63 protein-coding genes (2 of these 63 cut by a window edge) are annotated in these 55439 nt (G+C 68.5%); 39 read left to right on the top strand and 24 right to left on the bottom strand.

What is annotated here, in order from left to right:
• From D7I44_RS07715 to D7I44_RS07705, 3 genes are all read right to left on the bottom strand, one after another.
• Positions 1 to 241 carry the 5' portion of a hypothetical protein gene (locus D7I44_RS07715; protein ID WP_120788966.1) on the bottom strand. 311 nt of this gene lie to the left of the window's left edge, so the window shows 241 of its 552 coding nt (coding positions 1-241); its start codon is at positions 239 to 241; its stop codon lies beyond the left edge, outside the window.
• 100 nt (positions 242 to 341) lie between these two features.
• Positions 342 to 1106: a hypothetical protein gene (locus tag D7I44_RS07710; RefSeq protein ID WP_162940130.1), complete on the bottom strand. Its 765-nt coding sequence runs from the start codon at positions 1104 to 1106 to the stop codon at positions 342 to 344.
• A gap of 193 nt (positions 1107 to 1299) precedes the next feature.
• Positions 1300 to 1548, bottom strand: a complete 249-nt coding sequence (locus tag D7I44_RS07705) for a hypothetical protein (RefSeq protein ID WP_120788964.1) — start codon at positions 1546 to 1548, stop codon at positions 1300 to 1302.
• Positions 1549 to 2212: 664 nt separating this feature from the next.
• On the opposite strand from D7I44_RS07705, the gene D7I44_RS07700 reads away from it, so the two are divergent.
• The 5 genes from D7I44_RS07700 (at position 2213) to D7I44_RS07685 (ending at position 5146) form a co-directional block, all read left to right on the top strand.
• Entirely contained in the window at positions 2213 to 2650 is a 438-nt protein-coding gene (locus D7I44_RS07700; RefSeq protein ID WP_120788963.1) for a hypothetical protein, read from the top strand.
• 183 nt (positions 2651 to 2833) lie between these two features.
• Positions 2834 to 3532, top strand: coding sequence for an HNH endonuclease (locus D7I44_RS18680; RefSeq protein WP_120788962.1), 699 nt, complete (start codon positions 2834 to 2836; stop codon positions 3530 to 3532).
• A 137-nt stretch (positions 3533 to 3669) separates the two neighbouring features.
• Positions 3670 to 4107: a hypothetical protein gene (locus tag D7I44_RS07690; protein WP_120788961.1), complete on the top strand. Its 438-nt coding sequence runs from the start codon at positions 3670 to 3672 to the stop codon at positions 4105 to 4107.
• Positions 4104 to 4247, top strand: coding sequence for a hypothetical protein (locus D7I44_RS18120; protein ID WP_162940128.1), 144 nt, complete (start codon positions 4104 to 4106; stop codon positions 4245 to 4247). Before D7I44_RS07690 ends, D7I44_RS18120 begins: the two co-directional genes overlap by 4 nt.
• A 197-nt stretch (positions 4248 to 4444) precedes the next feature.
• The gene (locus D7I44_RS07685; RefSeq protein ID WP_120788960.1) at positions 4445 to 5146 is read left to right on the top strand and encodes a hypothetical protein; all 702 of its coding nucleotides are present in this window, start codon (positions 4445 to 4447) and stop codon (positions 5144 to 5146) included.
• A 66-nt stretch (positions 5147 to 5212) separates the two neighbouring features.
• Here the strand turns inward: D7I44_RS07685 and D7I44_RS18115 are convergent, their stop codons facing one another.
• Positions 5213 to 5356, bottom strand: coding sequence for a hypothetical protein (locus D7I44_RS18115; RefSeq protein WP_162940127.1), 144 nt, complete (start codon positions 5354 to 5356; stop codon positions 5213 to 5215).
• A 96-nt stretch (positions 5357 to 5452) separates the two neighbouring features.
• Between D7I44_RS18115 and D7I44_RS07680 the strand changes: the two genes are divergently transcribed.
• Positions 5453 to 6715 (top strand): hypothetical protein, encoded by a 1263-nt coding sequence (locus tag D7I44_RS07680; protein ID WP_120788959.1) that lies wholly within the window; start codon positions 5453 to 5455, stop codon positions 6713 to 6715.
• Between the two features lie 383 nt (positions 6716 to 7098).
• Here the strand turns inward: D7I44_RS07680 and D7I44_RS07675 are convergent, their stop codons facing one another.
• Complete coding sequence (locus D7I44_RS07675) at positions 7099 to 7845, bottom strand: TIGR02391 family protein (protein ID WP_120788958.1); 747 nt, start codon at positions 7843 to 7845, stop codon at positions 7099 to 7101.
• 584 nt (positions 7846 to 8429) lie between these two features.
• On the opposite strand from D7I44_RS07675, the gene D7I44_RS07670 reads away from it, so the two are divergent.
• The 11 genes from D7I44_RS07670 to D7I44_RS07620 all read left to right on the top strand — a co-directional run bounded on the left by D7I44_RS07670 (position 8430) and on the right by D7I44_RS07620 (position 17163).
• The gene (locus D7I44_RS07670; protein ID WP_162940126.1) at positions 8430 to 9131 is read left to right on the top strand and encodes a J domain-containing protein; all 702 of its coding nucleotides are present in this window, start codon (positions 8430 to 8432) and stop codon (positions 9129 to 9131) included.
• Positions 9124 to 9312, top strand: coding sequence for a hypothetical protein (locus tag D7I44_RS07665; protein WP_120788956.1), 189 nt, complete (start codon positions 9124 to 9126; stop codon positions 9310 to 9312). Before D7I44_RS07670 ends, D7I44_RS07665 begins: the two co-directional genes overlap by 8 nt.
• Positions 9309 to 9671 carry a hypothetical protein gene (locus D7I44_RS07660; protein ID WP_120788955.1) on the top strand — a complete coding sequence of 121 codons (363 nt, stop codon included), beginning with the start codon at positions 9309 to 9311 and terminating at the stop codon, positions 9669 to 9671. Before D7I44_RS07665 ends, D7I44_RS07660 begins: the two co-directional genes overlap by 4 nt.
• A gap of 34 nt (positions 9672 to 9705) precedes the next feature.
• Positions 9706 to 10086 (top strand): hypothetical protein, encoded by a 381-nt coding sequence (locus D7I44_RS07655; RefSeq protein ID WP_120788954.1) that lies wholly within the window; start codon positions 9706 to 9708, stop codon positions 10084 to 10086.
• 85 nt (positions 10087 to 10171) lie between these two features.
• Complete coding sequence (locus D7I44_RS07650) at positions 10172 to 11536, top strand: leucine-rich repeat domain-containing protein (protein ID WP_120788953.1); 1365 nt, start codon at positions 10172 to 10174, stop codon at positions 11534 to 11536.
• A gap of 64 nt (positions 11537 to 11600) precedes the next feature.
• Positions 11601 to 12017 (top strand): hypothetical protein, encoded by a 417-nt coding sequence (locus tag D7I44_RS07645; protein ID WP_162940125.1) that lies wholly within the window; start codon positions 11601 to 11603, stop codon positions 12015 to 12017.
• Positions 12014 to 12613, top strand: coding sequence for a hypothetical protein (locus tag D7I44_RS07640; RefSeq protein ID WP_120788951.1), 600 nt, complete (start codon positions 12014 to 12016; stop codon positions 12611 to 12613). The genes D7I44_RS07645 and D7I44_RS07640 overlap by 4 nt, the downstream gene beginning before the upstream one ends.
• Positions 12610 to 13323 carry a hypothetical protein gene (locus D7I44_RS07635; RefSeq protein WP_120788950.1) on the top strand — a complete coding sequence of 238 codons (714 nt, stop codon included), beginning with the start codon at positions 12610 to 12612 and terminating at the stop codon, positions 13321 to 13323. Before D7I44_RS07640 ends, D7I44_RS07635 begins: the two co-directional genes overlap by 4 nt.
• A gap of 275 nt (positions 13324 to 13598) precedes the next feature.
• Positions 13599 to 15389 (top strand): zinc-ribbon domain-containing protein, encoded by a 1791-nt coding sequence (locus D7I44_RS07630; protein WP_162940124.1) that lies wholly within the window; start codon positions 13599 to 13601, stop codon positions 15387 to 15389.
• Positions 15390 to 15502: 113 nt separating this feature from the next.
• Positions 15503 to 16633, top strand: a complete 1131-nt coding sequence (locus D7I44_RS07625; RefSeq protein ID WP_120788948.1) for a DNA-binding protein — start codon at positions 15503 to 15505, stop codon at positions 16631 to 16633.
• Positions 16634 to 16659: 26 nt separating this feature from the next.
• Positions 16660 to 17163 carry a hypothetical protein gene (locus tag D7I44_RS07620; RefSeq protein WP_120788947.1) on the top strand — a complete coding sequence of 168 codons (504 nt, stop codon included), beginning with the start codon at positions 16660 to 16662 and terminating at the stop codon, positions 17161 to 17163.
• 6 nt (positions 17164 to 17169) lie between these two features.
• Here D7I44_RS07620 and D7I44_RS07615 read toward each other — a convergent pair whose 3' ends face one another.
• Both D7I44_RS07615 and D7I44_RS07610 read right to left on the bottom strand, forming a co-directional pair.
• On the bottom strand, positions 17170 to 18069 hold the full coding sequence (locus tag D7I44_RS07615; protein ID WP_120788946.1) for a hypothetical protein: 900 nt from the start codon (positions 18067 to 18069) through the stop codon (positions 17170 to 17172).
• Positions 18070 to 18128: 59 nt separating this feature from the next.
• Positions 18129 to 18764, bottom strand: a complete 636-nt coding sequence (locus D7I44_RS07610; protein ID WP_162940123.1) for a hypothetical protein — start codon at positions 18762 to 18764, stop codon at positions 18129 to 18131.
• Positions 18765 to 18973: 209 nt separating this feature from the next.
• On the opposite strand from D7I44_RS07610, the gene D7I44_RS07605 reads away from it, so the two are divergent.
• A complete protein-coding gene (locus D7I44_RS07605) occupies positions 18974 to 19243 on the top strand; it encodes a hypothetical protein (protein ID WP_120788944.1) in 270 nt (89 codons plus the stop codon).
• Positions 19240 to 19830 (top strand): hypothetical protein, encoded by a 591-nt coding sequence (locus D7I44_RS07600; protein WP_120788943.1) that lies wholly within the window; start codon positions 19240 to 19242, stop codon positions 19828 to 19830. Before D7I44_RS07605 ends, D7I44_RS07600 begins: the two co-directional genes overlap by 4 nt.
• On the opposite strand, the gene D7I44_RS07595 is transcribed toward D7I44_RS07600, so the two are convergent.
• The 9 genes from D7I44_RS07595 to D7I44_RS07560 all read right to left on the bottom strand — a co-directional run bounded on the left by D7I44_RS07595 (position 19827) and on the right by D7I44_RS07560 (position 24973).
• Complete coding sequence (locus D7I44_RS07595) at positions 19827 to 20357, bottom strand: hypothetical protein (RefSeq protein ID WP_120788942.1); 531 nt, start codon at positions 20355 to 20357, stop codon at positions 19827 to 19829. The genes D7I44_RS07600 and D7I44_RS07595 overlap by 4 nt on opposite strands.
• Positions 20358 to 20433: 76 nt before the next feature.
• Positions 20434 to 20982: a recombinase family protein gene (locus tag D7I44_RS07590; protein WP_120788941.1), complete on the bottom strand. Its 549-nt coding sequence runs from the start codon at positions 20980 to 20982 to the stop codon at positions 20434 to 20436.
• A 255-nt stretch (positions 20983 to 21237) separates the two neighbouring features.
• Positions 21238 to 21615, bottom strand: coding sequence for a hypothetical protein (locus D7I44_RS07585; protein WP_120788940.1), 378 nt, complete (start codon positions 21613 to 21615; stop codon positions 21238 to 21240).
• Between the two features lie 186 nt (positions 21616 to 21801).
• Complete coding sequence (locus tag D7I44_RS07580) at positions 21802 to 22335, bottom strand: hypothetical protein (RefSeq protein ID WP_162940122.1); 534 nt, start codon at positions 22333 to 22335, stop codon at positions 21802 to 21804.
• 173 nt (positions 22336 to 22508) lie between these two features.
• Positions 22509 to 22865: a hypothetical protein gene (locus D7I44_RS07575; protein WP_162940121.1), complete on the bottom strand. Its 357-nt coding sequence runs from the start codon at positions 22863 to 22865 to the stop codon at positions 22509 to 22511.
• 295 nt (positions 22866 to 23160) lie between these two features.
• Positions 23161 to 23700, bottom strand: coding sequence for a hypothetical protein (locus D7I44_RS07570; protein ID WP_120788937.1), 540 nt, complete (start codon positions 23698 to 23700; stop codon positions 23161 to 23163).
• Positions 23693 to 24259, bottom strand: coding sequence for a 5' nucleotidase, NT5C type (locus D7I44_RS07565; RefSeq protein WP_120788936.1), 567 nt, complete (start codon positions 24257 to 24259; stop codon positions 23693 to 23695). The genes D7I44_RS07570 and D7I44_RS07565 overlap by 8 nt, the downstream gene beginning before the upstream one ends.
• Before the next feature lie 7 nt (positions 24260 to 24266).
• A complete protein-coding gene (locus D7I44_RS18110) occupies positions 24267 to 24422 on the bottom strand; it encodes a hypothetical protein (protein ID WP_162940120.1) in 156 nt (51 codons plus the stop codon).
• A complete protein-coding gene (locus D7I44_RS07560; RefSeq protein WP_162940119.1) occupies positions 24419 to 24973 on the bottom strand; it encodes a hypothetical protein in 555 nt (184 codons plus the stop codon). The genes D7I44_RS18110 and D7I44_RS07560 overlap by 4 nt, the downstream gene beginning before the upstream one ends.
• 47 nt (positions 24974 to 25020) lie before the next feature.
• On the opposite strand from D7I44_RS07560, the gene D7I44_RS07555 reads away from it, so the two are divergent.
• Positions 25021 to 25251: a hypothetical protein gene (locus tag D7I44_RS07555; RefSeq protein ID WP_120788934.1), complete on the top strand. Its 231-nt coding sequence runs from the start codon at positions 25021 to 25023 to the stop codon at positions 25249 to 25251.
• A 43-nt stretch (positions 25252 to 25294) separates the two neighbouring features.
• Here the strand turns inward: D7I44_RS07555 and D7I44_RS18105 are convergent, their stop codons facing one another.
• Positions 25295 to 25744 (bottom strand): hypothetical protein, encoded by a 450-nt coding sequence (locus D7I44_RS18105; RefSeq protein ID WP_162940118.1) that lies wholly within the window; start codon positions 25742 to 25744, stop codon positions 25295 to 25297.
• Positions 25745 to 25805: 61 nt separating this feature from the next.
• Here D7I44_RS18105 and D7I44_RS07545 point away from each other — a divergent pair, with 61 nt between their 5' ends.
• On the top strand, positions 25806 to 26267 hold the full coding sequence (locus D7I44_RS07545; RefSeq protein ID WP_120788932.1) for a helix-turn-helix domain-containing protein: 462 nt from the start codon (positions 25806 to 25808) through the stop codon (positions 26265 to 26267).
• On the opposite strand, the gene D7I44_RS07540 is transcribed toward D7I44_RS07545, so the two are convergent.
• Positions 26261 to 27577, bottom strand: a complete 1317-nt coding sequence (locus tag D7I44_RS07540; protein ID WP_162940117.1) for a tyrosine-type recombinase/integrase — start codon at positions 27575 to 27577, stop codon at positions 26261 to 26263. The genes D7I44_RS07545 and D7I44_RS07540 overlap by 7 nt on opposite strands.
• 374 nt (positions 27578 to 27951) lie before the next feature.
• Here D7I44_RS07540 and D7I44_RS07535 point away from each other — a divergent pair, with 374 nt between their 5' ends.
• From D7I44_RS07535 to D7I44_RS07520, 4 genes are all read left to right on the top strand, one after another.
• On the top strand, positions 27952 to 28572 hold the full coding sequence (locus D7I44_RS07535) for a DedA family protein (RefSeq protein ID WP_120788930.1): 621 nt from the start codon (positions 27952 to 27954) through the stop codon (positions 28570 to 28572).
• A 64-nt stretch (positions 28573 to 28636) separates the two neighbouring features.
• Positions 28637 to 29155 (top strand): DUF2127 domain-containing protein, encoded by a 519-nt coding sequence (locus tag D7I44_RS07530; RefSeq protein WP_120788929.1) that lies wholly within the window; start codon positions 28637 to 28639, stop codon positions 29153 to 29155.
• 9 nt (positions 29156 to 29164) lie between these two features.
• Positions 29165 to 29566, top strand: a complete 402-nt coding sequence (locus D7I44_RS07525) for a hypothetical protein (protein ID WP_120788928.1) — start codon at positions 29165 to 29167, stop codon at positions 29564 to 29566.
• 113 nt (positions 29567 to 29679) lie between these two features.
• A complete protein-coding gene (locus tag D7I44_RS07520) occupies positions 29680 to 30855 on the top strand; it encodes an MFS transporter (protein WP_245980102.1) in 1176 nt (391 codons plus the stop codon).
• Positions 30856 to 30908: 53 nt separating this feature from the next.
• On the opposite strand, the gene D7I44_RS07515 is transcribed toward D7I44_RS07520, so the two are convergent.
• A complete protein-coding gene (locus tag D7I44_RS07515) occupies positions 30909 to 31706 on the bottom strand; it encodes an AraC family transcriptional regulator (RefSeq protein WP_120788926.1) in 798 nt (265 codons plus the stop codon).
• A gap of 126 nt (positions 31707 to 31832) precedes the next feature.
• On the opposite strand from D7I44_RS07515, the gene D7I44_RS07510 reads away from it, so the two are divergent.
• The 4 genes from D7I44_RS07510 to D7I44_RS07495 all read left to right on the top strand — a co-directional run bounded on the left by D7I44_RS07510 (position 31833) and on the right by D7I44_RS07495 (position 35702).
• Entirely contained in the window at positions 31833 to 32714 is an 882-nt protein-coding gene (locus tag D7I44_RS07510) for an SMP-30/gluconolactonase/LRE family protein (protein ID WP_120788925.1), read from the top strand.
• Positions 32715 to 32777: 63 nt separating this feature from the next.
• Positions 32778 to 33977, top strand: coding sequence for an inorganic phosphate transporter (locus tag D7I44_RS07505; RefSeq protein ID WP_120788924.1), 1200 nt, complete (start codon positions 32778 to 32780; stop codon positions 33975 to 33977).
• On the top strand, positions 33974 to 34309 hold the full coding sequence (locus D7I44_RS07500; protein ID WP_120788923.1) for a peptidase: 336 nt from the start codon (positions 33974 to 33976) through the stop codon (positions 34307 to 34309). The genes D7I44_RS07505 and D7I44_RS07500 overlap by 4 nt, the downstream gene beginning before the upstream one ends.
• Before the next feature lie 151 nt (positions 34310 to 34460).
• Positions 34461 to 35702 (top strand): cation:proton antiporter domain-containing protein, encoded by a 1242-nt coding sequence (locus tag D7I44_RS07495; protein ID WP_162940116.1) that lies wholly within the window; start codon positions 34461 to 34463, stop codon positions 35700 to 35702.
• Between the two features lie 19 nt (positions 35703 to 35721).
• On the opposite strand, the gene D7I44_RS07490 is transcribed toward D7I44_RS07495, so the two are convergent.
• Entirely contained in the window at positions 35722 to 36129 is a 408-nt protein-coding gene (locus D7I44_RS07490; RefSeq protein WP_220093846.1) for a nitroreductase/quinone reductase family protein, read from the bottom strand.
• Positions 36130 to 36302: 173 nt separating this feature from the next.
• Entirely contained in the window at positions 36303 to 37514 is a 1212-nt protein-coding gene (gene lhgO, locus D7I44_RS07485; RefSeq protein WP_120788921.1) for an L-2-hydroxyglutarate oxidase, read from the bottom strand.
• A gap of 101 nt (positions 37515 to 37615) precedes the next feature.
• Here lhgO and D7I44_RS07480 point away from each other — a divergent pair, with 101 nt between their 5' ends.
• Together D7I44_RS07480 and D7I44_RS07475 are read left to right on the top strand one after the other, a co-directional pair.
• A complete protein-coding gene (locus D7I44_RS07480) occupies positions 37616 to 38053 on the top strand; it encodes a MarR family winged helix-turn-helix transcriptional regulator (protein ID WP_120788920.1) in 438 nt (145 codons plus the stop codon).
• Positions 38050 to 41967, top strand: a complete 3918-nt coding sequence (locus tag D7I44_RS07475; protein WP_120788919.1) for an ABC transporter ATP-binding protein — start codon at positions 38050 to 38052, stop codon at positions 41965 to 41967. Before D7I44_RS07480 ends, D7I44_RS07475 begins: the two co-directional genes overlap by 4 nt.
• A 38-nt stretch (positions 41968 to 42005) precedes the next feature.
• Here the strand turns inward: D7I44_RS07475 and D7I44_RS07470 are convergent, their stop codons facing one another.
• Entirely contained in the window at positions 42006 to 43295 is a 1290-nt protein-coding gene (locus tag D7I44_RS07470) for an SLC13 family permease (protein ID WP_220093845.1), read from the bottom strand.
• A 189-nt stretch (positions 43296 to 43484) separates the two neighbouring features.
• On the opposite strand from D7I44_RS07470, the gene kdpF reads away from it, so the two are divergent.
• From kdpF to ggt, 7 genes are all read left to right on the top strand, one after another.
• Complete coding sequence (gene kdpF, locus D7I44_RS07465) at positions 43485 to 43574, top strand: K(+)-transporting ATPase subunit F (protein ID WP_120788918.1); 90 nt, start codon at positions 43485 to 43487, stop codon at positions 43572 to 43574.
• The gene (gene kdpA / locus D7I44_RS07460) at positions 43575 to 45251 is read left to right on the top strand and encodes a potassium-transporting ATPase subunit KdpA (RefSeq protein ID WP_120788917.1); all 1677 of its coding nucleotides are present in this window, start codon (positions 43575 to 43577) and stop codon (positions 45249 to 45251) included.
• Positions 45251 to 47359, top strand: a complete 2109-nt coding sequence (gene kdpB / locus D7I44_RS07455) for a potassium-transporting ATPase subunit KdpB (RefSeq protein ID WP_120788916.1) — start codon at positions 45251 to 45253, stop codon at positions 47357 to 47359. Before kdpA ends, kdpB begins: the two co-directional genes overlap by 1 nt.
• Before the next feature lie 23 nt (positions 47360 to 47382).
• Complete coding sequence (kdpC, locus tag D7I44_RS07450; RefSeq protein WP_120788915.1) at positions 47383 to 48018, top strand: potassium-transporting ATPase subunit KdpC; 636 nt, start codon at positions 47383 to 47385, stop codon at positions 48016 to 48018.
• A gap of 75 nt (positions 48019 to 48093) precedes the next feature.
• Positions 48094 to 50676, top strand: coding sequence for an ATP-binding protein (locus D7I44_RS07445; RefSeq protein ID WP_120788914.1), 2583 nt, complete (start codon positions 48094 to 48096; stop codon positions 50674 to 50676).
• Positions 50673 to 51368, top strand: coding sequence for a response regulator (locus tag D7I44_RS07440; protein ID WP_120788913.1), 696 nt, complete (start codon positions 50673 to 50675; stop codon positions 51366 to 51368). Before D7I44_RS07445 ends, D7I44_RS07440 begins: the two co-directional genes overlap by 4 nt.
• A 52-nt stretch (positions 51369 to 51420) precedes the next feature.
• Positions 51421 to 53079, top strand: coding sequence for a gamma-glutamyltransferase (gene ggt, locus D7I44_RS07435; protein ID WP_120788912.1), 1659 nt, complete (start codon positions 51421 to 51423; stop codon positions 53077 to 53079).
• A gap of 70 nt (positions 53080 to 53149) precedes the next feature.
• Here ggt and D7I44_RS07430 read toward each other — a convergent pair whose 3' ends face one another.
• Together D7I44_RS07430 and D7I44_RS07425 are read right to left on the bottom strand one after the other, a co-directional pair.
• Positions 53150 to 54460: an HNH endonuclease signature motif containing protein gene (locus D7I44_RS07430; protein ID WP_120788911.1), complete on the bottom strand. Its 1311-nt coding sequence runs from the start codon at positions 54458 to 54460 to the stop codon at positions 53150 to 53152.
• Positions 54461 to 54534: 74 nt separating this feature from the next.
• The gene (locus tag D7I44_RS07425) at positions 54535 to 55245 is read right to left on the bottom strand and encodes a hypothetical protein (protein ID WP_120788910.1); all 711 of its coding nucleotides are present in this window, start codon (positions 55243 to 55245) and stop codon (positions 54535 to 54537) included.
• Between the two features lie 95 nt (positions 55246 to 55340).
• Between D7I44_RS07425 and D7I44_RS07420 the strand changes: the two genes are divergently transcribed.
• On the top strand, positions 55341 to 55439 hold the start of the coding sequence (locus tag D7I44_RS07420; RefSeq protein WP_120788909.1) for a GAF domain-containing sensor histidine kinase. It continues 1548 nt past the right edge of the window; 99 of the gene's 1647 nt are visible here — the first part of the coding sequence; its start codon is at positions 55341 to 55343; its stop codon lies off the right edge, out of view.

Here is a 55439-nt window from a genome sequence, read left to right as displayed (position 1 = left end):
GCAGCGACGCCGGCACGCGCATCGTAGCGATGACGGCGAGGCGGGCAGACTCTCGGTCGATACGCGACTGGAGGACGGTCGCGGACGACGATTTTGGCGTGGATGCATCTCGGGCGTCGCGAAGACGGCTGATCCGTCCGTGGATGCGGAGCGGCTCCGAATAGCGCGAAGCTGCTGCGAAGAGGCCGACGATTCCGCTCGCCACAGCGACTGCCGTCGCGAGGGTCGGGAGCCAGCTCATCAGCTGACGGTAGCGGATCGGTGGGAGCCGGGTGGGCCCCAGTTGAGGTGGACCGCCACGCCCTATGGGGCTCCAGAATGCCGGACAGCGTCCGCCGGGCTCACTGGGTCCCCCGCAGTCGCGTGAGCTCCTTCGCGAGACCGCCACGGAACCCACGGATGTCTTGGCTCCACGCCTCAAGTTGCGCGGGAATCGGCCGCCTGCCGTCGGCGTATCGAGCGACAGCCTCGTCGAGCCGCTTGACCATGCTCACTGCCTTCCCGTGCCACGCTTCGACGGCCGCGAGCTCGACCTGGATGAGCGCCGGGTCGCGATCTGCACGGACCTGGCGCCAGGCGGCGTCGTCGAGGCCCAGGGATGCCTGCCAGGCACCGTCGGCGACCGCGCGGGCCCGTCGAAGTGAGCCGAGGATCGAGGCGGCAATCACCGGCACTTCACTCAGATCGGCAGGCTTTCGCGTGCGGGCTTCCTCGACGGCGACCTGCGCGACCAGGCCAAGCGCGTCCCGCGCTTCCCGAATGAGTCTGACGCGCTCTGGCTCGACGCCCGCGAAGTCGGCCACGCCGATCGGCGGCTGGTCGGGTTGCTCGATACGGAACACAGCGCGCGCGTCCCCGTCGGGGATCACGAGGAGTCCATCCTCGAATCGGACGCGTCCGCCGACGTCGAGCCGGTGACCATCGTCGAGCACAACTGCGGTCAGGCGCCCGGCTTCGTCATGGACCAGGTCGGTGATGACAGAAGCCCGGTCGCGATCGGGGAGCCCGGGAATCTCACCCTCCCCTTCGACGTCGAGCAACCGGAGCACAGCGGTCCTCGACTCAAGAACTGCATCGAGCTGGGATCGGGACACGGTGGCCTCCACGGGGCTAGCGACGGATGGGATTAGAGACTCAGATGTGGTGAGCGAGGCGCCCGTGACGACGGACCGAGCTGTGGACCGGGCAACCTCTCTGCGGTCTTCTCGATGCGCTGCTCGGCGCTGCCGCCACGCACGCTGGACCTGAGCGCGATGCTCGCCGTGCTGCGAGATCTCGCACCGGTCACCGGGCAGCGCTTCACACACGGGTCAGTTCCTCGACGAGCGTGTGCTGACGGGCGGCGATCCGGTGGAGCGCAGCGAGATTGGCGGCGCCGTCGGCGTGGGTGCCGGCGCGCTTGCGGATGAGGGAGGGCCACGGCGAAGGGCCGCTGATCTGGCCGGTGCCGGCGAGGACGACCACGGCGCCGTGGCGCGCGTCAGCGGGGCGGTGGTCGGGGATGCCGACCGAGAGGGCGAGGAGGTCGAACGAGGTGTGGTCTGCCATACCTCTGATGAGCGCGGCGAGCTGCGCGAGGGGTATGCGGGGTCAGGGAACGCTCGGCTGATGCACCGGGATCGCTCATATATCTCTCAGCGGCGCTGTGCGCCCCCTAGGCGCGATTTCACCTCGCCCGTGGGTGGAGCGGGCGGCAAAGGGTTCTGTCGCGCCAGGTGGCCGCACGGCATAGCGCGTCCGAGAAAACCTGTCCTGGTTGTCCGACGAAATCCGACGGAAGATAATACAGCCGAAAACCACCGCTGACCAGGGGTAAAACAGTAATAGAAGAAGAAGAATTCTCCAGTATTAGGTTTAACAAACAACAACACATAGGGATTTTGGGCTTTGTATTTCCCCCGATTTCAGGATTAGGAAATATCCAAATCTCTATATAGGTCCTGTTCTGGCGCTCGAACCTCAGACGCGGACCCCGAAACGGCCTTCTCCCTTACTCCCGATTGGGAAGTAGCCGTCCGACGGACATCGGACGAGGTGGTCGATTCGGGCGCGACAGCACCCTCTTGGCCGTCAAAAAACGCGACAGGCGGCCCGTCGTGGCTTTCAAGGCGCCCCTCTCGGTTCTCGATGCGGCGCTGCTCAACCCAGCCGTCGGCCGGCTCACCGCATAGGTCTAGGTGAAGGAAACACCACCTGACCCGAGGAGCCACCCATGTCCGCGACGTTCGCCGAGATCGAGAGCGCGATCCTCGATCGGTCCCCTGCCTGCGTCCACCAGCGCGTCGTCGAGGCGATCGGCTTCGAGCTCCCCGAACGCGACATTCCCCGCTTCCCCGGCACCGGCGAGCTCGACCTCGACCTTGCGACTCATCTCCTCCTCCGTGACCGCCTGGCCGCGTTGACCGATGAGCGCCTCGGCGAATACTCCGGCGTCGGCTGGCGCGGTGTGCCCGCGCTCTCCTTCTGGGCCCACGTCGCCCACGACCTCGTGGTCCGCGGCATCGACCCGCTGACCGCCCTCGACGAGGTCGCAGCTGAGCGCGAGACGATCCGCGCGGATCAGCTGCGTGGGTTCAACCCGAGCGATGTCGCGACCAGCCTGCACACGGACGTTCCTGAGGACCGCGTGCAGGCGCTTCTCGCCGCGTAGGAGCGAGCCCGCGGCGTCGCCGCATACATCGAATACACGACGTCCAATCGTGAAAGACCCCGGCACTCCGCCGGGGTCTTTCTGCATCTTCGGGGCTCCTGATCCGGCCCCGTCCGCGCATCGCCGCATGTGCCAAGTCGCACAGCTCCCACTCCGAGGGGCTCGCTCGATTGGACGTCGGCGATGCGGACTTCGCACACCCATACCCCCACCCGTTTCTGCGCCTTGTGCCAGAAGGCCATCCCCACAGGTTCTCGCCGCCGACGCTGGTGCTCGGCCACCTGCGCCAGCATCGGTGCCCGCCTCCTGCACCGCGGCTTCCGCGTCGAACGCTGCCGGGCCCGGCGTTGCTCCCATTTCGTGGTCGCCCCGCCCTCGCAGAGGGACCGGTTCGCTTGTAGCCGCAGCCACCTGCAGCAACTCATCCGCGAGGCGGCACGTGCAGCCGAGAATCGGGCCCGCCGTAACGAGGCCGCCGGCGTCGCTGCCACCTGGACTACAGACGAGCGACTGGCCGTCGCCGCGATGACAGGTGCTACACCGAGTTGCGTTTACTGCGGACACCTACTTGTCGTTCGCGCAGATGGCTTCTCCGGGCGCGGGACACCGACCAAGGCACAGTTCGGGGTGGATCACATCATTTCTCTGGCCGCCGGCGGCACCCACGACGCCAGAAATTGGGTGCCCTCGTGTGGCAGATGTAACCGGTCGAAACGCGAGTTCTCGATCGCCGACTGGATCGCGCGCGACATCGCCGCTGGCCGCGAGCCCCACGCGCGGCTCGTGCTTGGCGATCTCGCAGCGGGGAGCGGTGCCTGGCGGCGCGACCCGCAGACCGGCGAGATCTACCTCGCGAACCGCTCAGCCCTCGTCCGCCCCTGACTGTCCGACAGGCGCGTATCAGCCGGATACTCGCGGGTTTCAGCCGTTGTCCGACTTTCGCCGCATGTTCACCTACGACACCGCCCAGGCGTCACAACGAGATAGCCGGATGCCACCGGCAGAAAGACAGGACCCCAGTGACCATCAGCCTCGAAGAAGCCCGCCAGCTGATCGGCGGCGACAAGCTCGTCGCCCTCCGCGAGATCGCGGAGATCCTCGAGATCGGCGTGCCCAGCGTCCGCCAGAAGGCCTACCGTGGCCAGCTGCCGATCCCGCTGCTCCCTCGCACCAGCTCGGGCGCCCCTTACGTCGCGCGCGCCGCAGACGTCCTCGCATACGTCGAGGGGCACGGGCGAGCAGACGACACCGAGCCGCCCGAGGACCCTTACGCCGAGCCGACCAAGTCTGATCTCGAGCTGCTCTCCGAGAGTCTCGGCCGTGACGCCGCGACCCTCCGCCGGCTGGCGAGCGACGCCCCCGAGCCGGACCGCGGAGCCCTCCGCCGGCAAGCCGACCGCATCGACCGGAAACGCCGGACCATCGCGGACCGTCGACCCTACGCTCGCCGCCGATGAGCGCCCTCATCTTCGCCGTCGCCTTCCTCGCGTTCTTCGCCTCGTTGTTCGTCGCGCAGCGGGTCGTCGACGCGGTGGCCGCGAGGAAGCGGGAGCGCTGGAGAACGGCCAGCCCAGCCGCCGCCGGCACGCGCGCATAGGTGAAGGTGTGGGGCGGTCGTTTTGACCCGCGACCGTCCCACACTCGAGCGCCGTTCGACAACGGCCGACGCCTCACCAGATCTAGTGGGCGTCGTCGTCAAGATGGCGCTTCTGCGGGCTCCCCGCGCACATCAAGTCCATTGGGACACAAGTCCCATCAGTGAGTAGTACTTACGAGAAAGTCAGCAATAGCAAAATGAGCAGGACAATCAACGTCAAGGCCAGCAAGAGCGCAGACGGCACGGCCCGCGCGAAAGCGCACACGCGAAAGATCGCGGAGGCCAAGCCAAAGCGCGGAGCAGAGATCGGGCTCGCCGCTGAGCTGTCGGAGGAGCAGAAGCACTACGACTGGCTTCTTGCACAGCGCATCCTCCACGCCAACGGGGCGCTGGAATCGTGGAAGGTCAAGCATCTCGACGAGTCCATCCCGGGATGGTTCACCGACGAGGCGACCGGCGCGCCCACTGTGGGTGAGTACATCCACGCGCTCACCACCGATGATCCGGACCTCCGCAACGCGGCTGAGCTTGCCGAACAGGCGGCGGACGCCGACAGCCCCCTCGCGGAAGCCCGCCAGATCATCACGGACGAGCGCGCCGTCCAGCGACTCATCCGCGAGCTCGACGAGCGACGGATCGAACTCGGAGAGGCACCTGCGCAGCTCCCCAACGGCCTGACAACCATCGAGATCAGCGGACACGAGTGGACTGTCGACAGCTATGCAGGCGTCGTCGCTCGCCTTCTCGAGATCCACGACGTCCCCAACGCGGTCCAGGCCGTCGCGCTCAACCGCAAGAACATTGCTGGGGCGCAGGCGGACGGCATCGACCCTGACGATGTCGCCCAGTTCATCGCCATCCACTGGCAGAACGAGGAGAACCGAGCACCGCGAGTGTAATGGGCTCAGAACCAAGAGCGCCCCGCGCCGGACCCCGAACCGGGCGCGGGGCGCTCTGCGTTGCTCCTACCCGCGTCCCAGCTTCGAGATCGCGGGGGCGCGGTCCGTCACCGTCGCCCAACGGGTCAGGATCACCGCCAGAGCCGCCGCCGTGCGGCCGCATGACGTGCAGATCGGGCGGCCACCGCCGAGTGCCGTAGAGCGGGCCATCACCCGAACGTGGGGTCCCCTTCGCACTTCCCGTGTCGGTGCCCGGGTCTATGGTCAACATCGCCGTTGACCACGAACTCGCCGAGGAGCTGCTTCATGAACGTCGATGACTACGCGGGCCACGGCGCGTGGACCGCCCTGGCCAGCGCGCGCGACGCCCTTGACGACATCAACAAGTCCGGCGACAAGCCCGCGATCGAGCGGCTCGACGAAATCCGAGAGCTGTTCGGGGCCGCGGACGGGTACCGCGACGGCGGCGATCCGATGCTCACCGGTAGGGCACAGCTGGATCAGATGAACAACGTCCTCAGTCAGATCGACGGCCAGCTTCGGGCGTACTCGTCGAACACGAATATGGGTCATGTGGAAAACGCGGCCAACCTGGCGGACGCGCTCCGCGCGGCGATCATCGCGCTCCCACGACCGATAGCAGGTGGGCGGGCGCAGGCCGACGTGACCCGAGCGTTCAACGCCTACAAGGAGGAACTCGACAAGAGCCGCGACGGGCTCGCCCAGCAGCTCAAGGAGGCCCAAGACGCCGCGGCCACACGCGAGAGCGAACTCACGACGCAGATCGACAGCCTGAAGGCGGAGGTGAGCTCAGCCCAGCAGGCGGTCGCCGCGCTGAAGTCGCAGATCGAAGGCGACGAGACACGCTTGACGACTGCTCTCAAGGAGAACGGCGACCTGTTCGTTCGCGCACAGACCGATCGGGAGACCGGGTTCCAAGATTGGCTGACGAAGCAGGAGAAGAGCTTCGCTGACCTCGCGAAGCCCCACTTGAGCGGGATCACCGCGTCGGAGGCGAGCGCCAAGGAGCAGCTCGACCGGATTTCGACGCTGCGCACGAGCAGTGAGGAACTCGCCCAAATCGTCGCCGGCGACATCATGGCCGAGAAGTTTGAGAAGAGCGCACAGAACGAGCGCGTGGTCGCCTACATCGCGTATGGCGTTGGCGCAGTCGCGGTTCTCATCGGGGCAATCGTCATCTTCTTCGCCTTCGGCTGGTTCGCAGACCACACCATCCGCTGGGAGAACATCGTCCTGAAGATCGGGCTGACGCTGGTCCTCGGCAGCCTCAGCGCAGTTGCGTTCCGGTTCGGCGGGCAGGCCATCCAACGCGCGACCGCGTACCGCCGCCAAGAACTGGACATCCGGGCACTCCAGCCATTCCTTGCCGACCTCGACGATAAAGCGATCGAAGACATCAAGACGACATTCATCGACCGCGCATTCGGCCACGCGTGGGAGCCCGCCGCGCAAGCAGCAAAGGATGCCAGCGACGGGTCTGCGCAAGACATGGCGCTGAATGTTCTGAAGCTCGTCCTGCAGGAACTTCCGAAGAACGTGAAGCCCTAGTCCTCCCCGACGCCTCCGGCGCGCCTCCGACCCGCAGCCGTACCGTCATGCGTCCCGGCATCCGTATCGTCGGCGACGATTTGCCGGCGCCGCGGATCGGCCCGCAGGGCGGATCGTCAGGCGCGCCGGTCGAAGCTGGGAAGTCGTGGACATCGAGCGCCAGGCGAACAGCTAACGGCGAGCAGGTGTCGCTCGAGCTGTCGGCCGATCGTAAAGAGCGATTCCGGGTCGTCACCGAATGCAGCGTCGCACCCCAGCAGAACCGCCAGCACCTCACTCAGCGTCAGGCTCACGCTGTCAGCGACGGAAGTGGAAATGAGACGATAAACAGAGCCGATAGACCAACGTTTGCGTTGCGTTCTGCGACCGTCGGTTGACCTTCGTTACGCGGGGGCCTCTTGCAGCTCGCAGCGGTCGATCCAGCGCGTCAGGATGCTGAGTGTTGCCAGCTGCTCAAGAGCTTCTTGCATGGGGAGTTCGTCGGTGGTGTGGGTGGCGGGGTTGCGGATCGCTGAGAACGCACCCTGGGCCAAGTTGAGGATGCCCTGCCGCATTGCGATCACCGTCAGGTCCTCATCGCTGCCAGGCCACCTCAGCCGAGGCTTGCCCGGCTGAGGTGCCGCAAGAGAGAACGCCTGGCTCATCAGGTCCTTGTCACCGAGTTCATATCGGCTCGTCCTGTCCTTGACGAGGCCGCTCAGCGCGGTGGCAGCCCGCTGCACCGCATCCGAGTAGTGCGCCGATTCCCAGCGCTTTGAGGCGGCATCCCAGATGAGGGGATGCAAGGCATCCGCTTTCATGGTGGGGGCGCTGGTACCGAGTCTCGCCTGCGTCTCCGCACGCGTCTGCATGACGGCGAGGGCATGCTCGGCGTACTCGATCCCGACATCGACCCAGTAGGCGTCGTCGGCACGCCGGATCAGGTCGGGAATGTTGTTGCGCCCGAGGACCCTGCAGATGATCGCGTGCGTCTGCGCGGAAGCGGCACGAAGCTCGTTGTAGTGCGGGCTTGAGTCGTACATGAAGCCGTAGACCTGATTGCCTCTATTGCTGCTCCACGAAGTCCGACGCGCCTTACGCGCTGTCTTGATCCACCACTGGAGTCGCTCGATCACCCAAGGTTCGTCCACGATCAGACCTTATCGGCGCCATGTTCAGCGTTCGCGCACGAGGTAGCTGATGTCGCTCGGTGCTTGCCGCAGCCAACGTGCGATTGATGCTCACACTTTGAAGTGTCCGGGGCACCCGTGACCCTGACACCGTTTCTGAACTGCTTCGCTCGAGCATTCCTGCAAGGGCTTCATTAGGAACCTGGCTGCCATGCTCGCTGCCGATCCCAGATGAACTGCTCCGGGGCGTCCGACGGTTCGGGCTCGAGCGCTGCCCATAGCAGTTCCTTTCGACCCGGCGGCGCGTTCGTCACTCCGGCCACGCCCTGCAGTTTGAGCGTTGCCCTGACTCGCGATTGGCCAGATGCGTTTGGCATTGGCCCAATGTGAGTCGACGCCCACAACTGATGCTGTCAATCAACTGACTCGAAGAGCAGGCAACCCAGCCGGTCGCCACCCCGCCGCATAGGACTGGTGACGGAGTTTTCCTGTTTCCTCCGTCGACCATCTCGTTGAGCTGTGACCGTGGCAGGGAGCAGCAGCAGAACGCCCGTCGATTCCGGCGGGCGTTCTGCGTTCCGCGCCTCGCCGCGCTCATATACCCCGTGAGCACGATGACCCTCGCCGAGGCCCGCACCCTCCTCGACCTTGACCCGGACGCCGACCAGCGCGCCATCTCGAAAGCCTTCCAACGTCGGATTCGCTTGCATCACCCTGATGTCGCTGGCCCAGAGAAAACCGATCTCGCCGCGCGCCTCAACACCGCGCATCGCCTCCTCTACGACGTCGCGGCGAATCGCGCCCACTTCCATCAGCCACTCCCCGACCCGTGGGCACCGCGCACGGTCGTCGATCGCCCGACCGCCACGATCCCGTCACCGGGCGTCGAGGAGGCGGCGGAGCGCACCGCGCAGCTCCACGCGTGGATCGCCGAGCAGCTGGCGACGAACTCGTCCCGGCACCGCCGGCCCACGCTCAGCCCGCGTGCGGTTTTCGCCCTGAGCTTCACCGCCGGTCTCGTCATGGTCATCGCCCTGCTCGCCGTGGCCCTGACCTCATCCACGCTCGCCACAGGCGCGACCTTCGCCCTGTCGGCTCTCGCGCTTCTCGGCAACGCCCGCGGTGATGCCTGCATCTGGGGCCTCGTCTTCGCCGGTCTCGGCGTCGCGGCCGCTGCCGTACTCGCAGTCCATGGGGCGCCGGCCCTCACCGTGGTCGCCGCGATCATCGCACCGATTTGCGCACCGGTGGCGCTGCGGTGGGCGTGGGTCAACACGGGCTCAGATGCGGAGGCGGCAGATGCGTGACTTCCTCGGATCGAAGCGCGGGCAGCTCGCTGTCTGCGGGGCTAGCGCCGCGGTCGACCTCGGATTCGGCGCGTACTTCCTGGCGGCCGGGGCGCCTGTCTTCGCCCTCGCCGCCATTCCGATGCTCGCGGCGGCGACCCTCGTCGCTGGCGTCGTCCTGATCACCCCGGACCGTCGATGACCGTCTGCCTCGGTGGCTCGGCCGCCTCAGCCGCGCGCCAGTCAGCTCACGAGCGGCGCACCGCCGTTCTCGAAGCTCTTCGGCACGGTCGCGCGTCGATCGGGCAGGTGCTCGACCTTGCGTGCAGCGAGCAGGGGGCGCCGGTCAGGCGTATCCGACTGGCACAGCTCCTGCGGGCGACGGGCCGGTCGAAGCGCGAGGTCGAGCAGGTGATCGAGCTGGTCTCCGCGACCCTCGAGACGGATGTCAGCGTGTGGACGATCGGCGACATCGTATCCGCGCGACGGGGCGCAAAGCCCGTCATCGCACTGGCTGATGCGCTCGCTCCGCGCGAGGCGTCCCGACACCCCTGGGGTTGATCCCCTCGAAACGGCTGCCGCGCTCATACCTCGTATGACGCACAGCGCACTGATCCTCGCGGACAACGGGAGCACGACCGGGAACATCGACCTCGTCACCCCGTGGAACACGCTGTGGAGCAGCGTCCAGGACACCGTCGGCCCGCAGATCCTCAACCTGATGACGATCGTCGGCGTGATCCTCGTCGTCTTCGCGATCGGCAAGTGGATCTTCGACAAGCGCCGCGGTGGCGGAGCTCACAAGGGACTCGACACGTTGCTGTGGGCCTTCCTCGCCGGTTGCGTCCTCGCGGCGCCCGGCCTCCTGATCCCCGCCGTCGTCAACTTCCTCGACTACGGCGCGAACGCGATCCTGCACCTGATCTCGCACGCCAACACGGGCAGCAACAGCTACACCGGGACCTCCGGCAGCTGACCACAGACTTGCCGGCCCGGAGGGCTTTTCCTCCTTCCTTTCGCCCCCGGGCCGGCAACCACACCTCAAATCGAAAGACCAGCGCATGACTTTCGCACCAGCACCCCGCCTCCGACACCCGCTCGGCGTCCTCCGATCCGCCGCCGGCATCGAGGTCTCCATCCCGCAGATCATCGTCGCCGTCTCGGTGTCCATCGCCGTGATCGGCGCCGTGGTCCTCGGCGTCGTGTGGATCGTGCCGTGGGCCGAGGACAACAGCGCGAAGAGCGAGGCATCCACGATCCAGAGTGCCGAGCAGCTCTTCCACGCCAACTCCAACGCTTTCGGCAGCCGTGACGCGCTCTCGAGCAACACCAGCACACCCGACGGCACCGCGTTCAAGGCCCTCTCCGACAACCCCGCCGAGCACTTCGCGATCGCGACGTCCGACGACGGCTACTGCCTGGGCATTGAATCGAGGACCGGCCGTTTCTTCTGGTCGAGCTCCGAGTCTCAGACCATCACGCAGTCGGCCATCGCACCGGCGGCCTCGGGGACCGCCCCTGCCTGCCCGTCGCCAGCTGTGATCGACCCCCACTCCGCCGCAGCCTCTGCCACCTGGTCCATCCCCGACCCCGCCCTCCACGCCTGGGTGGTCGAGGCTCTCGGCAAGGGCGATGGCACCGCAGCCGACGACGCGACCGTCGCGCTCACCGAGGCGGACGCCGCAGCGCTCGACGACGCGAAGGCGCAGGCATACGACACGAGCACACACTGGTTCGGGGCTGGTGTCGGGAGCTTCGCCGGCTTCCAGGACGCCGCCGTCACGCATCTCGGCGCGATCAACGACTCGAGCGCTTCGCTGGTCAACCTGAACGGCTTGCAGAACATCCGGTCGTCGGCATCCATCGTGGTGAGCGGCGCAGCGCTGACCAGCATCAGCCTGCCGGACTTGACGACGCTCCAAGCTGTCAACGGGTCGGCGGGAGGCCTGCAGGTGAGCGGTGCCGCACTAACCTCGATCTCGCTTCCGAAGCTCGCGACGATCCCGACATCGTTCACGATCAGCGGCGCATCGCTCACCTCGGTCGACCTTCGCTCGCTCGTGTCTATCGGTACTGACGCGCTGATCACCAGCACGAAGCTCACCTCCGTCGATCTGCCCGCACTCACAACGATCGGCGGACAGCTGACCGTCTCCAACAACGGTCAGCTGGCGGACCTCTCAGGGTTCAACGCGCTAACGCACGTGACCCGAGTCGCTGTGGCGAGCGACAGCCAGCTCACCGACATCTCTGGCTTCAACGCGCTGACGTCCCTGGGCGAAGGCACGACCGTCGCGCTCAGCGTCACCGGGAACACCGCGCTCATCCAGATCACCGGCTTCCACAGCCTGACATCCGTCAGCGGGACGCTCAGCATCCAGGCCTCGGTCACCCAGCCCACCCTCGGCTCCGTGCCGATCCACTAACCGACTCGCCTCGCACATCGACCCGGAGTGCGAGGTGTCCCACCCACAACCAGAAAGGCACATCATGACCACCACCGCCCCGACTATGGCCGACTTCGTTGCCGCGCTCGACGCACGAGACGCGATGCGCGACCCCGTGCTCGCGCAGGCGCAGCGCTTCGTCCAGAAGGTGCACGGGGCCGAGCTCGCGTGGCTGCACGTCGGCGAGCTCGCCGCCCGCCGCCATATCGACCCGCTGCATTTTCCCGCGTTCTGCGCCGAGCAGGGCCTGCCGAAGACGGACGAAGCACGGAAGTTCTTCCACCTCGGTTTCGCGACCCGTACCGCCGAGGACGCGTTCAATGAGCGCCTCATGTGGACCGGTTCCGACCGCGAGGGCGTGGCGGTCGAGCGCCTCGACGGAGCGCTCGCGTGGCTACATGCCATCGTCGCGGACCTGCGAAAGCACGGGTCCGACGTCCTCGCGGAGGCCGAGCAGTGAGCACGCCTCTGGCTGACGCCCGCATCGTCGCCGTGATCCAGGCCCTCGGCAGCCAGCATGACGAGGTGCTCGACACGTATGCCGCTTTCGGCACGCTGATCGACGCCGTCGATGCGGCAGTCGCCTTTCCGGACGAATCACCGGACACCGAGGCTGACCGCTGGGCCGACGCATTCCTCGAGAGGAATGCATCCCGTTTCGAGGAGTTCTCTGCCGCGCTTGACGCAGGCGATCAGGTCCGATGCGCCGCGCTTGCCACGGCGTTCGACCTCCCCGACTTCCCGGCCGAAATCGGGTTCCTCGCAGACGAGCACGCGACCTTCGACGCCGAGCTTCGCTCCCGCCTCACCGACCTCGGCTTCTCGGTCGAGTACTTCCAGCCCGCGCCGGTACTCGACGAGCTGACGATCGGCTTCCGCAGCGGTCAGCGCACGATCGACCTGGTGAAACGTCGCGGGCTCGTGGTCGGTGCGACGTTCGACGGCGAGCGCGAGATCCCGCTCGTGCAGGGCTCGTTCGCCGCGGCGGCGGCGCAGCGGATCGCGTCGGAGATCGCCGAGGTTCTGAGCGCAGCCGAGCGGGAGTTGACACGGTGAGCGGGTTCTATGCTGCGGGGCGGCTCAACCTCGGGCTGGCCCTTCCGGGGTCCTCTGGCCGCCTCCCCGCGGAGCAGCACCGGCTGATCTCAGACGCCGAGGTCAAGACGATCGCCAGCTGGCTCGGCCTCGACTGGGAGCGGCTCAGCACAGATGGCCTGAACCTTCCTGGGCAGATGGTCACCCTCCACCCGACGTTCTATCGGCTCTCCCTTGACGGTCGGGACGTGGTCATCGAGCATGACGCGCTCATGCACCCGGGCGAGCTGCTCCCCGCAGCGCTTCAACTGCACCTCGACGATGCGGATCTCGACGGTTCGCTGCGATCCCTGCTCGCCACGCAGCCGGTCGACGTGCATGACCTGGATGGTGAAGACGGGGAACGCGAGCTGTGGCTGGCATTGGACGGTCACAGTCGTCTCCGCTACGCGGTGCCGGTGACCGATGCGCGGGGTACCGCTGATGCGCTGGCCTCGGCGTTCACGTGGCTCGTTGAGCAACAGTTGATGGACGTGCGTCCGAGGCTCGGGAGGAAGGCGCGGGCGTTCACGATCAACGCAGGACTCGGCGTCATATACGTCGCGGCCAACAAGGGCGGGGAAGTTGTCTGCGAAGGGTGGCGTGGGGTTTCGCCAGGCGGGCTCGTGCGCGAGATCAGTCGCGTGCACGAGGAAGCGATGAGAAAACTCGCACCGGCCGGCGTGCTCTGAACGGGAGACTCGCCGTCGCCCGATCCGACGTCGCGTCGAGGAATGCCGGTGCCAACCTAGGAGGCCTCGCGCGGTCGTTCCCACGCGCAGCAGAGGTGTGCGATCGCTTAGCTTTCTCGCTTCACTGCAATCTGCAGGGCGCTCCGAATCGCTCCCAGTCGCCCGGGTCGTGTCCGATCCACACCTCGGCGCCGTCACCCCGAAGGCGGGACTCGGCGCGTCCTGGGCGCCTCCTAAGGTGAAAGCACAAGGAACAGGAGGGCTGAGAAATGCCGGTGACAGTCGAGCAGCCGTGCTCGATCGTGGACTGTCCGAACGCGGCGGCGTTCCGCACCCGCTCGAAGCCGGCATGGTGCCTCGAGCACCTGACCTCGCTCCTTGGTGACGCGGGCCTTGACCCAGCGGAGCCGTTCCCTGGCAGGCCGAGCGACTTCTGGCTCTCCACATGCCGGGCGTGTGACACGACAGCCCATTACCGGCTCGAGTACGCGATGGAGAAGACGAAGACCGGGCAGCCGACATGTGGCCTGTGCCGTTGGCGGGCGTGGAGCGCCTGGGGCGCGAGCCTCGGCGCAACGGTAGACCACGCGGACGTAGCGGTTGACTATTCAGCCTTCGCCGAGTCGCACGGCTATGAACTTCTCGACGTTCTCGACCCGGTCGCGGCTGGCGGCATCGTCCGCGTGCGCTGCAGGTCGTGTCAGCGCATCCAGGCGGAGCGCCTCTCCGACATCTCTTGGGGTTGCTCGTGTCAGACGAAGGCCGCGACACCGAACCAGGTCACGCGCTCGAAGGCGAACCGCATGACATTCGCTGCATCGAACTCTCCCGCTATCCCGTGGTGGGATCACGAGGCGAACGACGAGCTCCTCTGGAAGACGGCGAAGCGCGCCTCGACGAAGGTCGCTGCGTGGAAGTGCCCGGACTGTGGGCACCGCTTCGCGGAGAGGATCGCCGCCATGGCGGAACACCCTGTCTGCCCAGCGTGCCGTGACCGGGAGCGCACGGCGTCGCATGCGGAAGCGGAACGGCTGGCGACGCTGCCTGTGAGCGAGGTTCCAGAGCTGTTGGCCACGTGGGCAGATGAGACAGAGCCGTGGAAGGTGATGGTCGGCGACCACTTTCCCGCACGAGTCTTCCGATGCGCTGCTGGACATCGAGCGACGATGTCGCCTTCGGCGTATCTGACGAATGGGTGCCCGTCGTGCCGCGGGCAAGAGACCGCCGCCCGGCAGAAGCCTTCGGTGGCCGAGGCAACACCGGAGATCGCTGAGCAATGGCACCCGACGCTGAACGGCAAGTACACGCCTGAGAATGTCGCGGCAGACTCGAAGCGTCAGATTTTCTGGCACTCCGGGTGCTGCGACCACACGTGGCGCGACAGCCCGCTCGGTCGGTACAAATACCAGCGGCTTCGCTGCCCGGTGTGCCGCTCGATCCTCGGCTCGCTCGCCTGGCGTGACCCGGGACTTGCTGCCGAGTGGGCACCCGAGAACCCGACCGACCCATGGCACCTTGCGCCCATGTCGACGACCCAGTTCCTCCCCGGGTGGGTCTGTGCAACCAACCCGGAGCACCGCTGGCAGGCACCCCTCGCCTCCCGCTCGAACGGCGCCGGCTGCCCGGAGTGCAAGCCGGCCGGGAAGTCGAAGGTCGAGCTCGATCACCTGGCCGCAGCCAAGGGGCTATTCGGCGCAGCGAAGTCGGGACGGACGCTTCGCTACCCGGAGTTCACGAGCCGCGCAGTGTGGGCAGCCGACATCAGCGTCGAAGTGGAGGGAAGTCCGGTCGTCATCGAGTACGACGGCTCCTACTGGCATTCGGCGGACGCCAAGCGGCTCGTGGACGAGCGCAAGACCCTCGATCTGCTGGCCGCCGGGTTTCACGTCGTGCGACTGCGCGAGCACCCGCTGGAACTGCTTGACGTCGAGCACCCCAAGCTCTTGCAGCTTCGGGTGTACTCGCAAGCCCCGGACCCAGCCGGCGTCATGCGCGAGATCGAGTCCTGGGCCAGCGCGGGCTTCGAGCGGCCACAGCCGCCTCGTACCGGCGTGGTCGAAGTGTAGCTCCGAGGATCAAGGCAGCCAGGCGCCGAATCACGCACGCGCCCCGATCTGGGCCATGCGCGGGGTCCAACGTCCCTGGCAGTGTGTGTCAGAGCGAGAGTCGAGGAGTGGTTGTGGGTCTGTTCGATCGGTGGAAGAAGAACACGAAGCCCGACACGGTCCCACCGGCCAAAGCACCGACGCGCGCGCCAGTCGCGCAGCCCGTGCAAGTGGAGGTGAGCTTCGAGCGTGACGAGATCGTCCCCATCGAGAAGCGTGTCGCCAAGCTCAGCCCTGATCGCTTCGGGCTCTACCCGCACGAGATCCTGCTGCTCGACTACGCGCCGAAGTTCACGACCGCCGGCCAGAAGTTCCAGGGCTTCTGGGATTACAGCTACGGCGTGAGCAACGTCTCGTCGATATTGAAGTCGCTCATCTCGCGCGGGTTCATCGCTAAGGGCAGCGTGGCTGACACCGTCAACCAGCAGACGGCCGCCGCTCTCAAACCGGTCCTCGTCGCGCACGGCCTTCCGGCGACGGGAACGAAGCCAACCTTGATCAACCGAGTCCTCACCGAAGTACCTGCTGCCGATCTCGAGAAGACGTTCCCGCAGCGCTTCTACGCGCTCACCGACACGGGCCGCGCCGCGCTCGATGCATCACCGTTCATTCCCTACATCCACAAGCATCCGACGACAGAGAACCTCGACATGTTCTTGCTGTCGCAGATGGTCACGTCGAACCCGGCGCTCCCCTGGCGCGACCATGTCTGGCGGTTTCTGAACGACCGGAGCGTTCAGCGCGCGCGAGAGGGTAACTGGGGGCTGTACCGCAACGTTCGGCACTCGATGGCCGACTTCGTCGCCGAAGAGGAACGGTGGCTCGATGCGATCGGGCTCAACGCGGAGGTCTGTTTCTGGGACACCAGCGGCGTGTCGAACGGCTTCCGCCCCGACTTCCTGTCGATCTACGCGCCCTATTACTTCCCGTTCAAGGACTCCGGCGAGAAGCCGGCACCGGCGATCGTGGACCGGATCTTCAAGTGGGCAGGGAAGGCCAAGCTCAACGACGCCGAACTTCGCGCCCTCATGGAGCGGAGCATCGAACAGTTCAGTTCTCCATTCCACCTGTTCACCAAGCCCGAAGTCATCGACATCGTGTTCTTCCTGCGTGACGAGAACACCGCGGCTCTCACCAAGGTCTACGCGGCAGCCGAGCAACGGTTCCGTGCCGCCTACCCGGACATCGACCTCACCCGAAGCTAAACCCGGAGCGCGGCCCGTTTCGGCCTGTGCGCCCCGACGCCGCGCACAAGCTGGGTATGACGAACACCACCCAGTCGACCGTCGCCCGCCGCCGCACCCGAACCGCCAACGGCGAGTTCGCGCCCGAAGCAGAGAAGCCAGGCACCCGCTCACCCGCAACCGTCTCCCTCGAGACGCCGCACGACCTCAGGGACCTCAGCGGCCTCAACGGCGCCGAAGCGCTGCGCGCCGCCCGCGCCTCGCGTCGAGCGCAGGTGGAGAGGCTGCTGAACGATGGGCTGCCGGCTGGCATGAAGGCGTGGGTCGCACCTGGCTACACACGTGCAGGCGCTCTGAAATGGAGCATTAAGGACGACGCGACGATGACGCTCCGCGAGGGCATCGTCGAGAAGACGGATAGCTCGAAAGCGGTCGAGGAGTTGCTGCCGATCGACGTGTTGATCGTGTCGCGGGAAGCCCTTGCCAGGCGTGAGCGGCTGGCTGCGCATCGCGCGGCGAAGTCGCAAACCGATCGAGCGCGCGTGCAGTAGCTACAGTCAGACTGAGGGGAACCTTGCGCCGCGGCCGAAGATCATCGACGTTTCGCGGGCGCGTCGTCCCGCTTCGTCCTGCTCGGCTCGAAGACGAATGCGCTCTGCCCAAGTGAAGTTGCCGACCGTTGCATCGGGTAGTCCTGGCAGCGACTCGACGCTCGGGACGTCATCTTCGACAGCGAGATTGAAGATCGGATTCCGAAGTCCCTCGGTGAAGAGGGCGAGCGCTCTATCCCCGCGCTGCGGGCCTTCTGGGCTCCATGGTGTCGCTCCCACGGTAATCGAGGTGATTGGCTCGGGCCACGGCTCCATATCAAGTCGGAAGCGGCCTACAAGCACTGCGTGGTGCCCAAACCCAGCGAGGCTTACGAGGAATGATCTGCGGTCACCTGGGATAAGGCCGAAGGCGCTGGCATCGAAGAGGTGGAGCCGTGCAGCCTGTTCATCGGTCACCGTGACGACGGATAACGTCAGTCCAACGACCTGGGGCCACAGTCGTTCCAAGCTCATCAAATCGCCGTTGCGCGCTCCTTTCGGATCTGTGGGAAGGTCCCATATCCGATTGGCGACGACAGAGATCACGGCCGATCGCCGGATCTCGGTGATCGGATTCAGGCGCAGATGGCGGCGTTCCAGCGACGTCCCCGTCAGCGTGACTGACGCAATGCCGCTCTGGTGGTAGTGCAGTTTCGGTCTCTCGTCGACGGTGACGAGGTCGGTCTCTCTGTCGAGCAGGTACCGCGGAGTGAGGCCGTAGGTCCACCGAGCGTTAGCGAGCTTGGCGGGCGACACAAAGATGCCGCCGTCGCGAATCATTCCGATCGTGCAGATCGGCTTGAACTCGCCCCGTGCACCGCGCGCGACACCGAAGCGAAACGGCTTCGCACGAGGGACCACAGTCATGGGGTGAACGTAGCGTGCGCCGCCGACATTGCGTGCCCCCTCGAACGACGAGCCCGACGTCAGGCCGCAGAGGCGCGACGGATGGTGGCCCACGGACTGATCGGCTGCATCGCCTGCACGTACTCGTAGGGATGCTCCTCGATCTGCTGGAGTTCGCCGGTTGCGTCCCGCGCCCAGAATCGGCCCGCAGCGTCGCGGAAAGCTATCGCAGCTTCCACGTGGATGTGCATTCCACCGCCGGGATACCCCGGGGCACCCGATACGGCCCAGCTACCCGGCGCGAGACGGTTGATGAAGAGGAGTGCGTCGTTGGAGTTCCAATCTCCCTTGAGGAATCCCGTTCCCGCCCCGTATGCGACGCCGTAGCCGATGGCGACGTCGTAGATGGCACCAGTCGAAGCGTTGGAAAGCATGACGTCGCCGCGGCCCGCCCTCTCGTCTTGGTCGAGCCAGACCGTGACCAGCTCCGCTTGGGCGCGGAGAACCGCTTCACGATTCCGGCGCAGCTCGTCTTCCGCTCGCGCTGTGACTTCACGCGAGCGCTTCCGATCGACGAGAGCCAACCAGAGCGACACGAGCAATGCGGCAATCGCCACGAGCGCCGTGATCACGGTGGCCAATGCACCACCGGCTTGCGCAGCAAACGTCAACCAGTCATAGCCGTCGTGTCCTAAAACAACCGATGTGACCATCACATGTCGAGCTTCGCAGCATGCGGTACCCAACGCTGACAACAACAAGACCCGATCCGCCACGGCCATCGCACAAAGCCGCTCTGCATCGCGGATCTCGCCGGCTGATGCGGGAACTCACGGATTCCGCCGGCCGCCGCGCATAGTCCTCACGACCGCGAAGCGCAGCCTCAACCCGGAGCGCTCCGCGGCCGGATCGAGAGGAGTGAGGCATGGTCGTCGAGTACAGGCTTGGAGAGAACCGGGTTACCGGCCGCCCGACGATCTCCGTCTTCACCCCACACCCGAGCAAGGCGTGGGCCGCGCTCACCTGGTCCCTCGGCGCCGGCCGGTTCGCCCTCGTCGATGGACGAGCCACGTGGAACTTCACCCTGCCGAGCAACGAGGCGTTCCGCGCACGCGCCGTTCAGCGCATCGCTGACGCCGTCCGCGCCTGCTTCGGCGCGGAGCTCGTCGAGCAGAGCCAGGCGGTTGCCGCGTGACGGCGCGCACCGACCTCGACGCGTTCGGTGACGAAGACGGGACGTTGGCGCCCGGAATCTCAGAGTTCTACGTCGAATGGCATGGCGGCTTCATCGTGGACGACTCCCCGGCCACGCTGGTGGAGCGCCTCACTGAGAAGCACGCGTTCCGCAGCCTCCGGTTCTCGGCGAGCTGGTCACCTGAGGCCCAGCGGATCGCTCTCCGGTCGTGGTTCACCGATTGGCGTGTTCTCGAGTGGCGCCGCCGTTCTCTCTTCCACTGGCTTCGGTCGGGCCACACGCGGGACGAACTCGACCGGCTTCCTGCTGATGTCCGCAAGATCGTCACCGGTCGGTACCCCCGCGCGTGGATTCGCCCGTCAGTTCCCTGGTCACGCGACTGGCCGCTGCTCGTCGCAACTCAGGAGAACCTGACGCGACTCGAGGGGGACTTCGGCAGCTTCGATGGTCGAACCGACGGCGCGAGCATCCCGGTCATCGAACTGCGCAGCTCGCAGCCGACGACGTGGCTGCGCTCTCTCCGGTATGTCACCGACGGCCTCGGCGAGGTCGGCATTCTGATCGACGACGAGCGCGTCCCGCTCTAACCGACCCGCACCCGTGCGCGCTTCTCCTCATCGAAGTGCGTCGCGCGACGAAGCGCGAGGCCGCCGAGCACGCGCTCCTCGAGCAGAAACAGGGTGATCGCGGCCGCCGCCACTGGCACAGTGAGGCATTCGGCGTCCGGCGCGTGGAAGATGAACCCGCCGCCGTTGCCGGGCCGAAGATAGCGGTCTGCTTCGGCGGCGCCAGGTCGGTAGAAACGGCGGTACTCGCCGTCGCCGACCTTGACCTCAGCGAGCACTCCGCGGTCGGCATCGCCGCCGACCTGTGCGTCGAGCTCGTATTCGCGATGGCGGACGAAGAGGAAGAGCTCGCGGCGAACGCGCACGCGGCGGATGAGCGAGGGAAGCGCTGCCGCCGCAACCGGCAGGTAGGGGCCGGACGGCTCATACGTCGCCTCGAACAGCAGAGGTTCGTCGGCCGGCGACTCGAGGATGTCGGTTCCCGGATCGACCGAGTCGAGGAGAGCCAGGTCCAGAGTCGAGCCGGGTGTGGTGAGCGATGAAGGCACACCACACCTATGTGCGGCTCTACCTCAGAACATCCCTGTCGGCGCAGACGTTCCAGCCCGGGGTAGAACAGTGTGTTCAGGCCAGGGCTCGGTAAACGGTCGCAACGCTCACCCCGAGCTCTGTGGCGAGCTGTCGGGCCGTGGCGCCGCCCTTCTTACGTGCGCGGCACACCTCGATGAGCGTGGCGTTGAGCGCTTTCGGCCGTCCGCCGACTCGGCCGCGTGCGCGCGCCGCTTCCAACCCGGCGACGGTGCGCTGACGGATCACGTCGCGCTCGAGCTGTGCGAAGGCCGCGATCAACGTGAGCATCACGCGGCCCATCGGACCCGAGGTGTCGATCTGCTCAGTGAGCGACCGGAACCCGACGCCGCGCGCCCCGAGATCGTCGATGGTCGTGAGCGCATGCACCGTGCTGCGCGAGAAACGGTCGAGGCGCCAGACGACGAGAGTGTCTCCGTCGCGTAGGTAGTCGAGCGCAGCGTCAAGACCGGGGCGCGCCGTCTTCGACCCGCTCACCCCGACGTCCTTGAACACCTTCTCGACGCCGGCCGCCGCCATCGCGTCCTGCTGCAAAGCCAGCGTCTGCTCGGCCGTCGAAACGCGCACGTATCCCACCAGTGCCATCCATGGCCTCCATCTCAGAAACGACCGATTCTGCGAGCCGAGGGCGGGGAGCGGACACGCCGTGCTGCGGCGTCTCAGAACCCGTCTCGGAACTCGTGTCGCAGAAGCTCGCGCTTCCGACGAGTTCTGCGACATGCAGACCTATGCGCGGCGCGCGGCGCCCCGCGCACCGGGTCGGATCGAACCGGTGACGCCGCTCTCACGCCGACGCTTCGCACACATGGCACAGGGCCGGCGAGGAGCGCAGCGACGCACTCAGTCGAGCGGCTTCACGCGCAGCAGGAGGTCGTACTCGAGCCGTCCCGCGGTCTCGTCAAAGTCTTGGCGGTAGGTCACGATGCGGTCGCCGACAGGCTCAGCCGCGAGTCCGAAGAACTTCTCGGCGAGCTCCTCCGGGGTGGCATTCACCTGCGCCTCGAAGTCGTCGTCGGGGTACACGTCAACGGTGCCAATCTCGAGGGACACGCCGCAGGCCAGCTGTCCCTCGGCGAGCTGGTGCCAGGCCTCTCGCACGTGGATGATGGCGGAGACGCTCCCGGTCGACTTCAGCTGGTACCGGATGCTGTGAATGAGGTCGCAGTCCTCCTCGGCCCAGCGGTCGAAGGGTGCGGTGTTCAGGGTCTTGCTGCTCATAGTGAGCTCCTTAGGGTGAGTGCTTCCCGGGGCCGGGTGGCCTCCGGAGCCCGACTGTCGGGCGCACTCATCCCATGCAGGTGCCGAACTGATGGCTGTGCTCAACGGCGACTCCGCGGAATCACTGCGCAGAACAGCCTTCGACCGCCGTCAGACGCCCCGGCATTTTCTTCCACCTACAGGCAGTTATCGCCGCTCCGACTTCGGCTCGATCCCGAAGAGCTGCGGGTCGATCTTCGTGTCGCCGAGTCGGAAGACGACACCGCTCCTTGATCGGTCGCGGGGACCTTTCCACCGAGCTCGGCGTGTCCGCGAGGCTGCGCGCTCGTGCTGCTCAGCGAGTTCCTCAGGCGTCTGGTCGGCGTAGACACCGGCCTCGGCCTGAATCAGGTGTTGCAGCACGTCGAGATGGTCTGGATGGACGGTGTCCAAGTTCCCGCCGTTGCCGACGCCGAGCGCCCTGGCGATCGCCTCACGCGGGATGCCGCGGTATCTCGCCCACGCGATCGTCGCGTCGATCTGCTCCTCGATCCGCTCACGCTGTTCACGGAGCGCGACCAGCGTGAGGAGCGCGGGGTCCGTCTGACGACGACCGCCGTCGCCGACCACTCGCTTCACCAGGCGCTCCCAGTCGAGCTGTGCCGAGCCTCGCGCCTGGGAGCCGACGATCTCCTCATCCTCATCGAATCCGTCCATCGGGTAGGCGGGGCGGGGAGTCACCCAGCGAGCATAGGACGCTGGCCGGCGCGCCCACCGTCCCGACCCGTTCCGCTCCCCGCCCCGGCCACGAATCGCCCGCGGCGCAGCGGCTGCGGCCCGCGGGCGACGAGTGAGCGGGACGTCAGGCGCGCCGCCTTCGTAGCGGCGTGCGCCCCGCGCTCGCGCCGTCGCTGTCAGCTCGCGGTGGGCGTGGGTACCGGCACACCATCCAGCGGGGCTCGGCCGTCCCACCCGCGATCTTGGAGCTGACCTTGCGCGTCGAGGATCACGATCCGACCCCAGCTTGAAACCGGCCCGCATGCGCCACCCGTGAAGGTGGACTTCTTCAACCCGATCTTCTCGGTGGCGACCAGGCTGTCAGGTCCGCCTTCCGCTTTCACGCTGAGGGAGAGCGGCTGACTCGGCGACCCGTCGCCGTGGATCAGCTGCGGCGGCCGCGGCGTCGACGCGTCGATCGTCGCGCAGTGATCCCCGTAACAGGCCCGGACTTCCGACGATGGGTGGGCGGTGAGCCACGGGGTCGCGTCCACCCACACAGCAGGCGACGGTATCCCTGGACCTGCGCATGCGCGCACCGGTGTGCAACCGGCGCCCGCGACGCTCACAGCGATCGCCAGGCCACACACGGCCAGTGCAGCTCCGAGCTTCCCCACGACCCCATCCTGGCGAGAGACCAGACGGCGGCGAGGCACGATTCGGCAACGTCTCGCGCACGGAGCGAGGCCGACGGGACGCGGACGCTGCGCCTGCGGCGTGACACGGGGCGCAAGGTAAGGCGACGCGTCAGCGGCGGCGAGAGGCGCGTGAGCGCGGTTCGCGCCGGCCTCAATCGCCGGTGCTTTGCATCCGGTTATGAGCGAGCCACGCCAACCCATGGACGCGATCAAGCAGTTCGGAGATCTCCCGCAGCTCGTCGCGATCCATCCCGGGCGTCTTGATCGTGTCGACGCCCATCGCCAGCCACGACCCTGCCGCCGCCAGCGATTTGAGCGCGTCGAGCGTCTGCTCGCGGTCGTATGTCTCAGCGAGCCTCGTCTCGGAGAGCCTGCGCGCCGCTTCCGACACGGCGAACCACCGGCCGGACATCCGGTCGTCGAAGATCTGGCCGATCCGAGAGAACTGGACTCCGAGATCGTGCTCGACGAGCCTCACGGGGCGGCCCAGGTGCTCTTCGACGTCCGCGGCGATCACTCCGAGGAGGTCGTTGCGTTCCTCGTTGCCCAAAATGGCGTCCGGCCAGAGCACGACAGCCAGCGACCACACTTCCTGCGGCGCGCTCTCAACGAAATCGGCGACGGACACGTCGTTGAGCCAGGCAGCCGCCACCAGGTGTCGGCGCAGGACCTCGGCAAGGGCTTCACGCATCGGAGGCGCCTTCGAGCAGCGGCACGATGATGCCTTCCCAGTCTTCCCAGCGGTCGAAGTGCGGACCGGGCACATTGGCGTTGTAAGGCTGGGTGAAGTACACCTGCTGCCACAGCGGTTCGCGGACGAATGCCGGGTAGACCCGGTCGTCCACGAGCAGATTCCCAACCACGAGCTCCTTGCGGGCAGTGATCGTCGTTCGCTCGACGAAGCGCCGACCGAGGAACCTTCGGACCCACGCGATCTTCGCGCTCGCGCTCAGAACGTTCGAGGTCATCGGCGACGTGCAGATCTGCACGTCGATCCCCGCGCGCAGCATCGCGATCAGGGCGTCCCGCGCGCCGCCGTAGACGGGCATCGTCGCGAAGAAATCAGCTTCCGTGACCACGTCGCGGATCGCCGCGTTCCGGTCCGCGTCGTCGCCCCAGATTGCGAACTGCTTGCCGTCGTGAGGGGCGATGTCGGGATAGAGCCGAGCGAGCCCCGCGTTCAAGTGACCGGTGAAGTCGGCCGTGGCGTTGTCGAGGTCGACGAGGACGATCGGCGGCTGATTGCGCATGTCATCCCTATGCGCGGAGAACCGAGAGGACCGCGTAGACCGCCGCCGCGCCGGCCGCGACGCCCAGCGATAAGGCCACGGGCAGACCCTGCGCGGCACCGACCGCGAGAGCGGCCGCCACGATCGCGGTGAGGCTCGCGGCGTGGAGGAGCCAACGGTTCACCACAGCTTGTCCTCGTCGGTGGCTCGGTCGACAAGTTGGAGCCCGTGAACGGACGCAATATTGGCCAGCAGCGAGAGCTCGTCGAGATCATGGACCAGCTCAACGTTGCCGCGCGGAATCGACGCCGCTCGCTGCGAGAAGAGGATGGTCGATTCGGGCACAACGAGCGCCGGAAGGTCGCGGCGCCAGCTGCGTATCCCGGACCAACGGCGCTTGTCGACACGGAGCGTCGCCGCGACGAAACGCGGCAGACGGTTGATCGCGCCGCTGCCGTGCTCTTCCTCAAAGCGGCTGTTGCGCGCCGACTGCATGACCGTGGCGAGATCGACCGCGTAGTCATGGCGTGCGGCGAGCTGGGCTGCGAGGTCGGGGACGGTTGGGTAGTCAGTGGCGGTGTAGCCGGCGATCTGCGTCGCCAAGAGGTAGGTCGCCGATGTTCCGTAGAAGACCCGCTCAGCCGCAAGGTCACGCAGCTCCCATCGGAATAGACGGCCGGAGGCGTCGTACTGCGGCTCAGCGCGCATTTCACCGTCCAGCACCATCTTCGTCACGCACCGACTATGCGCGGACGGCTCGCAGACCCTGAAAGACTCGGATCATGGGTAGGACCGGGACGCGTGCAGCGGCGCTCCTGCGGCTACTCACGGCTTCCGGGCTCGCGACGTTGCCGAAGCCATCGGCGCCCCGTCCAACATCGCTCGACGCTGAGGCACGTGATCGGGCCGCTGAGATTTACCGGGCGCTCGGCGAGATCCTCTACGCGCCGTTCGATCCGACGCTCGTCGACCCGGTGCGCAGGCTCGTGGAGGCGCGGGTGCGCCGGGCGTAACTCGCGGAGCCTGGTCTGCGAGGCGTGACTATTTCGTCGGGCCCTACCAGCGCGGAGTGCGCGGCTTCGCCGTTCCGGCGAGACCTGGCATCACCCAGCTCGCGGGCATGACTATGGCGCCGACGACCAGGTCGTCCTCAGCGCCGCTGGCGCGGGCTCGATGCCAGGCGGCGATGCGTGCGAGGTCCGGGTATCGACGTCCGAGGTTGCTCTGATGCGGCTCTCGGACTGCATCCGCCACAGCCTGCCGCGGCTCCCCATGAGCGCGCGCGGCGCCGGCCGCGATCTGCTCATGGTCTCCGAGCCGGTCTCGCGCGTCCACGAGCAGAGCGGCTGCCAGCACGTCGGACTGAACGCCAAGTCGATCTGCTTCGACGCGGGCCCATGCGCGAATCCGATGCACGAGCTCGTCCGTTGCAGCTGCTGCCAGAGCCGCCAGTTGCGGGTCTTCGCGCGCGGCCAGCAGAGAGCGCGGGTCATACTTCGGAGGCACTCAGTGAGTGTATCCGAGTGATACAACCCAGCCGCCTGCCTGTGAACTGCACAGGAAGGGTATGACGTCACCTGAGATCACATGCATCCCTTCACTCGACCGCCGCGACCTCCGAGTCGTCGTGCACCCAGTCGCCGTCGACACAGAGACCGCTGCGGTTCTGCTCGGAATCAGCTCATCGCAGCTTCGCGCTCATCTCTGGACTGGCGAGATCACGGCGTACTACTCCGGGACCAAGCCGTTATTCACCTTCGACTGCCTGCGCCGGTTCCTTGAAGGACTCGCGAGCGGCCCGAGTGAGAGCGCGGCGTCGAACCGCGAAGTCTGGTTCGCGATGGAGCCGCTGTCGGTCGACCAGAAGACGGCTGCCGCTCTCTGTGGCATGAGTTACTCACAGTTCTGCAAGCACGTTCGTGCCGGCCACCTTGGCAAGATTCCGTCAGGCAACAAGCCACTCTTCACCGTGGACGAACTTCGACGGTTCGTCGCGAGCCTCCCCCGCCAGCCGTACAAGCTCTACTGAGACGCCGCTTCACGGAGCGTGCGCGTGAGCATGTCGTTCAACTTCTGGACGCCCTCGCGGCTCGCTTCGATGTCTTCATGGGTGTACAGATCCGAGGTGCTCTCGTCAGCGTGGCCCGCCACAGGGCCGAACGCCGCCCACGGCACTCCCGCCTGTTTCATGAGCGTCACGAATGAGTGCCTGAGCCAGTGCAGCGTCACGGAGACGCCTGGACGCTCAATACCCAGCCGGCGCAGTGCCTCCCGGAGCGCCTCGTTCTCGTCGCGGTTCTCTTCTGGCCACCCATTATCGCGCGGCCACACGAGGCCGAAGGGGTTGTGGGCCGACTTTGTCGCCTCCTGAAGCTCGAGGAGCTCGCGCTTCAGCTCACTCGTCATGATGATGGGCCGTGCGCGCTGCCCCTTCGGGCGCATGAAGAACCAACGACCAGCGATTCGCTCGGACTCAAGGAGCGTGGACAACCTGAAAGTCGGGTTGTCCTTGTCTTGTGCGGTGCAGCCGAACCCCGTCTTCTTGCCGCACGGCCAGCTTCCATCCGCCCGCTGAGGGCCGCATGCGTGTGCGTACTCCACCTCGGCGGCGCGCCAGTCAAGATGGATGAGGTCGTGATCCCAGTCGACGTACTCCCATCGAAGACCTCTGATCTCTGACGAGCGTCCTCCTGAGACGACGTAAAGCCTCCATCTCGCGCCACCCTCATCTCGAAGGCGGGCGGCTTCGAGTGCCGTCAGGGACCCGCGGTTCTTCTGTCGCTGCGCCCGTCCCTCAGGCGGCTTGGGCCGCCCCTTCGCCTCGGCAACGTTGCGTGGCACGATGCCCTCGTCGACGGCGAAATTGAGCAGGGCAACGAGTGTCTTGTGGGCGTTCAGCGTGGTCGAGTAGCCGTCGATCGAGCGTTTCGATTCCATCGCCTTTAGTTGGGTGGCGGTGTGGAACCTTGAAACGCCTCCTTTCGTCAGCGACGTGGCGACCTTCGAGCCGAGCAGAGGAACGATGTACTTGTTCAGATTGTCGCGAATCTCTCGCATCCCCTTCGGGCTGATCGCCTCGGTTTCCTTCAGCTCGAGGTACATTCGGGCAACGTCTGCGATGCGAGTACGCCGATCTGTCGGCTTGCCTCCGTTGACCGCGATCTCGTTGAGAACCGCCTGAACCTTGGCGATCGCGATCTTGCGGGTCTTGCCCGTGCGGCGAATCTGGTTGCGCTCGCCCGATTCGTCCCGTTCGCCCTCGTAGATGGCAGCCCACAGCTTTCCGCCACGGATCTGGAATGCGTTGATCTCGTGGCTGTGAGGCTTCGACTTGGGCACCGCCACAGAATACCTTGGTGCACTCATAAGTGCACTCATGCATGGGGTGTTGCTTGGTGTTTTTGGGTCGGACGGGAAGCTCTGCAGGGAAGGCGTTAAGCCCTATAAACCCGTGTAAACACGCGGCTTTGCGCCAGTTTGACGGTCAGTCAAGTCTTGCTCGTCACCCGCCGGAATGTCCGCAGATCCTGCTTGGGAAGCAGAAGTTCTGCCATTGAACTACATCGGCGTTGCGCTGCCATCATACGGGAGCGAGGTGGGGAGACGTGCTTGCTCGACGCCGCAACGGGGCGGCGCGGCCTGAAAGCGGCTTCAGTCCGCAGGCGGTGCCGTTTCTTAGGGATTCCTCGTAGAGGTCGGCCGACGGTGGGTCCATGCTCGCCTCGATCCCTCTGCTCGACCCGTCCGGCATCCTGACATCTCTGGGCTCGTGGGCGCTCCTCGGCATCGGCGTGCTCGTGTTCATCGAATCGGGGGTGCTGTTCCCGTTCCTTCCGGGTGACTCGCTGCTCATCACGGCGGCGATCCTGGCTCCGCAGCTCGGCATCCAGATCTGGTCGATGGTCGTCGTCGCGGCGATCGCGGCCTTCCTCGGCGATCAGGTCGGCTACTGGCTGGGGAAGCGGTTGGGCCGCGGGCTCTTCAAACCCGATGCCCGCGTGCTGAAGTCCGCGCATCTGCACCGCGCTGAGGCCTTCTTCGCGCGCTACGGCGGCGCCTCGCTCGTGCTCGGGCGGTTCGTCCCGGTCGTGCGGACATACGTCCCGCTTGCCGCGGGCGTCGCCGGTCTGCGCTACCGGCGCTTCCTCGCGTGGAACGCGCTCGGCGGAGGCCTGTGGTCCGCGCTCATGGTCGCCCTCGGCGTGTTGCTCGGAGGTATCCCGTTCGTGACCACGAACATCGACGTCCTCATGGTGCTCGTCGTCGTGATCTCGGTCGCGCCGATCGCGCTCAGCGCGCTGCGCGCTCGCCGCAAGGTTGCAGCAGAACGCTAGGGCCGCACGAGGCGGCGGCTGCGGCCGAACCGAGCAAGGCCGACGGCGAGAAGGGAGTCAGCGGGTGCGTGAGAGAGTCCTCGACCTCGTCTTCCTGACCGGCGTCCTGTTCAAGGGCGTCGACGGGCTGGTCGAGCTGATCGGCGGCGTCGTGCTGCTGTTCGTGAGCCCTGCGCAGCTGCGCGGTGCCGCACACACGGTGACGGCCGGTGAGCTGGCCGAGGACCCGCACGACGTCCTCGCCAATCTCCTGCTTCACGGCGTCGCCCACCTCGACACCGGCGGCACTGCGTTCCTCGCCGTCTACCTGCTCGTGCACGGGGTGGTGAAACTCGCGATCGTCGTCGCGCTGCTCGTGGGCTCAAGGCGCATCTACCCGTGGGCGATCGCCGCGCTCGGCGCGTTCCTCGTCTTCCAGGTCTACGAGCTCGTCACGGCCCCCACGGTCGGCGTTGCCGTGCTCACGGCGTTCGACACCGCGATCATCTGGCTCACCTGGCGCGAATGGCGCAGAGGCCGCGAGTTGCGCGACACCTGGCGCGCCCTGCTCAGGGGTCTCGCGCGAGAGAAGACGATCGAATAGGTTCTCGCCATGAGCTATGGGCCGGCTGGGTTCGGATTCGCTTTCTTCGTGATTCTGCTATGGGTCGTCGGGACAGTCCTGCTGACCTGGCTTCTCGTCCTGGCCATCGTCGTCGGGCATCGCTGGCTGAGGCTGAACCCGGCGCCGTCCCGAGGCGGGTCGGTCAGTTATCAGAGAGCGGATGCCGCGCCCCGGCCCGCCGACGACATCCGCCACCACTTCGGGCCGGATCTGCGCGCGTGGGCGTCGGCGAACGAGTCGCCGGCCGCCCTGGCACAGCGGCTCAGCATCAGCGGCACTGCGGCGGCCCAGGTCATCGAGCTCGCACAGCGCGCGGCCGCCGGCACGGCGACCGACGCCGAATGGGAGCAGCTGCGGCCCTGGCTGCCGAAGCTGCTCGGGCGGGACTGACGCCGGCCAACGCGGGACGAACCGCGGCGACGCGAGCCCGAAGCGCGACCTCCGATCAAAGCCCGGCGACCGGGCATCAACCGGGTGCGCGCGAGCGCAGACATATTGGAAGCGTGGCCACCACTGATACGTCCCCGCTCCCGCCCATGACCGTCGCGCACCCGAAGCGCGGCATCACGCCCGTCGTCGCCCTCGCCTCGGGAACGGCGGTGCTCGTCACCAGCGAGTTCCTGCCGGCCGGCGTGCTGCCGACGATCGCGCGGCACCTCGACGTCAGCGTCGGCGTCGCCGGCTGGGCGGTGGCCGTGACGGCGATCGCGGGGGCGATCACCGCGCCGACCATCGCGGGCGTGCTGCCGCGCGCCGATCGGCAGCGCGTCCTCGTCGCGCTGCTGATCGCCGGGGTGCTCGCCGACGTCATCGTCGCGCTCGCGCCGAGCTTCGCGGTGCTGCTGGTGGGCAGACTTCTGCTCGGCATCGCGCTCTCGGGGTTCTGGGCGTTCGCGTTCGGTGTCGGCATCCAGGCCGCACCGGGCCGCGATCGGCTCGTGTCCACCGGCCTCTCGTTCGGCGTCAGCTTCGCGACGGTGCTCGGCGTTCCGGTGGGGGCGACGGTGGCGGACGCCATCGGCTGGCGCGCCGCCTTCTGGGGCGCAGCTGGCCTCACCGCGTTCGCCGCCGTCGCGGTCGCCGCGCTTCTGCCCAGCACGCCCGCCCAGCCCAGCGCGGGCTTCCGCATGATGGGCGAGGCCATCGTGCGCCCGCGGCTTATGTTCGGCATCCTGTTCATCGCCCTGGCCGCGTTCGGCAACTTCGTCGCCTACCCGTACATCCGCCTCGCGATCGACCGCGTCGACCCTTCGATCACCTCGCCGCTGCTCGTCGGCTGGGGCATCGGTGGACTGATCGGAACCCTGGTCGCCGGCGCGCTGGCCAGCCGGCTGCGCGCGCTCGCCGGGGTGACGCCGATTCTGCTCGCCGCCGCGCTGCTCGTCACCGGGTTCGCGACGACGACCCCGTGGCTCATCGTCGGCGCCATCGCCTGGGGCTTCGCGTTCAACATCGTCCCGGTGCTCGGAACGCTGTGGGTGACGCGCGCGGAACCGCACCACGCCGAGTCGGCCGTGTCGCTCAGCGTCACCGCGTTCCAGGTCGCGATCACCGCGGGGGCCGCGATCGGCGGCGCGCTCGTCGATGCGAGCGGGGTACAGCCGGCGTTCGTCGTGGGGGCCGTTGCGGCGGTTGCTGCCGGGGTCGGGTTCGCGGTGGTCAGGCCGCGGCGGGCTTAGCGGTGTGATCGTTTCGAGGCGCCGAGCGGCGAACGTTCAATGATTGGAAGACCCTAGGCGCGGCGCTCGCGCCACGCTTGCGGCGCCATGCCGTGGTGCGAGGCGAACGCGCGGCTGAAGGCGGCGGTCGAGCCGTAGCCGACGGCGAAGGCGACAGCGCCGATCGGATGCTTCGACTCGGCCAGCATCCCCCGGGCTTCGTTCATGCGCAGCTCGCGCAGGACGTCAGACGGCGCCTTTCCCAGCTCGGCCTGGAAGCGCGCCGTGAGCGCGGAGCGTGAGAGGTGGGCGATGCGGGCCATGCGCTCCAGCGTCCAGACCTCGCCGGGTGCCTCGGCGATGGCGGTGAGCACTGCCGCGACCGCGGGGTCCGCGGCGATGGCCGCGCCGTCGTCGTCGAGCCACGCCGTCACCATGGCCGCGCCGAACAGATTCGCGTATGCGCGGGTCCAGATCGGGTTGGAGCACGCGGCCCCGGGTGGGCACGTGTCGACGAGCTGGCGCAGCGCGGCGTGGCGCTGCGAGAACGCCCGCACGACGAGCGGATTCGGCACGCCGGCCGTGCCGAGCACCGAGCGCAGATCACCCGTGGCGAGCTCGGAGCCGGCTCGCGCCACCAGGCGGTGCACGGTTCCGACTTCGACGAGTGCCGCGTCCCCGGCCAACAACTCGGTGCGGCGGCCTGCGGCGGTCAGCTCGGCAGAGCCGGCGAGCACCAGGACCCAGAGCGGCGCCGTGCCAGTGTCGACTGTGGTGTCCGCCTCTGCGCGCTGCCGCTGCACGAGCGACATGGCCCACTCCCAGGCCATCAGCGGGGCGTCCGCGGGAGTGCCGGGCAGTGCGATCACCATGCGTGGCCAAACCTGTGGGCGCCGGGCGCTATTCCGGCGCGGCCGCCGCCGGGCGCGTTGCCGCCCCCGCACCCGTCGCCTATGACTGAATGAGGGGTGCGGCGACGTGGTCAAAAGGAGGCGTCAATGGCGACGGATGCGGTCATCGGACTTGAGGGGCTCGTGCCGGCGGGCGCGCGTGCGCAGTGGCTGACGGGCGGGGCGACCTGGGCCGAGGGGCCGCTGTGGCTGCCCGGCCCGGGCAAGGTGATCTGGAGCGACATCCCCGGAAATCGCATCCTCGAGTACACGCCCGCGACCGGGGAGGCCGGCGTCTACCGCGCCGACGTCGAGTTCACGAACGGACGGACGCTCGACCACGACGGCTCGATCGTGCAGTGCTCCCACGGCAGGCGGCGCGTCGAGCGCGACGTGGACGGCGAGATCATGCCGATCGTCGATCATCTCGGCGAGCATCGCCTCAACTCCCCCAACGACGTCGTCGTGACGGCCGACGGTGCGGTCTGGTTTACCGACCCGGACTACGGCATCACGCTTCCGGAGGAGGGTCACCCCGGCGAGCACGAGTACGGCGCCTGCTGGGTGTTCCGCTTCGACCCGCGCACCGACGCGCTCGCGCCGGTCGTGACCGACATGGTCGAGCCCAACGGCCTCGCCTTCTCGCCGGACGAGAGCCTGCTCTATGTCTCGGACACGTCCGACGCCCGGCACATCCGGGTCTACGAGGTCATCGACGGCACGCCGGAGAACGGCCGCGTGTTCGCCGAGATCGAGCGCGGCGCCCCCGACGGATTCCGGGTCGACGAGCACGGGAACATCTGGACCTCGAGCCTCGACGCCGTGCTCGTCCTCGCTCCTGACGGCGGCCTGCTCGGCTCCATCCCGATCCCCGAGAAGATCGCCAACGTGTGCTTCGGCGGCTCGGACGGCACCGAGCTGTTCATCGCCGCCACGACGAGCATCTACTCGATTCCGACGCTGACGAGGGATGCCGCGGCGAGGCTCTGACGCACTCCCGCGCTCCACTCGCCGCCTGCGATAACCTGCCACGGTGGGAATGAGGACCGCCGGGTGAGCCTGACCCTGATCGTCGTTCTGGTGGTCGCGCTGGCACTGTTCTTCGATTTCACGAACGGATTCCACGACACCGCCAACGCCATGGCGACGCCGATCGCGACGGGTGCGCTGAGGCCGCGGCCGGCGGTCGCGCTCGCGGCCGCGCTGAACCTCGTCGGCGCGTTCCTCTCGACCGAGGTGGCGCAGACGATCTCGGGCGGGCTGATCCGCGGCGAGGGCGGCCAGGTCTCGATCACCCCGGCGCTCGTGCTTGCGGGGCTGGTCGGTGCGATCACCTGGAACCTGATCACCTGGCTGTGGGGAATCCCCTCGTCATCCAGCCATGCGCTGTTCGGAGGCCTCATCGGCGCGACCATCGTCGGCACGTGGGACGTCGGGTCGATCGACTACTCGGTGCTGCTCGCGAAGATCGTGATCCCCGCACTGCTCTCGCCGGTGGTCGCAGGGCTGGTCGCCTACTCCGCGACGCGCCTCGCCTACGCCATCACGCACCGCGGCGATGGGCTCGCCGACGGGCGCAGCGGCTTCCGCTACGCACAGATCTTCTCGTCGTCGCTGGTCGCGCTGTCGCATGGCACCAACGACGCGCAGAAGACGATGGGCGTGATCACGCTGCTGCTCATCGCAGCCGGCATACAGCCCGCGTCGCACGCCGGCCCGCAGTGGTGGGTGATCGTCGCCTGCGGCCTCGCGATCGCGACCGGCACCTATACGGGCGGGTGGCGGATCATCCGCACCCTCGGCCGCGGCCTCACCGAGGTGAAGCCCGCTCAGGGCTTCGCGGCGGAGACGAGCACGGCGGCGACGATCCTCGCCTCTTCGCACTTCGGCTTCGCGCTCTCGACCACGCAGGTCGCGTCGGGCTCGGTGATCGGCTCGGGACTCGGCCGCAGCGACGGCCACGTGCGCTGGGGCACGGCGGGCCGCATCGCGCTCGGCTGGCTGCTGACGCTGCCCGTGGCCGCCGTGGTCGGCGGCGCGACCGCCATGATCGCCCGCCTCGGCACGATCGGCCTCATCATCGACCTCGCCATCGCGGTCGTCGTGATCGTCGTGGTCTTCCGCATCAACGCGCGCCGCCGTGTCACCGCCGAGCACATGGCGGCGGGCACCGAGGCCGAGGTCGCGTCCGCCACCTCCGCCATCCACATCACGAGGCCGGTCCCGGTCGCGCCCGGCGAGGAGAAGCGGTGACGATCAACTGGATCGACTTCGTCGCGGTCTTCGCTGCGGCGCTGATCGGCGCGGCCGTCGTCGTCAGCCTCTACGCCTTGGGGCTGCGCCTGCTCGCGGTGTCGGGCCACGCGCCGTTCGTGCCACCCGTCGAGTTCGAGGAAGCCATCACCGTGCTGTCGCCGAAGCAGGTGAAGAAGGAGACCAAGCGGGTGAAGAAGGCCCGGCAGCGGAATCCGTATTCGCCCGCCGTCAAGCGCCTCGCGCTGGTCACCGCATACGCCTTGTTCGCGGTCTCTGGGCTCGTTGTGCTGTTCGGGATCTACCTGATCGTGCCCTATTTCCATTCGTGACCGGCCCGCTCCTGCGAGGTTTGGTCAATTTGGGATTTGCGCCTTTCCCTTTTTTGAGCGTCCCGCGGCGTGAGATGCGCGCCCCGGTAGCCTGGGGGCAGGTGCGCCGGGAAGTCTGGTCGGCAGGGAATTCGTCGACGGAAGGACGCTCGTGACCACCGACCCGTTCGCGATCGTCGTCGCCGTGGTGGCGGGCGCGATCGCGCTCGCCGTTCTCGCGCAATTGCTGAGCAGGCGGGTGCGGATTCCCGCCCCGGCCTTCTTCCTCATCGCCGCCGCCCTCGGCGCGCTGCTCCTGCCGCCCGTGTCCGCGCATGGCCGGCTGCTCGACGAGCGGGTGGTGAGCGTGGCGCTCGCGGTGATCCTGTTCGACGGCGGCATGCACATCGGCTGGCGGCGGTTCCGCGCGTCGGCGTGGCCGATCGTGTGGCTCGGGATCCTCGGGACCGCGCTGACGGCGGCGGCGGTCGCGGCATCCGCCCATTTCATCTTCGGTCTGGACGCGACCGCATCTCTGCTGCTCGGCGCCGCACTGTCGCCGACCGACCCCGCCGTCGTGTTCTCGGTGCTCGGGAAGACCGAGATCGGCGGCCGCAGCGGGACGATCCTCGAGGGCGAGTCCGGTGCGAACGACCCCGTGGGCATCGCGATCATGGCGAGTCTGCTCGCCGCATCGGGCACGGGGTGGGCGGCCGTCGGCAGCGGCGTGCTCGATTTCGTGCTGCAGCTTGTGATCGGCGCCGCGGTCGGCGTCGTGGGCGGGCTCGGACTGCGGTGGGTGCTGCGGCGGCTGGCCTTGCCGAACGAGGCGCTCGCCTCGGTGTTCGCGGTCGCCGCCGCCGTGTTCCTCTATGGAGCGGGCGCCGTCGCGCACGGCTCCGGATTCCTCGCCGTCTTCGTCGCCGGCATCGCCGTCGGCGACCTGCGGGCGCCGTACAAGCGCGAGATCACGCTGTTCTCGTCGGGGCTCGCGAGCCTCGCCGAGGTGGTCGCGTTCGCGGTGCTGGGGCTCACGGTCGAGCTCGACTACGTGCTGAGGCCATCCGTGCTGTGGACCGGGCTCGGCATCGCCGCGCTGCTGATCTTCCTGATCAGGCCGCTGTTCGTCGGACTCGTCGCGCTGCCGATCCGGCTTGCATGGGGCGAGCGCGGGTTCGTGCTGTGGGCGGGGCTCAAGGGTGCCGTGCCGATCCTGCTCGGGCTGCTCGTGGTGAGCTCCGGGATCGCGGGCGCGCACGAGCTGTACGCGATCGTGTTCGTCGTCGTGCTCGTGTCGGTCGTGCTGCAGGGCGGCCTGGTGCCGGTGCTCGGCCGGGTGTTCCGTGTGCCGATGCGTGCGACGCCGGCGGGCGCGCCGGACGCGTCTGATGGGGCGGACCCGACAGCCGAATAGGGCGAGCGGATGCCTCGGCTCAGGCCGCGTCGCGCTCGAGGTCGTCGAACTCGACCTCGACGAGCGGAGCCTGCGACAGCCACAGCTCGACCGGCGCATCCGGCTGCGTGCTCAGCTCGGGCAGCTGGGCGAAGATGCCGCCGAACACGCGCTCACGCTCGGCCGCATCGGTGACGGGGCGCGCCGTCGCGGGCAGGTCGGCCGTCGCCGACTGCTTGAGGTGGAACGTGAACTCCGGATTGGCGATGAGGTTCGCGTACCACGCGCGTGGGCGCGGCGGGCGGCCCGTGATGTAGAAGCGGCCGCCGACGCGGTGGAACCAGATCTCGATGCGGCGCGGCTCGCCCGAGGTCTTGCCGGTGGTGGTGATGTCGATCACGCGGTCGGTCGCCAGCGCGTTCTGCACGGTGTTCTGCTCGTCGGTCACGACCTCAGCCTCGCATGCCCGGCGCGGGCGCGGGCTTCGCCCGCGTCACGCGGCTTCATCCGCGCTGTACGGTCATCGCCGCACCTCACGTGCGCCCGTAGCGCGCCGTGGTGACCGTACCGCGCGGTTGAGCGGCGGATGCGCCGCGGAGGGGTGGCCGCGGCAGGCATCCGTCAGTTCACGTAGTTCTTGATCACGTGGTCCGCGATGGCCATCGAACTGGTAGCGGCGGGCGACGGCGCGTTGCGGATCAGCGTGACGGGGCCGAGCCGGTCGACCGCGAAGTCGTCGATCAGGCTGCCGTCGCGGGCCCACGCCTGCGCGCGTACGCCGGCGGCGGACTTGCCGACCAGGTGCTTCATCGCGAGCTCTGGAACGAAGCGGCGCGCCTTGTCGAAGTAGCGGCGCTTGATGAGCGAGGCGCTGATCTCGTCGACCCCCATGTACCAGTGCTCGCGCAGCAGCGGGCCGGCGCCGGGCCAGGCGAGCGATGCGACGGTGTCCTTCACCGAGATGCGCCGCCACGAGTAGCCCTCGCGCGCGAGGGCGGGCACGGCGCTCGGCCCGAGGTGCACGTCGTCGTAGACACCGCGGGTGAAGTGCACCCCGAGGAACGGGAACCGCGGGTCCGGGACGGGGTAGATCATGCCGCGGCACAGCCCGTTGGCCTCCGGGGACAGCTGCCAGTACTCGCCGCGGAACGGCAGGATCTTCGGCGACGGGTCGCCGCCTGCGAGCCTCGCGACGAGGTCGGACTGCAGCCCGGCGCACGCGACGACGAGATCGAACTCGTCCTCCGAGTGCGCCGTCGAGACCCGCGCGGTGCTGCCCGCGATCCGCAGGCCGGTCACCTCCTGACCCAGCCGGATGTCTGCGCCGGCCGCACGGGCGTCGACGGCGAGCGCCTCGGTGACCGCCGCGTAGTCGACGATCGCGGTGTGCGGCGAGTGCACGGCCGCGACACCCGCGACGTGCGGCTCGATCTCGCGCAGCCGGGCCGAGTCGTCGATGCGCTCGAGGTCGGGCACGCCGTTCTCGCGCGAGCGCCGCTCGATCTCGGCGAGCGCACCGAGCTCGGACTCGTCGACCGCGACGACGAGCTTGCCCACCTCGCGGTAAGGCAAGCCCTTCTCGAGGCAGAAATCCCTGATCTGCAGGCGCCCCCGCGCGCACAGCTCGGCCTTGAGGCTGCCCGGCGTGTAGTACAGCCCGGCGTGCACGACGCCTGAGTTGTGCCCGGTCTGGTGCACGGCCAGGCGCCGTTCCTTCTCGAAGACGGTCACGTCGCCGCGTTCGCCCGTCGCGAGAGCACGGGCGAGCGCGATGCCGACGATGCCGCCGCCGATCACAGCGATACGAGGCGTGCGGGCGGTCGGGCGCGGCATGACGCAACGCTAGCTTGAATGAGGCATGCTCAGCTTCCACCCGTTCTGGGGGGCGGCGGCGACAGTTCACCATCTGAACCAAGGCGCGTATAGTTCAGACCATGAACGATCGAACGGATGCCTTGGGCGACGCCGTCGACGCGGTGGCCCGCCTCGCTCGTATGCTCGAGCGCTCGGCGCTGCCGCTGAGCCTCGCAGACTTCCGTGTGCTGAGCGCGATCGACTCCGGCGAGGACCGCGCGAGCCGCCTCGCCCAGCGGCTCGCCGTCGGCAAGCCGGCCATCAGCGCGACCGTCGACTCGCTCGCGAAGCGCGGGCTCATCGAGCGCACCAAGGTCGAAGGCGACCAGCGCGCGACGGCGCTCGCGCTCACGCCGGCCGGGGTCGCCGAATACGAGCAGGCGCGGGCGCGCCTCGCCGAGCGTGTGCGCGCCGTGACCGCCGAGACGAGCGACCCGGGCGCAAGCATCCGCTCGCTCGCCGAACTGGGCGACGCCATCGAGAGCTACCGCGTGACCCAGGCGCAGGCGAGCGTATGACCGAGCAGAAGCCGGTGAGCTGGGTCGCGCGGCTCTGGTCGTACGTGCTGCGGCACCGCACCGGGCTGTACATCGCGCTCGGCGCCGCGCTGCTCGGCAGCGGCTGCCAGGTGCTCACGCCGCTCGTCGCTCGGCAGATCGTCGACACCGTCATCGGCCACCACCAGGGCAGCCTGTGGGTGTGGCTCGGGGTGCTGCTCGCGCTCGCCGCGGCGAACTTCGTGTTCGCGCACCTGCGCCGCTACCGCGGCGGCAAGGTCGCGCTCGAGGTGCAGAACGACCTGCGCAACGACATGCACGACCACCTGCAGTCGATGGACTTCACCAACCTCGACCGGATGCCGACGGGGCAGCTGGTCGCGAGAGCATCCTCCGACTCGGGTCTCGTCATGATGCTGCTCAACTTCCTGCCGGTCGTGAGCGGCAACGTCGTGCTGCTCGTGCTCTCGCTCGTCGTGATGTTCGTGCTGTCGCCGCTCTTGGCGCTGGTGGGCATCGCGATCATCCCGGCGCTGATCTTCGTCTCGTACCGCATGCGCTCGCGCGTGTTCCCCGCCACGTGGGACGCGCAGCAGCGCGAAGGCGAGCTTGTGCAGATCGTCGACGAGGACACCGGCGGCGTGCGGGTGGTGAAGGCGTTCGGCCAGGAGCGCCGAGAGCTGAGGCGGCTGACGGATGCCGCGACGAAGCTCTACGGAGCGCAGATGCGGTCGACGCGCATCCAGTCGAGGTTCCAGCCGCTGCTCGAGTCGATCCCCGCGTTCGGACAGGTCGGGATCCTGGCTCTCGGCGGCTGGCTCGCGCTGAACGGGAACATCACGCTTGGAACCTTCCTCGCGTTCTCGACGTACGTCGCGCAGATGCTCGCACCCGCCCGGCAGCTCGCCGGCATGCTCGCCATCGCCCAGCAGGCCCGCGCAGGGGTGGAGCGCATCGCGCAGCTGCTGGACACGCCGCCCGCGATCGCGGATGCGCCGGATGCGGTGGTGCTCGCGGCGCCGGAGCGCGGCGCGGCCGCGGCAACCGACACGGCGCGCGGCGCGACTGTGTCGTCCAGCATCGCGCACGGCGCGGTCGAATTCGACGACGTGCACTTCGCTTACGGCGATGACGCGCGGCGCCGCTCTGACGAGCACAGCACGCTCACCGGGTTCTCGCTGCGGGTCGCCGCGGGCGAGCGGGTCGCGCTGGTCGGCGCAAGCGGCTCCGGCAAGTCGACGGCCGCGATGCTGATCCCGCGGTTCTATGACCCCGCGCGAGGCGCCGTGCGCGTCGACGGCATCGACGTGCGGCGGCTCACCCTGCACTCCCTGCGGTCGCAGATCGGCGTCGTCTTCGAAGAGAGCTTCCTGTTCAGCGACTCGGTGCGCTCCAACATCGCGTACGGCCGGCCCGAGGCATCCGACGCAGAGATCGAGCGCGCCGCGCGGATAGCGCAGGCCGACGGGTTCATCGCCGCCCTGCCGCGCGGCTACGACACCGTCGTCGGCGAGCGCGGGCTGTCGCTCTCGGGCGGCCAGCGGCAGCGCGTGGCGCTTGCCCGGGCGATCCTCGCGGACCCGCGCATCCTGATCCTCGACGATGCCACCAGTGCGATCGACGCGCGCACCGAGGAGGCCATCCACGACGGCCTGCGCGAGGTCCTGGCCGATCGCACCGTCGTGCTGATCGCGCACCGCCAGTCGACGCTGCACCTCGCCGACCGGGTTGTGCTGGTCGACGGCGGGCGGGTCGTCGACGAGGGCACGCACGACGAGCTGATGGCGCGCAATGCCGCCTACCGGGTGCTGCTCTCCGGCATGGAGGACGGCGAGACGGCCGCCGGCAGCGCGGCCGCCACCGGCGACATCGACTCTGTCGCCGCGTACGGAAAGGTCACGTCGGGCGCGTGGCGGCGACCTGAGGCGGCGGATGCCTCGACCTACGGCGCCCGCAGCGCCGTGCCCGCCGCTCCGAGCCTCGGGCCGGGCCTCGGCGGCACCGGTGGCGGCGGCATGGTGCGCCGCGCGCTCGCCGCGACCCCCGAGCTGATCGCCCGCGTCGAGAAGCTGCCGCCCGTGAAGGACTTCCCCGAGGTCGACATCGACCGCGAGGGCGCCCACCGGCCGCACTTCTCGCTGCGCTCGCTGCTCGCCGACTACAAATGGCCGCTGCTGTTCGGCCTGCTGTTCGTCGTGGTCGACGCCGTCGCCGGCCTGCTCGGCCCGGTGCTGGTGAAGAACGGCATCGACCAGGGCGTGGTCACCGGTTCGACGGCGGCGATCCTCGCGGCATCCGCCCTGTTCTTGCTCGTCACCCTTGTGGATCTCTTCGACCAGATCGCCGAGACCTTCGTGATGGGCCGCACCGCGCAGCGCGTGATGCTGAGCTTGCGCGTGCGGGTGTTCGCGCAGCTGCAGCGGCTGTCGCTCGACTACTACGAGCGCGAGATGGCCGGCCGCATCATGACGCGCATGACGACCGACATCGACCAGTTCGAACAGCTAGTCGAGAACGGGCTGCTCGCCGCGCTGGTCGCGTTCGTGACGTTCGTGGGCGTCGGCGTCGCGATCCTGATCGTGAACCCGCTGCTGGGTGGCGCGGTGCTCGTCGTGATCATCCCGCTCGCGATCGCCACGGTGATCTTCCGGCGGCGTGCCGCGGTGCTCTACGAGCAGGCGCGCGACCGCATCGCGATCGTGAACGCCGACTTCCAAGAGAGCCTGTCGGGCGTGCACGAGGCCCAGGCGTTCGTGCACGAGGGTGCGACCAAGGCGCACTTCCACCGCCTCGGCGGCTCGTACCTCGAGGCGCGCGTCGCCGCTCAGAAGCTCGTCGCGACGTACTTCCCGTTCGTGCAGTTCCTGTCGTCGGTCGCCGACGCGATCGTGCTGGGGCTCGGCGCGTGGCTCATCGTGAACGGCCACTTCACGACCGGTGCGCTGATCGCGTTCCTGCTGTACGTCGACATGTTCTTCTCGCCGATCCAGCAGCTGTCGCAGGTGTTCGACGCCTGGCAGCAGACGACCGTGTCGGTGCGCCGCATCGCCGGGCTGATGGCACTCGACTCGCTGACGCCTGAGGCGCAGTCCCCCGTCTCGCCCGGCCGACTGTCGGGCACGCTCACGCTGGAGGACGTGCACTTCGCCTACCCCGCCGTGACCGCGCGGCCCGGCGTGCAGGAGCGCGGGCCGCAGGACGCCCGACTGGCGACGCCGGTCGAGGCATCCGTCTCGAAGCCCCCAGAGGCATTGCGCGGGGTGTCGCTCGATATCGCTGCGGGCGAGACGGTGGCGCTCGTCGGCGAGACCGGCGCGGGCAAGTCGACGGTGATGAAGCTGCTCGCGCGTTTCTACGACGTCGACCGCGGCACGGTGCGTGTCGACGGTCACGACGTGCGCTCGCTCGCGCTCGGCGCCTACCGCGCGCAGCTCGGCTACGTCCCGCAAGAGGCGTTCCTGTTCACCGGCACGGTGCGTGACAACATCGCGTACGGCAGGCCAGAGGCGACGGATGCCGCGGTCGAGGCCGCCGCCCGCGCCGTCGGCGCGCACGACTTCATCGCGGCGCTGCCGAACGGCTACCTGCAGGAGATCACGGAGCGCGGCCGCTCGCTGTCGGCCGGTCAGCGGCAGCTGATCGCGCTCGCGCGGGCGCAGCTCGTCGACCCGGCGATCCTGCTGCTCGACGAGGCCACGTCGAACCTCGACCTCGCGGCCGAGGCGCGCGTGACCGCCGCGATGGAGCGTGTCGCCTCCGGCCGCACCACCGTGCTGATCGCGCACCGTCTGCAGACGGCGCGCACGGCCGACCGCATCGTCGTGCTCGGCGGCGGGGGTGTTCTCGAGGTCGGCTCGCACGACGAACTGCTCGCCGCCGATGGTTCGTACGCCTCGATGTGGCGTGCCTTCGAGCTCGCGTCGGAGCGCGCGTAGCCTCGCCGCGGGGAGACGGCTTTTGCGCCGGTTACGGACTAGAACGGCCACGCGATCGGAACGACGACGACGGCCACGACGAAGGCCCAGGCGGAGACGACCGACCCGAGGCGCCAGAAATCCCCGAAGTGGTACCCGCCCGGCGCGTACACCGACAGCGTCACGGCGTTCGCGACCGGCACGACGAACGAGGTGCTCGCCCCGAGTGCCACGCCCAGGATCATCGGCAGCGCCGCCACGTGCAGATCGCCGGCGGTCGCCACGGCGATCGGCAGCATCACGAGCGCCGACGACGTGTTCGAGATGAACTGGCTCAGCACTGCGGTGACGAGGAACAGCCCGATGAACACGGCGTATGGACCGAGGCCGCCGATGCCGTCCACGACCCGATCGCCGAGCAGGCTCGCCGCCCCGGTCTTCGACATGGCGACGGCCGGGGCGATCATCGCCCCGATCAGGATGCAGGTGCTCCAGTCGACGCTGCGTGCGAGCACCGGCACGCTGACCACACGCAGCAGCACCATGAGCACCGCGCAGCTCGCGGCGGCGATCGCGGGCGGCACGACGTTGAACGCGAGCAGCCCGATGAGCAGGGCGAGCACGGCGAGCGAGAGGTACGCGCGCACCCCGAGCCGGGCGACAGGGACCTCGGATGCCGCCGGCGCCACCGCCTCGAAGCTGGCCGTCGTCGTCGGGATGTCCACCGCGAGCGGCCGACGCGTCGGCAGCAGCCGGTCGCCGAGCAGCACCACGATGACGATCGTGCCGATGACCTGCGGGATGCCGACGAGAGCCCAGGCGAAGAATCCGAACGGCCCTGCACCGGCCAGGTCGATCCTCTCTGCCGCCACCACGTTGACAGGGCTGCCGAGCAGGCTCAGGTTCGCGCCGGCCGTACAGGCGAAGGCGAGCGGGATCATCAGCTTCGACGGCGCGGTGACCGTGTGCACCGCGATCGCGGCGACGATCGGCACCATGGCGACGACGGCGCCGTTCATGCCCATCAGCGGGCTGAACACCGCGGCGAGGCCCATGATCGCGACGAGTCGCCAGGTCGCGTTGCCGCCCGTGTGCCGCAGCAGCAGCTGCCCCGCCCACGCGGCCACGCCGGATTCCTCGAGAGCGACCGCGATCGAGAAGAGCGCGACGAGCAGGATGACGACCGGATCGCCGAACCCGCTCAGCGTCTCGCGCAGGGTGAGCACGCCCGTGAGATACAGCGCGAGGGCGGTGCCGACGGCGACGATGACCGCGGGCGCGCGGTTCCAGACGAAGAGCACCATCGCGAGCACGATGGTCGCCAACGTGATCACGATGTGCGGGTTCACCGATTCGATACTGCCGCAGTGCGTGAGGAATCCGTTAGGGAAAAACCGACGGGCGCACGGGTTCTGTTAGGGGCGCCCTGACGGTGCGCATACGGGTCTTCACTCGTCCCTCGTGGACATTCTGTGGATTCTGGGCGTCATCGCCCTGGCCGTCGTGGTGGCGCTCGCCGCCAAGGGGGTCGAGAAGCTGTGATCTTCTTCGACATCCTCGCGGCAGCCCTTGCTCTCGCCGCTCTCGCGTACCTCGTGTACGCCCTGCTGAAGCCGGAGAAGTTCTAGGTGGACGCCTGGCTCTTCCTCGCACAGTTCGCGACCCTCGCCGTCGTGCTCGGGCTCTGCTACCGCCCGCTCGGCGACTACATGGCGAACACCTTCACCACACGGCGCGACCTCGGGGTCGAGCGCGGCTTCTACCGTCTCATCGGCGTGAAGGCCGGCGCCGAGCAGAGCTGGCCGCAGTACCTGCGCGCCGTCCTCGCGTTCTCGGTCGTCGGCGTGTTCTTCGTCTACCTCCTGCAGCGGCTGCAGGAGTGGCTGCCGTACTCGCTCGGCCTGCCGAACGTCGCGCCCGGCCTCGCGTTCAACACCGCGATCTCGTTCATGGCGAACACCAACTGGCAGTCGTACTCGCCGGAGCTCACCATGGGCTACACGGTTCAGATGGCCGGCCTCGCGGTGCAGAACTTCGTATCGGGCGCCGTGGGCATCGCGGTCGCGGTCGCCATCGTGCGCGGCTTCGCGCTGCGCAAGAGCGGCACGATCGGCAACTTCTGGGTGGATCTGACCCGCGCGACCGTGCGGATTCTCGTGCCGATCGCCGTCATCAGCGCCGTGGTGCTCATCGCGGGCGGCGTCATCCAGAACTTCAATCCGGTCACTGCTGTGCACACGATCGCGGGCGGCGTGCAGAACCTGCCGGGCGGCCCGACCGCCTCGCAGGAGGCCATCAAAGAGCTCGGCACCAACGGCGGCGGCTTCTTCAATATGAACTCGGCGCACCCGTTCGAGAACCCGACGGCCTGGACGAACCTCTTCGAGACGTTCCTCATGCTCCTCATCCCGTTCGCGCTGCCGCGCACCTTCGGTCGCATGGTCGGCGACAACCGCCAGGGCTACGCGATCCTCGCGGCGATGGGCGTGCTGTTCACGGCATCCCTCATCGCGGGCACGCTCTTCGAGCTGCACGGCGGCGGCGACAGCGCGATCGCCGCGGCGGGCGGCGCGATGGAGGGCAAGGAGCAGCGCCTCGGCATCATCGGCTCGCTGATCTTCGACACGACGGGCACGAGCACCTCGACCGGCGCGGTCGCGTCGATGCACGACAGCATGACGAGCTTCGGCGGCATGATGATGCTGATCAACATGATGCTCGGCGAGGTCTCGCCGGGCGGCGTCGGCACCGGCCTCTACGGCATGCTCGTCATGGCCATCGTCGCGGTGTTCCTCGCCGGTCTGATGATCGGCCGCACGCCCGAGTACCTCGGCAAGAAGATCGGCGCCCGCGAGATCAAGCTCGCGAGCCTCTACTTCCTGACCACCCCGACCCTCGTGCTCATCGGCGTCGGCCTGAGCTTCGCGATCCCGCCCGTGCTGCACGACCTCACGCACACGAGCATCTGGAACCCCGGCCAGCACGGCTTCAGCGAGGTGCTCTACGCGTTCACCTCGGCCGCGAACAACAACGGCTCCGCCTTCGCCGGCATCACCGCGAACACGCCCTGGCTGAACGCCTCGCTCGGCGCGGCGATGTTCCTCGGCCGCCTGCTGCCGATCGCGTTCGTGCTGGCGCTCGCCGGGTCGCTCGCCGCTCAGGACAAGGTGCCTGTCACCGCCGGCACCCTGCCGACCCACCGCCCCCAGTTCGTCGGGCTGCTCGTCGGCACGGTCCTGCTCGTGTCGGCACTCACCTACTTCCCCGTGCTCGCGCTCGGGCCCATCGCAGAAGGACTGCACTGATGACCGCCGTTACCGATCGACCCACGTCGTCGGCTCCCCACCGCGCCCAGGCGGGCGCCTTCACGCCCCGGCAGCTCTGGACGAGCCTGCCCGAGTCGTTCCGCAAGCTGAACCCCCGCGACATGTGGCACAACCCGGTCATGTTCATCGTCGAGGTCGGCGCCGCGCTCACCACGCTGCTGGCCATCTTCCAGCCGTCGGCCTTCACCTGGTGGATCACCGTCTGGCTGTGGCTGACCGTGCTGTTCGCGACCCTCGCAGAGGCCGTGGCAGAAGGCCGCGGCAAGGCGCAGGCGGCGACGCTGCGTAAGACCCGCACGATGACGCTCGCGAACCGCGTGCTGGGCTATGACGAGAAGACGGATGCCTCGGCCGAGCAGGCACGGCAGGAATCCGTCGCCTCCGCCGACCTCGGGCTGAACGACGTGGTCGTCGTGACCGCCGGCGAGCTGATCCCCGGCGACGGTGACATCGTCTGGGGCATCGCCTCGGTGGACGAGTCGGCGATCACCGGGGAATCCGCCCCCGTCGTGCGCGAGTCGGGCGGCGATCGCAGCGCCGTCACCGGAGGCACCCGCGTGCTGTCTGACCGCATCGTCGTGAAGATCACGTCGAAGCCCGGCGAGACCTTCGTCGACCGCATGATCGCGCTCGTCGAGGGTGCCGCGCGGCAGAAGACACCGAACGAGATCGCGCTCAACATCCTGCTCGCGAGCCTCACGATCATCTTCGTGGTGGTCGTGCTCGCGCTCGGCCCGACGGCCGGCTTCGCCCACGCCGCGCCGACCGTGACAGTGCTCGTCGCCCTCCTCGTCTGCCTGATCCCGACGACGATCGGCGCGCTGCTGTCGGCCATCGGCATCGCCGGCATGGACCGCCTCGTGCAGCACAACGTGCTCGCCATGTCGGGCCGCGCCGTCGAGGCCGCGGGCGACGTCAGCACGCTGCTGCTCGACAAGACCGGCACGATCACCTACGGCAACCGGCAGGCGGCGGAGTTCCGCGCAGTCACCGGCTCAGACGGTGACGAGCTCATCGAGGCGGCTGCCCACGCGTCGATCGCCGACCCGACCCCTGAGGGCCAGTCGGTCGTCGCTCTCGCGCAGTCCCTCGGCCACGCCCAGCTGGGTCGAGTCGACGGCGAGGTCGTGCCGTTCACCGCGCAGACGCGCATGTCGGGCGTCGACTACCCCGACGGCAGCCAGGTGCGCAAAGGAGCGCCGAGCGCGGTGCTCGCGTGGGTCGCCGAGTCGTCGACCGGGGCGGAGTTCGCCGAGGCGAGAGCCGACCTCGAGTCGCAGGTGGCGCACGTCTCCGGGCTCGGCGGCACGCCGCTCGCAGTCGCGGCGAAGGCCGCGGACGGCAGCGCGCGCCTGCTCGGAACGATCTACCTGAAGGACGTCGTCAAGACCGGCCTGAAGGAGCGCTTCGCCGACCTGCGCCGCATGGGCATCCGCACCGTCATGGTGACGGGCGACAACCCGGTGACGGCAGCCGTCATCGCCCGAGAAGCCGGCGTCGACGACGTGCTCGCGGAGGCCACCCCTGAGGACAAGCTCGCGCTCATCCGCCGTGAGCAGGAGGGCGGCCACCTCGTTGCCATGACCGGCGACGGCACGAACGACGCGCCCGCGCTCGCGCAGGCCGACGTCGGCGTCGCGATGAACACGGGCACGTCGGCCGCGAAGGAGGCCGGCAACATGGTCGACCTCGATTCCGACCCGACGAAGCTCATCGACATCGTGACGATCGGCAAGCAGCTGCTCATCACGCGCGGCGCGCTCACCACCTTCTCCATCGCGAACGACGTGGCGAAGTACTTCGCGATCATCCCCGCGATGTTCGTGACGGCGTTCCCCGGCATGCAGGCGCTCAACATCATGCGGCTGCACTCGCCGGACTCCGCGATCCTCTCGGCCGTGATCTTCAACGCGCTGGTCATCATCGCGCTGATCCCCTTGGCGTTGCGCGGCGTGCGCTACCGCCCGTCGCTGGTCTCGGCGCTGCTCGGCCGCAACCTGCTCATCTACGGCGTCGGCGGCATCATCGCCCCGTTCATCGGCATCAAGCTGATCGACCTGCTCGTCAGCCTGATCCCGGGTTTCTGAGACTGAAGAAAGAAGTCATCACCATGCCTGCAACCACCCGCGCAGGAGTGCGGCAGTACTGGGTCGCGATTCGAGCGATGGTCGTGCTGACGGCCGCGCTCGGCATCGCCTACCCGCTCGTCATCACGGGCATCGGACAGCTCGGCTTCCACAGCCAGGCGAACGGCTCGCAGTTCCAGACGGATGCCGGTTCGGGCTCGACCCTGATCGGCCAGTCCTTCACCGACACGAAGGGCAAGCCGCTCACCCAGTGGTTCCAGACGCGCCCGTCTGCTGCGACGTCGGATGCCGCGCCGAACGGCTATGACGCGAACGCGTCGCTCGGCTCGAACTGGGGGCCGAACAACCCGGACCTCGTGAAAGCGATCGACGAGCGCAAGAAGGTGATCGAGCAGACCTACGGAGTCGCGGCGTCCCAGATCCCCGTCGACGCGCTGACGGCGTCCGGCTCCGGCCTCGACCCCGACATCTCGACCGACTACGCGCGGCTTCAGGTGGCGAAGGTCGCCGCGACGCGCGGCATCAGCGCGGCATCCGTTCAAAAGCTGGTCGAGCGGAACACGCACAGCCGCGATCTCGGCTACCTCGGCCAGTCGTATGTGAATGTGGTTCAGCTGAACCTGGACCTGTCCAAGATGGACCCTGACGGCAACAAGTAGCCAGGCGCGGCGGCGGCGTGTACGGCGCCGTGCCGGGTGCACCGGGCCGGGACCGGCGCGCAGAAAGGCAGAGGCATGGGTCGGGGCAAGCTGCGGGTCCTGCTGGGGGCGGCACCCGGTGTGGGGAAGACCTACACGATGCTCGAAGAGGGCCGCCGCCTCGTGGGCGAGGGCAAGGATGTCGTCGTCGCGGTCGTCGAGACCCACGACCGCGCGGCGACGGCAGGCATGCTCGAAGGGCTCGAGGTCGTGCCGCGCCGCACCATCGACCACCGCGGGGTCGAGCTCACCGAGCTCGACCTCGACGGCGTGCTCGCGCGGCATCCCCAGATCGCACTCGTCGACGAGCTGGCGCACACGAACGCGCCGGGCACACAGCACGAGAAGCGCTGGCAGGACGTCGACGACCTGCTGGATGCTGGGATCACGGTGTTCACGACGGTGAACATCCAGCACATCGAGTCGCTGAACGACGTGGTGGAGCAGATCACGGGCGTCGTGCAGCGCGAGACCATTCCGGATGCCGTGCTGCGCGCCGCCGACCAGATCGAGGTCGTCGACCTGACGCCGCAGTCGCTGCGCGACCGGCTGTCCGAGGGCCTGGTGTACCCGGCCGCGCGCATCGACGCGGCGCTGTCGAACTACTTCCGCCTCGGCAACCTGACCGCGCTGCGCGAGCTCGCGCTGCTCTGGCTGGCCGACGAGGTCGACACGGCGCTGCAGGCGTACCGCGCCGAGCACGGCATCGACTCCAAGTGGGAGGCGCGCGAGCGCGTCGTCGTCGCCCTCACCGGCGGGCCCGAGGGTGAGACGCTGCTGCGCCGTGGCGCCCGCATCGCGGCGCGTTCGGCCGGCGGCGAGCTGCTCGCTCTGCACGTCGTCAGCCAGGACGGTCTGCGCGAGCCGCACCCCGGCGCGCTCGCCGCGCAGCAGGCGCTCGTCGACAAGCTCGGCGGCTCGTACCACCAGGTGGTCGGCGATGACGTGCCGCACGCGCTGGTGGACTTCGCGCGGGCATCCAACGCCACTCAGCTCGTGATCGGCGTCTCGCGCCGCACCCGGCTGACCGCGTTCCTGACCGGCCAGGGCGTCGGTGCGACGGTCATCCGCGAGTCCGGCGACATCGACGTGCACATCGTGACCCACTCGGCGGCGGGCACGCACCCGTTTGTGCTGCCGCGGGCGCGCGGCTCGCTGTCGTGGCGCCGGCTGGTGATCGGCTTCGTCTTCGCCTTCTTCGCAGGGCCGCTGCTGACCTGGTTCCTCTGGTCGTTCCGCTCGCCCGACGCGCTGACGGCCGAGGTGCTGTCGTTCCAGCTCATCACGGTCGTCGCGGCGCTCATCGGCGGCATCTGGCCCGCGCTCTTCGCCGCGGTTCTCTCGGGCGTGACGCTCGACTTCGTGTTCGTGCAGCCGTACTACACGATCACGATCGCACGGCCGCTGCACCTCGCGGCACTGCTGCTCTACGTCGTCATCGCCGCCCTGGTGAGCTTCCTCGTCGACCAGGCGGCGCGGCGCACGCGCGCGGCGCGGCGGTCCGCGGCCGAGTCGGAGGTGCTCGCGACGGTGGCCGGAAGCGTGATTCGCGGTGACGACGCTGTCGAGGCGCTCGTGGTGCGGGCGCGCGAGGCGTTCGGGCTGGATGCCGCACGCCTCGTCGCGTCGGACGGCACGGTGCTCTTCGAGGTGAGCGCGACGCGGAGGCCGCCGGTCGCGTCTGCGACCCCGCCTGTCGCATCTGCCACCTTGTCGGTCGACTCGCCGGAGCAGCCGGTGAAGGGAGACCGCCGCGGCCCCGCGCCGATGGCCGAGCCGGTCGGCGAGCGGGCGACACTCGAGCTCTACGGCCCGTCCCTCGAGAGCTCGGACCGCCGCATCCTCGCGGCGATCGTCACGCAGCTCGACGCCGCGCTCGAGCACCGCGACCTCGCCGACACGGCGGAGGCGCTGAAGCCGCTGGCCGAGACCGACCGGGTCCGCTCGGCGCTGCTCGCCGCCGTCGGTCACGACCTGCGCCGGCCGCTCGCCGCGGCGACAGCCGCCGTGTCGAGCCTGCGCTCGCCGCGCATCCGCCTGTCCGAATCGGACAGAGACGAACTGCTCGCCACCGCGCAGACCGGGCTCGAGAACCTGGGCGCGCTCGTCACCAACCTTCTCGACGTGAGCCGCGTGCAGGCGGGTGTGCTCGCCGTCAACCTGCAGCCAGTCGACGTCGACGACGTTCTGCCCTCGGCTCTCGAAGAGCTCGGCGTCGCGCCAGGCGCGGTCGTGCTCGACGTCGCTGAGGCCGTGCCGGCGGTGAGCGCCGACCCCGTGCTGCTGCAGCGCGTCGTCGTCAACCTGCTCGCGAACGCGTTGCGTTTCACGGCGCCTGACGCCCCGCCACGGCTCGCGGTGAGCGCGTTCGGCGACGACGTGCAGCTGCGCATCGTCGACGCAGGCCCCGGCGTTCCGGACGAGCGCAAGGACGCGATCTTCCAGCCCTTCCAGCGCGAGGGCGACACCGACAACACGACCGGAATCGGCCTCGGCCTCGCCCTGTCGCGCGGCTTCGTCGAGGGCATGGGCGGCACGCTCACCGTCGAGGACACCCCAGGGGGCGGCCTCACGATGGTGGTCACTCTGCACACGGCACCTGCGGGAGGCATCCGTTGAAAATCGTGGTCGCCGACGATGACCGGCAGATCCTGGGCGCGCTGCGCATCATCCTGAGCGCGCGCGGCTATGACGTGGTGCTCGCGCGCGACGGCAAGGAGGCGCTCGACAAGGTCGTGAACGACCACCCCGACGTCGTCGTGCTGGACCTGGGGATGCCGGGCCTCGACGGCCTCGCCGTGATCCAGGCGATCCGCGGCTGGTCGACGGTGCCGATCCTCGTGGTGTCGGGGCGGGCCGACTCGACGGACAAGGTCGAGGCGCTCGACCTCGGCGCCGACGACTACGTCACCAAGCCGTTCCAGACCGACGAGCTGCTGGCGCGCATCCGCGCGCTCGGGCGCCGGAAGGCGGGTGTGGCCGAGGGCGAGCCGGTCGTGCGGTTCGGTGACGTGACCGTCGACCTCGGGGCGCGGCGGGTGGTGCGCGGGGCACCGGGGGCTGAAGCATCCGTTCGCCTGACCCCCACCGAGTGGCAGCTGCTCGAGCTGCTCGTGCGCAACCCTGACCGGCTGGTGACGCGCGAGACGATCCTGACGGAGATCTGGGGGCCGAATCACACGGCCGACACCGGCTACCTGCGGCTCTACCTGTCGCAGCTGCGGAAGAAGCTCGAGCCGGAGCCGTCGCACCCGCGGTATCTGCTGACCGAGGCCGGCATGGGGTACCGTTTCGCGCCGGCCTCGGCGTAGCAGGCTCCAAGATGGACTCAACGCGTCCGCCGACGCTGCAGGAAAGGCGATCATGAGCCACCCCAACGGCCCGCGCACCGGCCGCCCACCCGCCGTCGCGCCCAACGGCGTGGTCTCGACCCCGCACTACCTCGCCAGTTCGGCCGGGCTCCACGCGCTGCGCCGGGGCGGCAGCGCGGTCGACGCGGCGATCGCCGCCAACGCGGTGCTGTGCGTCGTCTACCCGCACATGGCGGGTCTCGGCGGCGACGGATTCTGGCTGATCGCCGAGCCGACCGGCGCCGTTCACGCAATCGACGCGAGCGGGCCGGCCGGGGCCGGAGTGTCGATCGACGAGTACCGCGCACGCAGCACCGACGGCACCATCGCGGCGCGCGGGGCCGCCGCAGCTCTGACCGTTCCCGGCGCCGTCGACGGCTGGCGACTCGCGCACGAGCGCTTCGGCAGGCTGCCGTGGGACTCGCTGTTCGGTTCGGCCATCGACCTGGCGCGCGGCGGGATGCCGGTGAGCCGGTCGCTCGCCGACTGGCTGGTGGTCGACGCGCCGATCCTTTCGCGGTCGGAAGCTGCGGCATCCGTCTATTTGCCCGGCGGCCGGGTGCTGCGCGAGGGCGCCAAGCTCGTGCAGGCAGGCCTCGCGCGCAGCTTCGAGGCGGTCGCCGCGGGCGGCGCGCGCGCCGGGTTCTACGAAGGGGTCGTCGCCGAGCGTTTCGCCGCCGCGCTCGGACCGCAGGGTTCGCCGCTCACCGCCGCCGACTTCGCCGCGTACCACGCCGAGTGGGTCGAGCCGATCAGGGGCCGCTACCGCGGCTACGAGGTCGTCGAGCTGCCGCCCGCCACGCAGGGCTTCACGGCGCTGCAGCTGTTCAATCTGCTCGACGGCTTCGACGTCGCGTCGTGGGGCGAGGGCACCGCCGACTACTACCACCACCTGGCCGAGGCGGTGAAGGTCGTCTTCGCCGACCGCGACGAGTGGCTCACCGACCCGCGCTTCGTCGACATCCCAGTCGACACGTTCATCAGCCGCGAGTACGCCGACTCGCGCCGCGGCCTGATCGACCCGGAGCACGTGCTCGACATCGACGCCGTGCCGCCGGGCATCCCCTACCCGACATCGCACGCGCACGTCGCGGCCGATGGCGACACCTGCTATTTCACGGCGGCGGATGCCGACGGAATGGTCGTCTCGCTGATCCAGTCGGTCTACCACGACTTCGGCAGTGGCGTCGTGGCGGGCGACACCGGCATCATCGCGCAGAACCGCGGCGCGTTCTTCTCGCTCGACGAGAACCACCCGAACCGCCTCGAGCCGGGCAAGCGCACCTTCCACACGCTCGTGCCCGCGCTGCTGCTCAAGGACGGTCTGCCCGAGCTCGCCTTCGGGTCGATGGGCGGCGAGGGCCAGCCGCAGTCGCAGGCGGCGATGGTCACGCGCATCGTCGACTTCGGTTTCGACGTGCAGCAGGCGATCGAGGCGCCGCGCTGGCTGATGGGCCGCACCTGGGGAACCCCGTCGCGCAAGCTGTCGCTCGAGGGCCGCATCTCGGATGAGGTCGTGCGCGAGCTGAAACGCCGTGGCCAGCCGGTGCAGTCGGTGACTGACTGGAACGACAACATGGGGCACGCGCAGGCGATTCGCATCGACCGCGAGCAGGGCTTCTACGAAGGCGGTGCGGACCCGCGCGGCGACGGTGCCGCCCTCGGCTACTAGCGCGGCGCGGCAACCTTTCACGCCGTCCCATCCCGGCCTCAACAGGCAGAGTCCTCCCCGGGGACGGAGGTCAGGTCGCCGACAGCGGGGTGAGGTGTGAGCCCACCGGCTGCCACTCGGTCGTCTTCCCGCCGTAGGACCAGCGCACCCAGGGTCTGCCGTCGACCATCTTCAGCTGCCACGGCCCCTTTTCGACTTCGTCGTGATGGAACGGGCACACCAGCACCCCGTTCCCGACGTCGGTCGGGCCGCCCTCGAACCAACTGATCACATGGTGCGCCTCGCACCGATAGGCGGGCACCCGGCACCCCGGGATGATGCATTCGCCGCCGTCACGGGCGGCCATCGCCCGCCGCTGTCGCCGGCTGAAGGCCCGCTTGCTGCGGCCGAGCCGCAGGAACGCGCCGGTCTCGGTGAGCACGACTTCCTGCAGCCCGCCTGTGCAGACCGCCTTGCGCGCCACCTGCACACTGGTCGGCTCCGAAGCCCCGGCGAAGAAGGCGAGCCCCTTGCCCGCAGCCAGCTCCGCCTCGGTCGTGGTGACCCACACGGTCGGGTGGTCGCCGCCGACCTCGAGCTTGTCGGCGATGCGCGCCTGGGCGCTGAACACCTCGTCGAAACCATCGGCGTACTTCTGGCCGATCGTTCGCGTGTCCGCCGGCGCATCCGCACCGCCATCGCCCGCATCGGCGAAGCTCACCTTCCGCTTCGGGCTCGCGAAGCCGTCGAGCACCATTCGCGCCTTGGCAGCGACCTCGACGGGCAGCCGCCCCGACACGGGCGCGAGCCCGTTGTCTTCCTTGCCGATCCAGAAGTAGCGCTGCTCATGCGCCCGCTTGGCCCGCTCGTCGATGGATTCCGGTGAGAGTTCTGCCGCGACCTTCTGCGCCTCTTCGCGCACCCGATCTGCCGACGACCCGGTCGCCAGCCGAACGAGCTCTGACTCTGCGACGGCGACCCGACCGGCATCCGCCGTGGGTATCGCCTTCTTCAACTCGACCGCGATCGCCTCTGCGCTGTCACGCCCGATGCGACCGTCAAGCACCGCGGCCTCGACGACCGGCAGCTTGGCCAGATCTTCCACGTCGGCGATCAGCCGCCGCGCCGACTTGGCCGACGACCCCGTCATCGCCTCGACCGCCTGCGCAGGGGTCTTGTGCCCCAGTCGCTTCGCCAGAGAGTCACCGCCCGGTTCCGGGTCGGAGCGCCGATTGACCTCCGCCGCCCCGGCCAGCTCGAGCGCCTCGATGTGCCGTTTGGCCTCAGTCACCCGGCCCAGCCAGTCGACCACCTGTCGGTCGCTCAGCTCACACGGGTCGACCGGCAGCAGCTCGAGAAGATTCTCAAGCGCTGCCGCGGCGGTTGACCCGACGGATGCCATGGGAACAAAGATACCTTATAAAGAGGAGCAATACAACGTCAGTGTAGAAACTATGTACGATTACCAGGTGACTGTCAGCCGGCGCTGAGAACGCTACGCGTGACCCCCGACACCCGCGTGCTCCGCGCCTGAAGCAGGAACACGACGCCGACGAGCAGCTGGATCAGGGGCACCACAACCTGCGCCTGGCTGAGCAGCCGGATCGACAGCTCGGGCCCGAAAGCGGCGTGCCACAAGAGGTCCACGACCACCGTCGCGAGCGCGAGCGCGGCGAGCCCCCAGCGCGCGGCGCCCCGCAGCACGTGCGCGCGAATGACGAAGACGGATGCCACCACGAGCGCCGCGTGCCCCAGATAGACGACGCCCTCGAGGATCCAGATCGCCCGCGCCAGCGTCTGCTGGTCGGCCACGCTCACGCCGCTGTAGTCCGAGTTCGTCAGGTGCCTCATCGGGCTCAGGAACGAGTCGGGCGGTACGTAGTTGTAGAGGTTCACGGCAAGACCGACGACGGCGAAGCCGATCAGCGCGACGTTCCCGGCAATCGAGGATCCGGCGATGCCGGACTCACGTCGGACGCCCACCGCAAGCACGGTGAACGCCGCGAGCAGAACGGCCGCTGAGGCCGTGGTCGAGAACGACTCCCACGCCCAGTTCAGCCGCTCCCACCCCGTCGGCGGGACCAGGTGGAACACCTGCCAAGCCAGTGGCACCACCGTTGCTGCGACGATTCCCGCGCCGCCCCACAGCAGCGTCAGGCGCGGAACTCGCGGGGGCGTACTCAGCACGGCTCCTCCAGGAAAAGGCTCGTTGGCGCAAGCATCCTCGCGCCTGTCCCAGCGTGCAAGACGCCCGTCTCGTAATCCGCGGCTAACCTGATCCCGTGCCATCCTCCACACCGGTCGAAGCCCGGCTCCGCGCGCTGATCCAGGCGAACGAGCAGCTCGTCTCGGCGCTCGACCTCGAGGTGGTGCTGCGGCGC

The organism is Gryllotalpicola protaetiae (assembly GCF_003627055.1).
Classification (GTDB): domain Bacteria; phylum Actinomycetota; class Actinomycetes; order Actinomycetales; family Microbacteriaceae; genus Gryllotalpicola; species Gryllotalpicola protaetiae.
The sequence above is the reverse complement of the archived record's forward strand: the minus strand, read 5'-3'. Positions and strand labels throughout refer to the sequence as shown.

Bases quoted from the DNA above. Each gene is read 5' to 3' on its own strand.
- D7I44_RS07705 (WP_120788964.1), bottom strand. From the start codon at position 1,548: ATGGCAGACCACACCTCGTTCGACCTCCTCGCCCTCTCGGTCGGCATC.
- D7I44_RS07700 (WP_120788963.1), top strand. From the start codon at position 2,213: ATGTCCGCGACGTTCGCCGAGATCGAGAGCGCGATCCTCGATCGGTCC.
- D7I44_RS18680 (WP_120788962.1), top strand. From the start codon at position 2,834: ATGCGGACTTCGCACACCCATACCCCCACCCGTTTCTGCGCCTTGTGC.
- D7I44_RS18120 (WP_162940128.1), top strand. From the start codon at position 4,104: ATGAGCGCCCTCATCTTCGCCGTCGCCTTCCTCGCGTTCTTCGCCTCG.
- D7I44_RS07685 (WP_120788960.1), top strand. From the start codon at position 4,445: ATGAGCAGGACAATCAACGTCAAGGCCAGCAAGAGCGCAGACGGCACG.
- D7I44_RS18115 (WP_162940127.1), bottom strand. From the start codon at position 5,356: ATGGCCCGCTCTACGGCACTCGGCGGTGGCCGCCCGATCTGCACGTCA.
- D7I44_RS07680 (WP_120788959.1), top strand. From the start codon at position 5,453: ATGAACGTCGATGACTACGCGGGCCACGGCGCGTGGACCGCCCTGGCC.
- D7I44_RS07665 (WP_120788956.1), top strand. From the start codon at position 9,124: ATGCGTGACTTCCTCGGATCGAAGCGCGGGCAGCTCGCTGTCTGCGGG.
- D7I44_RS07660 (WP_120788955.1), top strand. From the start codon at position 9,309: ATGACCGTCTGCCTCGGTGGCTCGGCCGCCTCAGCCGCGCGCCAGTCA.
- D7I44_RS07655 (WP_120788954.1), top strand. From the start codon at position 9,706: ATGACGCACAGCGCACTGATCCTCGCGGACAACGGGAGCACGACCGGG.
- D7I44_RS07650 (WP_120788953.1), top strand. From the start codon at position 10,172: ATGACTTTCGCACCAGCACCCCGCCTCCGACACCCGCTCGGCGTCCTC.
- D7I44_RS07645 (WP_162940125.1), top strand. From the start codon at position 11,601: ATGACCACCACCGCCCCGACTATGGCCGACTTCGTTGCCGCGCTCGAC.
- D7I44_RS07615 (WP_120788946.1), bottom strand. From the start codon at position 18,069: ATGACTGTGGTCCCTCGTGCGAAGCCGTTTCGCTTCGGTGTCGCGCGC.
- D7I44_RS07605 (WP_120788944.1), top strand. From the start codon at position 18,974: ATGGTCGTCGAGTACAGGCTTGGAGAGAACCGGGTTACCGGCCGCCCG.
- D7I44_RS07590 (WP_120788941.1), bottom strand. From the start codon at position 20,982: ATGGCACTGGTGGGATACGTGCGCGTTTCGACGGCCGAGCAGACGCTG.
- D7I44_RS07585 (WP_120788940.1), bottom strand. From the start codon at position 21,615: ATGAGCAGCAAGACCCTGAACACCGCACCCTTCGACCGCTGGGCCGAG.
- D7I44_RS07570 (WP_120788937.1), bottom strand. From the start codon at position 23,700: ATGCGTGAAGCCCTTGCCGAGGTCCTGCGCCGACACCTGGTGGCGGCT.
- D7I44_RS07565 (WP_120788936.1), bottom strand. From the start codon at position 24,259: ATGCGCAATCAGCCGCCGATCGTCCTCGTCGACCTCGACAACGCCACG.
- D7I44_RS07555 (WP_120788934.1), top strand. From the start codon at position 25,021: ATGGGTAGGACCGGGACGCGTGCAGCGGCGCTCCTGCGGCTACTCACG.
- D7I44_RS07545 (WP_120788932.1), top strand. From the start codon at position 25,806: ATGACGTCACCTGAGATCACATGCATCCCTTCACTCGACCGCCGCGAC.
- D7I44_RS07535 (WP_120788930.1), top strand. From the start codon at position 27,952: ATGCTCGCCTCGATCCCTCTGCTCGACCCGTCCGGCATCCTGACATCT.
- D7I44_RS07525 (WP_120788928.1), top strand. From the start codon at position 29,165: ATGAGCTATGGGCCGGCTGGGTTCGGATTCGCTTTCTTCGTGATTCTG.
- D7I44_RS07515 (WP_120788926.1), bottom strand. From the start codon at position 31,706: ATGGTGATCGCACTGCCCGGCACTCCCGCGGACGCCCCGCTGATGGCC.
- D7I44_RS07510 (WP_120788925.1), top strand. From the start codon at position 31,833: ATGGCGACGGATGCGGTCATCGGACTTGAGGGGCTCGTGCCGGCGGGC.
- lhgO (WP_120788921.1), bottom strand. From the start codon at position 37,514: ATGCCGCGCCCGACCGCCCGCACGCCTCGTATCGCTGTGATCGGCGGC.
- D7I44_RS07480 (WP_120788920.1), top strand. From the start codon at position 37,616: ATGAACGATCGAACGGATGCCTTGGGCGACGCCGTCGACGCGGTGGCC.
- D7I44_RS07475 (WP_120788919.1), top strand. From the start codon at position 38,050: ATGACCGAGCAGAAGCCGGTGAGCTGGGTCGCGCGGCTCTGGTCGTAC.
- kdpB (WP_120788916.1), top strand. From the start codon at position 45,251: ATGACCGCCGTTACCGATCGACCCACGTCGTCGGCTCCCCACCGCGCC.
- kdpC (WP_120788915.1), top strand. From the start codon at position 47,383: ATGCCTGCAACCACCCGCGCAGGAGTGCGGCAGTACTGGGTCGCGATT.
- D7I44_RS07445 (WP_120788914.1), top strand. From the start codon at position 48,094: ATGGGTCGGGGCAAGCTGCGGGTCCTGCTGGGGGCGGCACCCGGTGTG.
- ggt (WP_120788912.1), top strand. From the start codon at position 51,421: ATGAGCCACCCCAACGGCCCGCGCACCGGCCGCCCACCCGCCGTCGCG.
- D7I44_RS07430 (WP_120788911.1), bottom strand. From the start codon at position 54,460: ATGGCATCCGTCGGGTCAACCGCCGCGGCAGCGCTTGAGAATCTTCTC.